The following is a 56,641-nucleotide window of genomic DNA, read 5'->3' as shown; positions in this document are numbered from 1 at the left end:
GACCGGCTTCGACGACCGTGAGCGCTTCGCCGACCACGAAAGGTTCAGCGGCCGAGAATCATTCGGCCAGCGCGACCACTTCGCCGACCAGTCCCGCTTCGACGACCACACCCACTTCGACAACCGCGGCGAATTCGACGCCCGCACAGGCTTCAACGAGCACGCAGGCTTCAACGAGCACGCAGGCTTCGATGAGCGCGGCGGCTTCGGCGAGCGCGGAGGCTTCGGCGAGCACGCGGGGTTCGGCGAGCGCGGAGGCTTCGGCGAGCACGCGGGGTTCGACGAGCGCGGTGGTTTCAACGAGCACGCGGGGTTCGATGAGCGTGGCGGTTTCGATGAGCGCGGTGGCTTCGGTGGTGAAGCCGGCCTCCACGGCCGCGGCGAGATCGGCGGCAACGACCGTCCCGGCGACCATTTCGGCAACGGCGACCACGACCGCGGCGGCCGCCCCAATCCCGGCGGCATAGATCGCCACGGCAATGGCGGCCGTCCCGGCGAGCACGGCGGCCAAGGTGAACACGGTCGGCCGGGCGAGCACGGTGGCCCCGACGGGCACAACGGTCCGGGCCAGCATGGTCGCCCGGGCGAACACGGTGGTCCTGGTGACCATGGCGGCCCCGGCCAGCATGGCGGTCCCGGCGAACACGGCGGCCCCGGCCAGCACGGTGGTCCTGGCGAGCATGGTGGTCCGGGTCAGCATGGTGGTTCGGGCGAACACGGTGGTCCTGGCGAGCATGGTGGTCCGGGTCAGCATGGTGGTCCGGGCGAACACGGTGGTCCTGGCGAGCATGGTGGTCCCGGTCAGCATGGCGGGCCTGGTGCTCCGGGACAGCACGGCGGCTCGGGTCAGCATGGGCAACCTGGCGGTCAGGGTGACCATGGTGGTTCGGGTCAGCATGGGCAGCCGGGTGGTTCGGGGCAACACGGGCAGCCTGGTGGTCAGCATGGGCAGCCCGGTGAGCATGGTGGTCCGGGGCAGCACGGTGGTCCCGGTCAGCATGGGGGTCCGGGTGAACATGGCGGACCTGGCCAGCACGGTGGTCCCGGTGGTCCGGGCCAGCATGGTGGGCCTGGCGAGCACGGTGGTCCGGGTCAGCATGGGCAGCCGGGCGGTCAGGGTGACCACGGTGGTTCGGGGCAACACGGGCAGCCGGGTGGTTCGGGGGAGCATGGGCAGCCCGGTGGGCATGGTGGTGTCGGTGGGCATGGGGATGGTGGAGGACATGTCGGGGGTGAGGTCGGCGCTGGTGTGGGAGTGGGGGCGCACGGTGACGGCGAAAGTGGGGCGCATGGCGGGGGGTTCGGGTCCTCGCTGTCGTCGGGTGGGGCGTTCGGGGTGTCGGGGGTTGGTGGCGGTGCTGCCGGGCTGAGCTCTGCCGGTGTGGGGGGAATTCATGCGGGGCAAGGGGTTTCGGTTGGACTCACCTCCGGGGCGGGTGCCTCCGGTGCGGCTGGTTTGAACGCTGGTGTCTCGAACGGCGCCGGCCTGAATGCAGGCATTTCCAATGGGGTTGGCCTGAATTCGGGCATTTCGAACGGTGCCGGCCTGAATGCGGGCGTGTCTAACGGGGCTGGTTTGAACGCGGGCGTTTCGAATGCGGGCGGGTTCAATGCCGGTGTTTCGAATGTGGCGGCCTCGAATGCCGCTGTGTCCAATGCGGCTGCCGCGAATGTGGCGGTGGCCAATGTGGCGCCGGTGGCGGTGACGCCGGTGTCTGCGGCAGTGCAATCCAATATTGGGGCGCAACCGATTTCGGACACGGTGGTCAAGGCGGCGGCCGCGCCGGCGCCTGGTGCGGTGGCGAATTCGCTGGCGCTGACCAGTGGTTCGGTGCATCCGGTGGCGGTTGCGCCGACGGCTGATCTGGGTGGGTTGGGGACTGCCTCGCTGGGGGCCTCGACGACTGCCGGGGCGGATGCGGCTGGGTCGCTTGCGCATTCGGCCGTGCCGGGCACGGTTGCGGCGGGTGGTACTGCTTTGACCACTGCGCCTGGCGCCGCCGCGGCTGTCGGTGGGGCTACGACGGTTGCTCCCTCGGCGGGCGGCGTTGCCACGGTGGCGCCTTCGGCGGGTGGTGCGGTTGCGCCGTCGGCGAGCTTGCCGGCGGATCCGACCTCGCATGTGTCGGCTACCGCGCCGACCGCGGATTCGACCACACATGTGCCCGCTACCGCGCCGACGGCGGACGTAGGCGGGACCGCGGGTGGTGCGACTACCGCTGGTGGCGCAGCCACATTGGGTGCGGGAACATCCCCGGGGGCCGATGCTGGTTCGACCACGCATGTGGCTACCACCGCCCCGGCCACTACGGCTCCGACCGCCGATCTGGGCGGTACGTCGGGTGCGGGGGCCAGTGCGGGTTCGGATGTGCATGCGAGTACGAATGCCGGTGCGTTGTTGTCCAGTAGTGCGCCCGCGCCGGCCGCCGCGCCGGTGACCACTCCGGATACCTCGCATGCGGTGACGAGTTCCGTTGCTCCGGCGGCGGCTCCGGTCACCACTGCGCCGGCCGCCGTGACGACGGTTCCCGACCACTCCGTCGCGGCTGCGACCGCGCAGCCGGTGGATCTCACCACGACGGATTCGGGGACGGTCGATCACAGTGGCCTGTCGGCAGGCACGGCCGGTTTGTCGACGGGGTTGACGTCCGACGCCGGAAGCACGTTGTCGCACAGTGCCACCGACACCTCGCATGCGGTGACGACCACCGACGTGCACCACTGATCCACTCCTGAACGGTCCGCCGCGCCCCGTCCCCGGCGCGGCGGACCACCCCGAAACATCCACTCTTGCATCGAAGGAGCAGCAAGTGACCGCCTCCAGCACGGTCTTCGCGGCGAAGGCCACCGCGGCGACCGATTCCATGACCACACTGCTGGACGAGCTGCGGTCGGTGACCGATGGTCTCGGCCGGGCCGACCTGTCGAACCGGCTGATGTCGGCCCGGCAGCGGATCACCGATGCCCGCTTGCGCATCGTCGTCACCGGCGAATCCAAGAAGGGCATCAGTTCCATTGTGAACGCGCTGGTCGCGGCGGATGTCTGCCCGACCGCGGGCCCGCAGGGGCGGGGGCCCGGGCACGGCCCGATCGTCATCGAGTTCGGTGAATCGCGGTCCCGCGGCACTGCCCGGCCGGGCGAGCCGGCCGAGGTCACGCTGCCCGCCCCGCTGCTGGCGGACGGTATCGTGCTCATCGATACGCCCGGTGTGACCGGCGCCGATTCCCGTCAGGCCACGGCGCTGCTGGAATTGCTGCCCACCGCGGACGCGGTGCTGTTCGTCTCGGATGCCAGTCAGGAGTACACGGCGCCGGAAATCCGTTTCCTGCAACAGATTCACCAGTTGTGCCCGATGGTCGCCTGCGTGCTCAACAAGATCGACAGTTATGTGCGGTGGGCCGATATCCAGAAGGCCGATCGCAAGCACCTCACCGATGCCGGTCTCGGTCTGCCCATCCTGCCGGTCTCGGCGGCCATGCACATGATGTCGAGCCGGTTGGACGATCCCGCGCTCGAAATCGAGTCCGGCATGCCGCAATTGGTCGATTTCATCCGCACCCACATTGTGGCGCGGGCCGATGCGGTGGTCCGCGACTCGTTCGCCAATGATGTCCGTGTCGTCTCCGATCATGTTGCGCTGACCCTGAATTCGGAACTCATGGCCTTGCAGGACCCGGCCCGCAGCGCGGAACTGATCGAGCGGATCCGCGGCGCCCGCGATGCCGCCGAGGCGCTGCGCAAGCGCACCGCCAACTGGCAGTACGTGCTGGGTGACGGCATCACCGAACTGACCGTGGCGGTCGATCACGATCTGCGGAATCGCTTGCGGGCCTTGATCCGTGAGACCGATGAGGAGATCACGAAGACCGATCCGGCCCGGCAGTGGGAGGCCTTCTCGAAGCGGCTCGACGACCGGATCGCGGAGGAGGTCAACGATAATTTCGTGCTGGCGCACAAACTTTCGATCGAACTGTCCACCAAGGTCGCCGAGAAGTTCGCCGAGGACGGCCGCACCCGGCTGCCGTCCCTGCCAGGTTCGGGCGCGGGCACGGTGTCCGAGCAGTGGGGGACCCTCGAAGCGCTGGAGAGCGGCCGCGCCGGCGTCATCCAGCGCACCATCACCAGCCTCCGCGGCTCCTACGGTGGTGTGCTGATGGTGGGCCTGGCCACCAGCCTGCTCGGACTGGCGCTGGTCAATCCGTGGTCCATCGGTGCCGGATTGCTGCTGGGCGCCAATACCTTCCGGGAGGATCACAAGTCGCTGAAGGCGCGCCGCAAGGCCGAGGCCAAACTCGCGGTGGCGAGGCTCATGGACGAGGTCGTCTTCCAGGTCAATGACGAATCCAAGCAGCGCCTGCGGGAGGTGCAGCGCATCCTGCGCGACCACTTCACCGAACTCGCCGAGGAGATGCTGCGTTCGGCCAATGAAGCCCTGCTGGCGGCGCAGGAGGCCGGTAATCTGCACGACAGTCAGCGCAACGAACGGATCGGGCAGCTCGCCGCGACCGCCGATCGGCTGCGTGAGCTGCGTGTACAGGCCGGGACGCTGGCCCTCACTCCGGGAGGCGCGTAATGCCAGGTCGGGAACTCGCCGAGGCGCGGCGGCTGATTCATGCCGCGCGCCGGGAGGTCGATCCGCGGTCCGAGTGGTCCGCGGAACTGGCCGCCTGCGAGCGCCGGCTCGACGAGCCCTTGCGGGTGGCGTTGGCAGGCACCCTGAAATCCGGTAAGTCGACACTGCTCAACGCCTTGATCGGCGATGAGATCGCCCCGACCGATGCGACCGAGTGCACCCGGGTGGTCACCTGGTTCCAGCAGGCGGCCGCGCCGCGCATCGATCTGGTCGCGCGCGGGCAGCAGCGCCGGCTTCCGGTACTGCGCACCGACGGTCATCTCACCCTGGATCTGGGGGTGCCCGCCGATGCGGTGGAGCGCCTGACCGTGAGCTGGCCGTCGTCCCTGTTGAACGACTACACAGTCATCGACACCCCCGGTACCTCGTCGAACTCGCGTGATGTCTCCGAACGCACCCTCGCCCTGCTGGCGCCCGAGGACGGCCCGTGTGAAGCCGACGCCGTCGTCTATCTGATGCGCGACCTGCGGGACGCCGATGTGCAACTGCTGCAGTCCATTCACCATCAGATGACCATCGGCGCCGGTCCGCTGGGCGTGCTCGGCGTCCTGTCCCGCGCGGATGAGATCGACGGCGGGCGCGGGGATTCGCTGGACGCGGCGTACCGGGTCAGCGCGGCGCTCGCGGAGGCGCCGGAACTGCGCGGCCTGCATCAGAGCTTCCTGCCGGTATCGGGCCTGCTGGCGTTGCGCGGTCAGACCTTGCGGCAGAGCGAGTTCCTGGCCTTGCGGTCGCTGGCGTCGCTGCCGCCGGGCGCGCTGGATGCCGCCCTGATCTCGGTGGCGCGCTTCACCGCCCCCGAGGCCCCGCTACCGGTGCCGGCCGGGGAGCGCCGCCTTCTCGTCGAGGCGTTCGGCCTGTTCGGTATTCGCCTGGCGGTCTCGATGATTCGAGCGGGCTGTGCCGATGCCCCGGCCTTGTCGGCCGAGCTGGTGCGCCGCAGCGGTCTCGGCGATCTGCGCCGCACCATCAATATTCGCTTCGGTGAACGCAATGAACAGCTGCGGGCGTATTCGGCGTTGTCGCGGCTGGCGCACATCCTGAACCGCTACCGGTCGACGGCGACCGTGGAACTGTCGCGGCAGGTGGCCCGCAGCCTCGCGGATACGCACACGTTCGCCGAACTGCGGCTGCTGTCGACGATTCGCGCCAACCGGCTGAGCGAGCCGGATCGGGCGCGCGCCGCCCGGATCCTCGGTGGGGAAGGCATTGCCCCGCAACGGCGTCTCGGGCTCCCCGCCGAGGCGAGCCGCGCCGAATGCCGTGCCGTGGCATTGCAGGCAATCCGCCACTGGCGCGGCCAACTCGACAATCCGCTGCTGGATCCGCTGACCGCGGCTACGTGCCGCGCCGCCGCCCGCAGCTGCGAAACCATTATCGCCGCGGGTAATTGACCGCGGTGCGGGTGACGGCCCTGGTCAGCCGGATCATGGTGTTGGCAGGCTGCTCGGCGAGGTCGACATTCGGCTGCCCGTAGTGGAAGACGCCGTGGTCGACGAGGCTCGGCAGCCGTGGTTCGGCGAGGCTCTCCGCCGCGAAGGCATAGAGTGCGTCGACTTTCGGGAGGATCAACCCGTAGTCGATGACGCGGGCCGTCCGGCCCTCGCCTCCGAGGATCTCCGCTATCGAGGTGCCGTGCAACGGATATTGCTGCGGGAACACATTGCGCAGGTCCAGGAACAGCGATACCGAGCCGCCGCGCGGATCGGCCACGCGCGGGCCCAGCCCGCCGAAGCGGCCGAGCGCGAGCCGGGGCCGCTCGAGCAGCGCATGGGTGAACAGCACGCGCGCCAGCGTCACGTTGATGAGGAAGCGTTCGGTGTCCAGTTCGGCGTGGACCAGGGCCTCGTTGTCGAGGTAACCCGCCACCACACTGTGATTGTGGGCCCGATACCAGGTGACCGGGGTCGGCGCGCGCAGGAACTCGAGCCAGGCTTGCGCCGACGGCGTCGACGCGGACCCGCCGCCGGTGTGCAGTAGCCGGGCTTCCAGCTTGTCGGTCAGCAGTCGATCGTTGATCGCCCGCCACCAGGGGCTGCCGGTATCGGGATCCAGCACCCCGCGGCTCAGTTCCCAACGCAGAAAGGTCGATTCGGCCCGGCCGAAGGCGGCCAGCGGCGCGGGATAGCATTCCGCGGTCAGCCGCAGCCGCTGATCCGGTTGCACGACAATGTTTTCCACTTGTCGTCTGGCGATATCGCGTGTCCGAGCGGTATTCATCCGATCCGGGGCTCCCAGCGGCTTCGGAAAGTGACCACTCCAGTAGACGCCCGATCCGCCCCGGATATCCAGGTGGTATTGCTTACCCGCGTGCGGCCGGTATCGCTTACCCGCGTGCCGCGGCGACGAATTCCCGCATGCGGCCGTGGTCCTTCACGCCGCGGGTCGATTCGACTCCACTGGAAACGTCCACGCCCCAGGGCCGCGCGGCCTCGATGGCCTCGGCCACATTGTCCGGGGCCAGTCCGCCCGCGAGCAGCCACTGCCCGGTCGGCCTCGCGGTGTGCAGTGCGCTGAGATCCCAGCGGGCGCCGGACCCGGCGACCGGGGAGTCGAGCAGCAGCCACTCCTCGCCCCACGCACCGGTCCGCACCTCCGTGTCCGCGGTGAGCGAGGTCGCCCGCAGCAACCGCAATTCGGCCAACCCCTCGAAGGCCGACTGCGGATACGAGCCGTGCAGCTGCAGTGCGTCCACCCCGGCCGCGCGGGCCAGCGCACCCGCCTCGGCCGCGGGAATGCCATGTACGACACCGACGGACAGCACGCCGGGCGGCACGCCCCGCAACAGCTCCCGGACGGTTTCGATCGGCACCTGCCGCGGGCTGGTGGTGAACACGAACCCGACCGCATCGGCGCCGGCGTCGACGGCGGTGGCCACATCCTGCTCGGTGCGCAGGCCGCACAGCTTCACGAACATACCGACAGGGTGTCATGACCGGTTCCGCGTCAGGGGACGGGGACGGGCATCACCGGTTCGTGGACGTGCAGGGCGAGCGGGTCCGCGTAGAGCTCGTCGATCCGTGCCGAGTATTTCGCCGTGACCGGTTTGCGGCGCAATTTCATGGTCAGCGTGATCTCCTCTCCTCCGGGCTCCCAGAAGGTCGGCAGGATGTGGAAGCGTTTGATCTGCTCGACCCGTGACAGCGTCGAATTGCCTTCGGCCACCGCGGCGGCGACCGCGGCGACGACACCCGGGTCGACGGCGAGCACCACCGGATCCGGGACGAGCCCGGTGCGGGTGGCGTGGGCGGTGGCGGCATCGGCGTCCAGCACGATGAGCGCGGTGTTGTAGGGCCGGCCGTCGCCGATCGCGATAATGGATCCGATGAGCGGAGTCGTTGCGCCTACGGCGTTTTCGATGCTCGTCGGCGACATGTTCTTGCCCGCCGCATTGATGATGAGTTCCTTCTTGCGGTCGACTATGCGCAGATGACCGTCCGCGTCCTCGGTGAAGACATCGCCGGTGTGCAGCCAGCCCTGGGCGTCGACGGTTTCGGCGGTGTGCGCGCGGTCGCTGCGATAGCCGTGCATGACCAGCGGACCGCGGACCAGCAGTTCGCCATCCGCGGCGATCGTCGATTCCATGCCCGGCAACAGTTTCCCGACCGAACCCAGCCGGCGGTCCCGCGGATGGCTGACCGCGCCGATGAAGCTCAATTCCGACATGCCCCAGGCCTCCGCGATCGGCACCCCGAGCGCGGTGAAGAACGCCAAGGTGGCGGGCGGGGTCGGGGCCGCGCCGGACAGGGCCCAGCGCACCTGATCGAGCCCGGCCCGCTCACGCAGTTTCACCAGGACGAGTTCATCCGCGCGGGCCCACTCCGCGGCCAATCCCGCAGGCATGGTCCCACCGGCCAACTCGAGCGCCGCCCGCTGTTTCACCACGCCCATGGCCCACCGCAGAGCCATCCGCTTCACCTGGTCGGGTTCGTGCGCGACGCCGAATTCGATGGCGGCCCGCAGTTTCTCCCAGACCCGTGGCACCGCACCCCAGATGGTCGGGCGGGTGTCGGGCAGCGCGGCCGCTATGCCGCTCGGTTCCGCCACCACCGTCACCTGGGTGCCGAAGATCTGCTGGATGTACAGCCCGGTGAAGCGATCGGCGATATGCGCCGACGGCAGGAAGGACGTCATGCGGTCGCCGAAGCGGATGTCGAGCACCTCGGTGAGGGCGGATGCCTGGAACATCAGGTTGGCGTGCGTGGTCTCCACACCCTTGGGCGCGCCGGTGCTGCCGGAGGTGTAGATCAGCGTCGCGATATCGTCGGGCCGCACCGCACGCCAGGCCGCGTCGAAATCGAAATCCGCTGCGCCCCCGGCGATCAGCTCGTCGAGCCCGAGCGTGCCTGCAGGCGTGCCGTCGAGGCAGATCAATCGGTCGATCGCGGCGCCACTGTCGCGCACCCGCTCGGCGAAGCTAGCTTCGCAGATCACCACGCGCGCACCGGAATTGCCGAGCACATAGCCGAGTTGTGCGGGAGCGAGCGTGTTGTACACCGAGAACACCGTCGCGCCGAGGTGTTGTGCGGCAACATCGATCGGATAGAACTCGATGCGATTGGTCAGCATCAGAGCGATCGTGTCGCCGGGGGAAATGCCCAGGGCGGCCAGGCCCGCCGCGATGTCTCGCACCTGCTCGGAGTATCGGCGCCAGGTGAGAGTGACGGTGTCGCCGGGGGTGCGCAGGGCGACCGCGTCCGGGGCGATGGCGGCGGTGTGCTGGAAGGCCGCGCACAGGGTCGGCAAGTCGGTGCCGTTCATCAGGTGATTTCCTCGAAGCTCTAGGCCACGGTCTCGGACCGGTGGCGGATGAACGCGGACCGTAGTTCCGCGGCGACCAGGGCCGCGTTCTCGTACATCGGTACATGGCCTACCCCGGGCAGTACGAGATGCGTGGTGTTGCCGGGTAGCTCCTCGATGAAGCGTTTCGAGCAGCTCGGGTTCCGCAGTAGCACATCGTGTTCGGCCAGCAAGAGCGTTGTCGGCACGCTTACCTCCGCGAGCCCTTGCACGCCCTCCCCGCGCAGTCCGGACCACAGGAACGGGAGGAAGATCGCGCAATGCGTCGCGGCCCGGACGTAATCCGTTGCGGCCGAACGCGATACCACTCCGCCGTGGCGGCTGACGATCGGCAGTGCCGCGCGTTGCACCCAACGTCGCTTCGCGAATGCATCGCCCAGCAGCCGGCCCAGTCCTATGAAGGGCGCGAGCGTGAGGAACTTCCCGCCGACGGTCAGCGCCGTGCGGGAGAGGTGATGCCAGCCGCCCGCCGGTGCGATCAGGGTCAGACTCCGGGCGCGGCCACGCCGTTCGAGTTCGACGGCGATCCAGCCGCCGAGTGAGTTCCCGACGATGTGGCAGGTGTCCCAGCCGATCTCGTCGAGCCAGGCCTCGACATCGTCGGCGAGCGCCGGAACATCCAGCGCGCGTGCCGAGATGGGCCGTCCGCCCCAATGTCCGGGCAGTGTCACGGCGAACAGGTCGTAGCTGTCGCTGAGCGCGTCCATGACGTCGTCCCACACCCGGTGCGACAGCAGGAACGGGTGCAAGAGCAGTACCGGTTCGCCGCTCCCGGCGCGGCGAGAGGGGGCGGGTATGGGCGTCATCGACCATCCGATCTCGTAGTTCCGCCGGTGCAGGCGCACCGGACAGCTTCAGGCTGTCAGCCGCGGGGGCACGGCGACCATGGCTGAGAATCAAGAATTCGAGGACGAGCGATTGGCAAATATTCCAAACATGGACGCCCGCCGAGGCATCACCGCACCGCTTTCCGGCATAACGATTGGAATATTCGCCAGCCACCGCGGAGTAGGCTGCCGGCGTGACCACATCCGAGGCCGGCGCCGGGTTCGGCAGGGAGTTCCGGAGCTTTCTGCTCACCGAATCCAGGGAGTACGCCCAGCAGCTCATCGAGCGGTTCCAGGCGGAGATTCCCGCCTATGCGAACATCGATGCCGCTGCGGTCTCGGATTCGCTGCGTCAGGCCATGGAACGGGTCGTTCAGGTGGTGCTGGATCGAGGCCGGTTGGAGCCGCTCGACCTGGCCGGGTTCCGTGAGTACGGCGCCCTGCGCGCCCGGCAGGGAATCCCCTTGGAAGCGGTGCTGCGCGGATGGCAGATAGGGGTGCGGATGTCCATCGACCGCGCGGTCGCGGCGGGCCGGGACAGCGGCGTCGGTGATGCGCTGCTGATGGACTTCACCACCGACGTGCTCACCGTCACCGACGATGCCACGCTCGCGTTCAGTGCCGGTCACCGCGACGCCAGTGCCGTCCTGGATCGCCAGGACGGGCTGCGGCGTACGGAATTGGTTCGGCGACTGCTGTTTTCGGATGCGGCCACCGATGACATCCGGTTGGAGGCGCAACGGTACGGCCTGGCGATCGACCGCGAATATCAGGCGGTGCGGATCCGTCCCCTCGGCGACGATTCGGTGTTCGCGCTCGGGGAGGAGTTGCAGCGGCAGCCGTCGTGCCGGCCGCCCAATGGTCTGCTCTCGGTCATCGACGATGACGTGCTCGGCATCTGCGCGACCGTGCCCGCCGTCGATGACCGGGTGGTGGGCGGTATCGGGCCGGTCGCGCCGATCGGCGATCACGCGCGCTCGCTGCGATTGGCCACGCGCGCGGTGGCCACCGCCCAGGCGTTCGGCCTGTCCGGTGTCCACCGCTTTCCCGAGCTGGGGTTACTGCCCGCCGTGCTGGCCGATGCCGATGTGGGGGAGGCGATGTCGGAACTGCTGATCGCACCCGTCGGCGACGGTGAGTCCGCGGCCGCCATCCTGGACACCGTCGACCGCTATCTCGAATCCGGTATGCATGTGGGCGCCACCGCGAAGCTGATGTCGGTGCACCACAATACGATTCGCTACCGGATCGCGCGCTTCGAGGAACTCACCGGCACTTCGCTCCGTGATCCGCATATCGCGTTGCAGGCATGGTGGGCTTTGCGCAGGCGCGCGTCCGGCGCTTGACGGCTAGACCTCCGGAATCCAGTTGCCGTGGAAGCCGGTGGGAATGCGGTGCGGCAGTTGGATATCGGCGACGGGTTCGAGGGTCCCGGCATCCACGATGGCGAGTTCGCTGCGGCCGGTGGGGACGTCGTAGATGAAGCCCATGAGCACGCCGTCGTCCTCGGCGGCATCTAGGGCCGACGGGTGGAAGACGAACTCGCCCAGCTCTTTTCCGGCACCGAAGTCCCGACTGGCGGTGGTCCCGTGCACCAGGTCGTGTTTGTACAGGGTGGATTCACCGCGCAGGCCGCCGCCCACGCCGGGAGCGTATCCGTAGCGGTGCCGCTTGCCGATGAGTCGTTCGTCGATGCGCGGGAATTCCTGGGCGCGGTCGTCGAGCCGGGACTGCCGGACCTTGCCCGCGGACAGATCCACTTCCCAGCGGTCCAGGCTCGGCGCTCCCTCGTCGGGGCCGAAGTGGTTGGTGTCGAACATCTTCGGGTAGCGGACCACGTCGAGCACAATGCTGTCGCCGTCCTCGTAGGCGTTCATGGGGTGGAACACATAGCAGGGCTCGATGTCGAACCAGCGCACCGAAGTCGATCCCGTGCGCGACATCACGCCGATCCGTGCGGGGTAGCGGGGGTTCCAGCTGTAGGGCATGCGCCGGTCGCGCGGCGGTCCGGAAGGGCGCGGCGGGCTGGGCATCGGCACGCGGCCGATCATGGCGGACAACAGCAGTCGCGCGGGCAGGCGCAGCCAGCGGGGCGCGATCATCTCCGCCACCGTGCCGGTATCGAAGGTGACCGGCAGGTCGTAGAGCACGATGTGGTTCTCGGTGAGCGAGAAGTCGTGCATCATCGGGGAGCCGCCGACCTCGATGTCGACGGTGCGCCGGGCGCGGCCGTCGGTGCCGATGACCGAGTACTGCACGGACCCGGGGGTCAGGAACGAGTACGAAACCGCGTGCAGTTCACCGGTATCGGGGTCGCGTTTGGGGTGTGCGGTGTATCCGCCGCCGAGGGTGCCGTCGAAATCGCAGACGCCGACGGTGTCGAGGTCCCCGGACAGTTCGTATTGGGTCCCGCCGCCCTCGACCAGTGCGAGGATCTTGCCGGCGTGCCCGATGACATTGGTGTTCGCGCCCACTCCGCGCCCCGAATCGGATTGCGGTGTCTCGCCCAGCGCGATCGACGTGACCGGTCCGCGTACCCAGCGATTGCGGTACCACTCGGCGCGGCCGTCGCGAATGCGGATGCCGTGCACCATGCCGTCGCCGCTGAACCAGTGGTAGAGCTGGGGATCGATGTCGCCGATGGGGTTGGGGCCGTTGCGGAGATAGCGGCCGTCGAGGTGGTCGGGGATGGTGCCGGTGACTTGCAGTTCGGTGAGTGTGAATTCCTGGTCGAGCGGTGCGAAACCGCCCTCGAGATAGCGATTGCCCATTGCAGGCCCCTCACGGATAACAGTGTTATGGCCCTACAATAACGCTGTTATGGAGGTACTTCAATGGTGAATTCCCGCTCCCCTCAGCAGAAGCGGCGCGGCAGCCCGGTGATGCGGGCCGAGCTGATCGACGCCGCCATCCGGCTGCTCGAAGCGGACGGGCCGCAGGCCTTGCAGACTCGCCGGGTAGCGGCGGCCGCCGGAGTGTCGACCATGGCGGTCTACACCCACTTCGGCAGCATGACCGAACTGCTCGCCGCCGTCCTGGCCGAAATCTTCGCGCGCTTCGGCGCCGCGCTGGGCGCCGTCGCGCACACCGACGATCCGGTTGCCGACTTCTTCGCGCTCTCCATCGCCTACCGCGCGTTCGCGCTGGCCGATCCGCAGCGCTATCGCCTGCTGTTCAGCTTCGCCGCCCCGGAGGACGACCACTCGCATTCGGTCTGCGATCTCCCCGTATCCGCGGCCTCCGGCGCGATCGGCGCCGAGACCTTCGAATACCCCGTCCTCGCCGTCGAACGAATGATGGCCGCCGGTCGGCTCCGTCCCGGTCCGCCCCGGGACGCGGCGGCTCGACTGTGGGCGTTCATGCACGGCGCCCTGATGCTCGAACTGAACGGCTATCTGGGCCCCGAAGACCACAGTCGCACAACGGTTTTCCTGCCGGCGCTCATCGACATCCTGGTCGGCATGGGCGCGGACCGGGCGCACCTGGAACGCGTCGTTCCGCACTGAGGAATGAAAACTGTTGTTACAGTTGCAATATCATTCGTACGGAACGGTTGCGCTCTGCGTGGACCGACAGTGCCAACTCCGCGACCTGCTGTGCCATGAGTCCGTGTCCGGTTGGCGAATCGGCGCCCCTTGACCCGACACTCGTTGGGACCGGCATGGGTACGCGGGCAGTGTGAACCCAAAGACCGGTTTGCGACGAGCAATGGTGGGGCGAACCGCAAGGTCGCGCCGTCCGGAGAATGCACCCCTCGCAGCCACGTTCGTCCGGATTCCGGACGTGGCGGCGCGCACCGGCCGGATGGCGCCGGCGGAACGCCGGAGGAAGACCACGCCCTGCTCGAAGCACGTAGACGGCCCGGAAGCCCCGCGGCTTCCGGGCCGTCGTCCACTCCGGCGAGAGCGACCGAGCCACAAGAGAGATGATGGTTGCGTGCTGAGCATCTTCGATGAGGGTTTCGCGCGGGAGCCATGGGGTGTGTTGCGATCGCTGCGGGAGGACGGTGGCGTGCATCGGGTCGCCACACCGGACGGTCCGCCCGCCTGGCTGGTGACGCGCTATACGGATGTGCGCGGCGGACTGCTCGACGATCGGCTGTCGGTGAATCTGCAACACGCGCACGGGGAGGATTACCGGGGGTTCGCGGTGCCCGCGCCGCTGGATGTCTTCCAGACCAGTGGGCCAACGGAATTGGCGCGATTGCGCGGGACGGTGGTCGGGGAGCTGCGGAAGGCGGGGGAGTGGAGCGACCGGGCGGCGGCCGCGACGCGCGCCTGCCTCGGCGAGCTCGACGGGGCGGGCGAATTCGATTTCATGGAGCGCGTGGCCTTGCCGCTGCCCGCGCTGGTGCTGGGGCAGTTGCTCGGTCTCGCCGACGGCGAGCGGGACGAGCTGGCGGGCTGGGCGGAATCGACCTTGCGGCCCGGCGCCGCCCCGCGGGCCCGCGACACGCTGGCCACCATGCAGCGGATCATCACCGCGATCGTCGCGCGCGAACGGGATGACCCGCACGACAATATGGTCGGCCGCCTGGTACGGGCGGGAATCGGCGGCGGCCCAGCGGGTTCGGCCGAGCTGGGCGGGCTGCTGTTCTACCTGCTGTTCGTCTGGTACGAGGTGCTGATGGATGTGCTGGGCGGGGCGGTGCTCACCTTGTCAGCCGATTCCGATGCGCGCGAAACACTGTCGGCCGTCCCGGACCGGACGGTCGCCGTCGACGAGCTGCTGCGGTTCCTGTCCCCGCAGGTGCTGTCCGCGCCGCGGTTCGCGATCACCGAGCTGGAGATCGGCGGGCAGCGGATCGCGGCGGGGGAGACGGTGCTGCTGTGCCTGGCCGCGGCCAATCGGGATCCGGAGCGGTTCCGCGCGCCCGATGCACTGGATCTGCGGCGCGGCGTGAATCCGCATCTGGCGCTGGGGCACGGCGCACATGCCTGTGTCGGAACGGGATTCGTCAAACCGGTGGTGGGAGCGATACTCGCGGAGATCTACACGCGGCTGCCGGGCCTGCGGGTCGAGGCCGGGGCGTCCGCTATCGGGTGGCGATCCGGTTTCCGGCATCGCGGGCCGATCGCCCTGCCGGTGACCGGGGCCGGAGTGGATCGAGTGGGGCGAGCCGCATCGATCGCCCCACTCTGACGTCGCGGGCCCGACGGCCTCGATGCCCTCCCCTTCTGGGCAGCGAAACCGGCGGATGGCCGCGAAGTCCGAACGAGTATATGATCGCGCTCACCGCGCCTGTCAACCACAGGAGACAAGACAAGAATGGCTGCCGCGCAACAGCATCCGTTCACCAGCGCCCTCAATACCCTGATCGGCGCCATGCACCCGGTCGTTCTGCGCGACGGGCGCGAAACGGAGATCACCCACCGCGCCCTGTCCGAGGACATCAAGCGCACCACCGGAGTCGGCCTCTCGGCCAACTACCTGTGGAAACTGCGCACCGGGCAGACGATCAACCCCTCCTACGAGACACTCGACGCGCTCCGCGAATACTTCGGCCTGGACAGCCTCGACCCGCTGACCAATCCCGAACTGGCCGTCGCCCGCGGCCGCGAACTCGCATTGATCAACGCGCTCGAGGGGAAAGCCGATGCGGCCGCCCTGGAACTGGCGCTGCGTGACGGACTGGCGCACGGTACCGTCCGGGCGGAGGCCATCATCGCCATGCTGGACGTCCTGCAGCGCATCGAGGGCGGGAAAGATCAGTGAGCCATGCGGATCGCGGTCTGGGACGATGCGGGCGGTGAACACTCGATGATGGATCATCGGCGACTACGCCGCGAACTGCGCGATCTGGGGCTGCGTGATCGATTCACGGTGGCGCACCTGGCCGAAGCGCTGGCCCACCGGCGCGGCCGGCCGCTGCGCCTGCGCCCCGAACCGTTCCCGGTGGCGGGACTCTCCGGCGGCCTCCTGGTGACCAGGGATATCGATTTCATCGCCTACCAGAGCAATACGACCGAACTGCATCAGGATCACATCGTGTGCCACGAATTCGGCCATCTGCTCGCCGGGCACCGGACCGTCACGGTCACCGGTGACGACGCGCTGCGCCTGCTGGCGCCCAATATCGATCCGGCGGTGGTGCGGCGCATGCTGGGCCGCTCCTGCTCCGCCGAACACGAGGAGCGGGAGGCCGAGCACCTCGCGGATCTGCTGATGGCGCACCACATCACCCGCTGGACGCCGCGCGCCGAATGGGTGCTGCCCGACAGCGCGCCGGCCGATATCCGGAACCTGCTCGACACCCTCGGACCGGGACTCGGCTGAGCGCATGGGATTCGCACTCGTCTACGGGAGCGTCGGCGCGCTGGCCCTGATCGCGTTCGCCTGGCGGCTGGCGCTCGCCCTGCGCGGCGGACCCCAGGCCACCGCGCGCTGGGCGGTGGCCATCGCCATCGCCTGTGCGGCCATCGGTTTCGAAGCGGCTGTCCCGCAGACCTACTCGTGGATCGGCAGGGTTTCCGGGGTTCCCAATCTGGCGACGCTGATCGTGTACGGGGCCATTGCCACGGCGGTGCTGTGGCAGCTCGTGTGGACCGGTTACCTCGTCGCTCCGGAAGGGCCCGCGGCCGCTCGCTCCCGCACCGTCCGTGCCGTCATGCTGGTGAATGTGGCCGTGGTCGGCGATATGACGATCCTGTTCGGGGTGGCCCCCGTGCACGATGCGAGCCATCCCACCGATTTCGACTACACGTATGCGACCGTGCCGATCGTCGACGTGTTCCTGGGCATCTACCTGTGCGCCTACACGCTGGGGCTGCTGCGGATCGTCGCGCTCTGCCGCACCTGGCTGCCGCAGGTGCGGGAACAGCCTTGGCTGCGGCGAGGTCTGGTGCTGCTGGCCGCCGGGTCGCTGATCTCCCTCGGCTACAGCGTGGGCAAGGTCGCGGCCATCGTGGCGGCGTGGGCGGGCGTATCGGCGTATGAGCTGAATACGAAGATCGCCCCGGGATTCGCGAGCGCCGGAGCGACGATCATGCTGATCGGCTACCTGTGCCCGTCACTGCTACCGAAAGGCGTGTCGGCGGTGCGGCATGCGCGGGCCTTGCCGCGGCTGCGTCCATTGTGGTCGGCCCTGCGTGCGGCGACCCCCGAGCTGGCCGACGCCGCGCCGGTCGCGCGCGGGAGTGTGCAGGATCGGTTGTACCGGCGGGTCATCGAGATCCGGGACGCGCTCCTGATCCTGCAACCGCACTTGAGTCCGGAGATCACCGCGCGCGCCGAACGCGCCGCGGACGATCTCCGGATTCCCGCCGCCGACCGCGCAGCCGCCGTCGAGGCCGGTCGGATCGTGCTCGCCTTGCGCGCGCACCGGGACGGAGCACTACCGATCGATCGCGGCGAAGCCTTCCGGCGTCCCGGCGAGCCGTCCTTTCCGGGCGAACTCGCATGGCTGGTGGCGGTGGCCACCGCCTACCGCAACTCACCCATTGTCGCGGCGCTACCCGCCGAGCCGAGCCACAGCTTGCCTGCTCACGACTGAAAAACACTGTAAGAAACCATGTTTCGAATCACATGTTTCGAATCCGACTCGAATTGACCGCTGACGGAACGGAAATGGGCCGCTATCCTGTGCGGTGCGGGTGTGGTGTTCGATATCCCCTTCATCGAACACCACACCCGTCCAAGCTGCTACGGCACCGCGGGGGAACCGCCCGGGACCACCGGCAACCCGGCGGTCTGCCAGCCGCGGAAGCCGCCGATCAGGTCGGTGGCGCGGGCCAATCCGACGCGCTGCGCGTCCGCGGCGGCGAAGCTGGAGGCGTAGCCCTCATTGCAGACGAGCACCACCCGGGTGTCCGCGGTCAGTCCCGGCAGCCGGTGCTCGCCTTCCGGGTCGAGCCGCCATTCCAGCACGATCCGCTCGACCACGACGGCACCGGGAATCTCGCCCTCCGCGGCACGATTCACGTGCGGGCGGATATCGACGATCAGCGCGCCCCCGGCCTGCAAGGCGGCCGCCTGCTCGGGGTCGACGCGCTGGAGTCCGGCGCGGGCCTGCTCGAGCAGGTCGTCGACGCGGCTCACACGCCCGCGTAATCGGTCAGTGAACGGTACTCGCGCACCGGTCGCAGCGGCGGGGAGTAGGCGTGTACCGTCGCCGCCGGTTGAATACTGTTGTTGCGCAGCCGATGTGCGCGATCCGGGCCGAAGGCCACGGTATCCCCGGCCCGCCGGCGCTGCTGCCGTACCGGCGCGCCCGGCTGCCGGAATTCCTCGTCGAGCTCCCCGATGGTCACGGTGTACGCCCCCGACGCGCCGCCGTGATCGTGCGGCTCGGTGCCCTGCCCCGGCGCCCAGGACAGCAGCCACACCTCGACGCCCATGGTGAGCGCCAGCCGGGTCCACCATCGTTGCTCGGTATCGAACCGCACGATGTCCAGCAGCGGCGTCGCCAGCTCCCGCGCCACGGTGGCGGTCAGCTCGTGTAACTCGGCCGGCGACCACAGCCCCCGCCCGGCGGGCACCAGCTCGTGCATCAGCGGTACATCGATATCGGCGTGAACATCCATGGCGTGCTTGAAGTTCACCGGCAGTGAAGTGGTCAAGCTGGCTCCTCCGCATGATCGTGTGGGCCGCGGCTGCGCTCGCCGCCACTCGCATTGTCCGTGCCCGCACGGGTCCGGTCACGGTTCCCGCTCACCCTGAGCCGAACCGGCGCGGGCCACGGGGACTTCATGCCGAGGAAAGCCCTACCGGCCGATACGACCACCGATTTCGCGGCGAACACCCACCGCGAACGGGTACCCCCACCGCTCGGTGTGCCGAAGGCGCTGTGGCAGGTGCTGCGCTACCGCACCGAACCGCCCGGCCTACGCCGGGCGGTTCGCGGTCATGATGTTTCCGCGTCTCCGGTGCGGTGGGCGGCGGTGACGGTCATCAACTGCGTGTGCGCGGCGTCGTCGTCGGTGGCCGGTGGGATCACGCGCAGCACCAGGACGGTGGCATCGGAACCGATGATGTACATCGTGCGGCGCAGGTGGAATGCGTAGGGCTCCAGGCGAACCATGCGGCCCGCGACGATCGTCTGCGTGGGCGGGGTCGGCCAGTCGCGTTGGTCGTAGACCACCCGGTCGACCGGGCCGAGGCGAATCGTCAAGGCGGCCACGAGTTCCGGTAGCTCGCCGACGAGGTCGGCGGATTTCGGCCACCAGGCGCCGTCGAGGTATTCGGCGCCGTGGTTCTTCGGCTTCAGCCGCAGCCGGGGGGTGTGCGTGGGTGGGGTGCGATATCGGTCGGGCTGGTCGGTCGGTCGCGATGTCACGCTGATCCTCCTGGCTCGGTCAGTACTCGAAGGCTTCGCCGCGTCGGTGGGCGGTCTGCTCGGAGGGTGCGGCCGTGCGCTTCGGCAGTCCGAGAAGGTGCGCGGGCAGTACCGGTGCGCGGTCGGTGAATCGTCTGGCGAGGCCGCCGAAGTCGACGAAAGCGCGGGTGATGAGCAGGATCGCGACGGCGGTCGCGAGGAGGCCGATGAAGAGAACCATGGTGATCTCGGATCTGTTGGTACCTCCAGTAGACGCCGTACCCGGCGTTCTGTCAACGGTGTAGGTCTACGCTAATGACCAACGGCGCGGAAGCTCTGCCAGCGCGGTCCGCAGGCCGCGCCGCCCGCCGGACGGGTTCGCCGCCGGAGCGCTACGGGGGAACCGCCGCTCGGACGCTGTCTCGGGTGCGGCGTCGCTGGTGGCGACGAGGAACCGGTCCGGAAGCGCGAGCTTGTGGATGGTGCGCAAGGTCAGCAGATACTGCCGGAGCAGTGGGCCGGTGGTGTATGGCAGGTCGTACTTCTCGCACAGGGCGCGCACCCGCACGGCGATCTCGGGATAGCGGTTGCTGGGCAGATCCGGGAACAGATGGTGTTCGATCTGATGGCACAGATGCCCGCTGGCGAACGCCAGGGCCGGGCCGGCCTCGAAGTTCGCGCTGCCCAGCATCTGCCGCAGATACCACTCCGGCTTCGTCTCCTGCTCCACCACGGCAGGGGTGAATTTCTCCGCGCCGTCGGGGAAGTGGCCGCAGAAGATCACCACATACGCCCAGAGATTGCGCAGCACATTGGCGGCGGCGTTCGCTGCCAGCGTGCGCCGCCAGCGCCGCCCGCTCAGGGCCGGGAACAAGAGGTAGTCTTTGCCCGTCTGCCGGGCGATCTTGCCGATCAAAGCCCTGGTCTCGGCCTTCTTCTCGGCCGTCCCGCTCATCCGGTCCTGTTCCGAATACAGGCCGTGCAGGGCGATGCCCCACTCGAAAGTGACTGCCAGCAAAAGGTTTTGCAGCGGCTGCAGCAGATGGCGGGGCCGCCACGGCTCGTCGCGCGTCACCCGCATGACGCCGAAGCCGATATCGTCGTCCACGCCAACGATATTGGTGAACATGTGGTGGCGGTAATTGTGCGAGTACCGCCACTGGGCCGAGACGCCCGCCATATCCCACTCCCAGCTGCCGGAGTGGACCTCGGGGTCGTTCATCCAATCCCATTGGCCGTGGCCGACATTGTGGCCGATCTCCATGTTCTCGATGCTCTTCGCAACGGCGAGCGCGGCCACCCCGGCCATCCAGCCGGCCTTGCCGCGGCTACCGAAGATCACGGATCGCGCCGCCGCGTCGAGGATCCGCTGCGCGGCGATGGTGCGGTAGATGTAGTTCGCGTCGCGGCCGCCCCGCGAGCTTTCGATGTCACGCCGGATCGTGTCGAGCTCGCAGCCGAGTGCCTCCACGTCGGCGGGGCTCAGATGTGCGTACTGCTTGATATCGGTGATTGCCACAGGGGGTCCTCGGTTCGGTCACATCGGTGCTCGAATCGGCACTCCGGCCGAGTCGGTGACCAGCCACGATTTCAGTAAACTCCCTTATCGGCACGCTGTCAACGCTGTAGATATACGATCGTGGGCTACAACGTTTCAGGCTAGTTGACCGAGGTGGTACGCGCGGCCCAGCGGCGCAGCGCGCCCGCTCGCCGGTTGCGATACGTGCGATTCCGGCCGTTGCCCTGGAGGAGCCGGCCGATGGTAGAGGTGTTGTGCTTGGTCGCGGCGGCGGTCATCGCGGCGAAGGCCTTGGACGATTCGGTTTCGACCGGCACCACCAGCAGGACCAGCCGGCGACCGCGGGTACCGCGCAGTTCGATGGTGTGCGCGGTTCGGTAACCGCGCCAGTCGAATTGGACCGGCTGTCCGGCGACGACGAGCGCGCCGATCGGGGTGGCCCATTCGATGAGGTGATACCGGACCAGCCGGACCGGGCCGAGGCGCGCCCGCAGGGCCGGGATCAAGCGGCGGAGTTCGGCCGGCAGCTCGTCGCTGTAGGGCCACCACGCGCCGTCGACATAACCGGTCTTCGGGAACTCGGGTTTCAACTGCACGCGCGGACCCGGGTCGCCGAGTCCGGCTCGGGCGCCATTGCTCGCGCGGGCCGGGTGTGGCCTGAGAGATGACCGTGGCGCCATGGAGACGTTCCTGCCTCGGCCGCGGAGGGGCCGGTTTGCCGAGCATCGGATGACGAGGCGGTCCGGAGGCGACCGGCATCGACATACCATCCGATATGTTTACTCTACGCCGTAGGCTTAATGAGTAGACAGACAACGTTGACACAGCGGTAACGGCAGTTCGCGCCGGAATGTCAACAGTGTCTGTCTACACTTGGCCGGTCGGAGATTCCGATGGAAACGGAGGACTTCAGCATGACCGAGCGTCCCCGCAAGAGCACCCGATCCGTGAATCGGCGATCCGCCTCCGGCGTCGTCGCGCACGGCGAGGGCCCGGTTACGCGGGCGGTGGTGCTGGACGCGGCACTCGAGATCATCGATCGCGACGGCGTCGACGGGTTGTCGATGCGGCGGCTGGCCGAGGCCGTTGGGCGGGACCCGATGGTGATCTACCGGCATGTGCCGAACAAGGCGGCGGTCCTCGACGGCGTCGCGGAGATCGTGTTCGCGGAACTGTCCGTCGACACCACCGGCGCCGATTGGGCCGCCGGATTGCGTGAGCTGGCACGGGATTTCCGTCGCCTGGCGCTGGAACATCCGCGCGTGGTGCCGCTGTTGGTGACCCGGCCCCTTTCCACGCCCCTGGGCTCGCGCCCCCGGGCCGTGGTCCGCCCACTCGAGGACATCCTCGAATTACTCACCCGCGCAGGGTTTTCCGGCGCGGACGCGCTGCACATCTATCGCGCGTTGTTCGGGTTTCTCTATGGCCACGTTCTCAACGAGTTGCAGGAGATCGTGGAGCGGCCCGAGGAGACCGACGAGGTATTGCGCCTCGGGCTGTACCGGCTCCCCATCGACGAGTTCCCGCGGGTCCGTGAACTCGCCCCGGTGCTCGCCGCCTACGACGGCGAGATGGAGCTGGAACGCGGCCTCGACATCCTGCTCACCGGCCTCACCGCGACGTTGCCCGGTCCCGCTCGCTGATCCAGGCTTCGGGTACCGCACCGCCTTCCGAGTCCCAAAGCTGTTGTGCGGGAGAGGTATCGGTGTCGTCCGCCGGGTTGAGGATCCGAAGCTTCAACCGGGCGCCGATGACGACGCCGAGGATCTCCAGGGTGTGCATGGCCATATTGCGGTAGCCGTCGAGTCGTACGCGACGCCCGCCGAATTCGAGTTTTCTCGGTGCGGCCTCCCATTCGTCGAGGTGGTAGACCACTCGATAGATCGGGCCGAGGCCGGGTGCGACCGCGGCGAGCAGGCCGGGGAGTTCGCCGGCGAGATCGCGGCTGTACGGCCGCCAGGATCCGGTGCCGTCCGCGCCCAGTTCGAGCCTCGGCCGGCCGGCCGGCGACGTCTGTCGATCGGCTCCGGTTTCGTTCGGTTGTGACGTCATGATCGACGCTCCTTTCGTGGTCGGGTCGCGGCCGGTGCGATGGTCGTGGTGAGTCCGCTGAGTAGGATGTCGAGGCCGCGTTCGAGTTCGCTCGCGCCGTCGTAGGTGGCCAGGTTCGAGGCGAGACCGCGGAGCAGCGGGAACTCGCCGATCGGCAGGCGATGGAAACCCAGGCGCAGCAGATCGTCGGTCTCCTCGGGGTGTTCGACGATCTCCTGGAGTTCGTTGAGGATGTGGCCGTGCAGGAATCCGAACAGGGCACGGTAGATGTGCAGGGCGTCCGCACCGCTGAAGTCGGCGCGGGTGAGCAGCTCCAGGATGTCCTCCAGTGGTCGCAGCGTGCCCAGGGGGCGCAGTGCGAGCGGGGTGGACAGCGGATGAGTTACCAGTAGCGACACCGTATTCGGGTGTGCGACAGCGAGTTTGCGGAAGTCGCGGGCGATGCTGCGCAATTGGTGGCGCCAGTCGGGATCGGTGGCGTCGACGGTCAATTGCGCGAGCACGATCTCGGCGACACCGTCGAGGAGTGCGGCCTTGTTCGCGGCATGCCGGTAGAGCACCATCGGATTTCGGTCGAGGGCCTCGCCGAGACGGCGCATCGACAGCCGATCGACGGTGTCGCGGTCGATGATCTCGAGCGCGGCGCCCAGCACCGCGGCCCGGGTCAGGGGCACGTTTCGGGCCTTCGTCTTCATCGCGTTCGGCACCTCTCGATCCGCAGATCGGTTTGTCTACATTGTTAGCCTACGCTGTAGACGGCCGTGTAGCGCACAACTGCACATGTGGGAGCGCGAGAAGCCGGAAGAACGGCGAGAAGCCGGAAGAACTTGTCGGTGCCCTCGCATATCTTTGGGCCATCGTGATCGACCGGGAGGGAGAACGATGGTCTCGAATCCGAACGCCACGCCGGATGTGCCGGAGTGGGAAAGTGCTTCTGTAGCATGGATATTGCCCGCCGTGGCGCCGCGCAAGCTGAACAAGGTGCCCTTCGTGGAACTGGCCGACGGGCGCCTGCAGGGCGTGGTGTCGAGCGGCTCCGATATCTCGCGGGTGTACGTGGCCTCGGTGACGGCGGGGACGCACGGGCTGAGCTGCAGTACCAATAACAATCGGCCGTGCGGCGGGTTGAATCAGGGCTGGGCCTGCAAGCATCTGGACTCGCTCATCGACGAGGCGGTGCTGCAGTACGGGCAGGATCGGGTGGCGCGTTTCCTGCGCGTCGAGGTGCCCGAAGGTGGACGACTTGCCAACTGCCTCAATGGAACTCGCGATCCGGCTCCGGCCGCCGCGGTGTTCAGCCGCTTCCTGCGGCATCTGACCTATCTGGAACTGCCGGGCAGTGCCACGGCGATTCCGGAACTGCAGTGGTTTCCGGCGGGGGTGGGACGCTGATGCGAGCTGTGCAATTGGCTGCGCTGCAAGATGATTCGATCGAAGGCGTGACGGCCGCACTCGACGTGGTGACCGGCTTCGACGCCGCGCTGGTCGACGGCTTCGCGCGAGTTTCGGAGCGGCAGCAAGCGGCCTTGGCCGCACTGGCCGGGGCCGTGGCGGGATCGCCGCTGGCGGCGCCCGCCGCCGAGGCGGTCGCCAAGTTGAACACCGGCGCGATCGGGCCCGATCAGCTGTCGGCGCTGGCCGCGGCGCGGGCGGCGCTGCTGGGCGCGGTGCACGACGCACTGGTCGAGCAAGTCGATACGGCCTTGGGCCGCAACCGATCCGAGTGGACCGCAATGGCGAACGAAGCCGCGCCGAGTCCGCTCGCGGTGGGGTCGCGGGCCTGGCTGGGGGAGCTGGCCATCGCCGGCTGGCGAGGCGTGGACCACGATCTGGTGGCGGCCGCGGATCAGACGGTGGAGGCGCTGCTGGCCGAACCCGCGCTGCGCCGGTTGGCGGTCCTGCTCGACGGTTTCACCGCCGAGTTGAGCGCCTCCGCGCCGATCGCCACGGCCGAGCTGCTGCCCATCCGCCGCTGGGCCGATCTCTGGGCCCGTGCGTTGCTCTTGTCCTGGCGTGCGACGGAATCCATTGCCGTGGAATCGGTCTCGGGTCGGCTGCTGGTGCTCGGCGTGGATGTGCACGAGCACGGCACCGCCGTCCAGGCCCAGGTGTACGGCCTGCTGGAAAGCGTGGGCGCGCCGGTGCGGCGGGTCCGGGTCTCGGTGGCGGCCACCAAGGTGGACACCATTGCCGGACCGGCGATCTGGCAACTGCTGGGCGCGCACCGGCAATTGCTGTCCGCACTGGCCGAGCATCGGGTGCTGGAGCTCACCGAGATGCCGCTGGCGGCGACCGGTGATCTGGTGTGGCAGGACGAGCGGGCGAAGGCCGGGGAGGCCGCCGATCCGTTCGTCACCGCCACCGTGCTGTTGCCGCAGGCGCTGGCGCCCGCCGTCGCGCCATTGGATCGCGATCCGGTGCACATTGCCGAGCCGGTTTTGTTCGAGGGGTACCGGATCGTCGATGGCGCACTGCAATTGGATGCGCACCGGGTGCGGGTCGAGGTCGATGCGCTGCCGTCCGCGGGACCGCTCACCGCGGTCGCCGTGCGCGGCTCCGGCGCCATGATCGGCCTGTTGCGGTGGGACGCGAGCGGCTGGTCGGTGCGACCGCTGGCCGTGCAACGCAAGGTGAAGGGGGTGGTGACCGTCCTGCACGGCGGTGACTGGGCGCTCGGCCCGACCGATCCGAAAGTCGCTAAGGCGCAGGCGAAGTCGGGGGATGCTGTGGCGGTGCTGCGCGAGCGGGCGGGACGGTTGTTGCGCAAATGACGAATCACGAAACGCGGCGCCAGATCTTGTACTGGCGTCTACTGGCCGGTGTCTTCAGCACGGATCAACAGCCGACCCTGGAGTCGGCGAGCGCGGGCATTGTCGAGGATCTCGGACTGCCGTCGGCGGTGCTGGATCGCGGCGTGTCCATAGACACTGTAGTGCAACGGTTTCCGGAAATGCGAACCGAGTTCGAAAGCCTCGATTTCACCGAGAGCAGTGGCGAAACCACCGGCAACGAGCTCTCGGCCGAGCCCGGCGCCGGCATCGGCGCGCAGGATGTGCGCACCGCCGCACTGGTTTCCAAGCTGCTGCTGAATGTCTTCGCGACCGGTTCGGGTGCGGTCGACGCAGGGCAGCTTGCCGGCTGGCAATCCGACGCCGGCTGGTTGCGCCGCACGCTCGGCGACGAACAGGCCGGTGCGATGCACAAGGTGCTGGCCGATCTGGAGGGGGATCTGGTCTCCCGCATGCGATTGCGTGAGGTGCTCGCCGATCCGCAGCTGGCGGCCCAGCTCACGCCGAGCATGTCGCTGGTCGAACAGCTGCTGCGGGACAAGCACAATCTGTCCGGGGTGGCGCTGGCCAATGCCAAGGCCCTCATCCGGCGCTTCGTGGACGAGGTCGCCGAGGTGCTGCGCACCCAGGTGGCGCAGACCAGCGTGGGCACCCTCGACCGTTCGGTGCCGCCGAAACGCATCCTGCGCAATCTGGATGTGGACCGCACCATCTGGAAGAACCTGCCCAACTGGAATCCGCAGGACGAGCGGCTCTACGTCGACCGGCTGTTCTACAAGCACACCGCCAAACGCACCGTGCCGGCGCGCATGATCGTGGTGGTCGACCAGTCCGGTTCGATGGTGGACGCCATGGTGAACTGCACCATCCTGGCCTCCATCTTCGCCGGCCTGCCCAAGGTGGACGTCCACCTCGTCGCCTACGACACCAATGCGCTGGATCTCACCCCGTGGGTGCACGATCCGTTCGAGGTGCTGTTGCGCACCCAGCTCGGCGGCGGCACCGACGGCCGGGTCGCCATGTCCCTGACCCAGCCGAAGATCGAGGATCCGAAAAACACTGTGGTGGTGTGGATTTCGGACTTCTATGAATGGCAGTGCCAGGAACTGTACGAGAGCATGGAGGCGATCCATCGCTCCGGGGTGAAGTTCATTCCGGTCGGCTCGGTGAACAGTTCCGGCCATCAAAGCGTGAACCCGTGGTTCCGGGAACGCTTCAAAAACCTCGGTACCCCCGTGCTTTCGGGGCGCATTCAGAAGCTCGTGCACGAGCTCAAGAACTTCATCGACTAGGAGAATCCCATGAACGACGTTTTGCGCGCCCCCGCCGAGGTCAAATACGCGGCGGAACTGGATTGGCTGGAGTCCGTCGACGACGGTCCCAAGCCGTTCGCCTGGCGGCTGAGCCCGAAGATGGTGCGGCTGTTCATTCTCGGCTCCGAACGCGCCGACGGGCTGGATCGTGAGGTCGAGCAGAAGTGGTTCGGCGACCGCAGTTTCGTGGAACGCAGCATTGTCACGCTGGCCTCGGACCGCGGGTTGCTGCTCATCGGGGATCCGGGCACCGGGAAGAGCTGGCTGGCCGAACTGCTGTCGGCGGCCATCAGCCGTAACTCCACGCTGGTCGTCCAGGGCACCGCGGGCACCACCGAGGACCACATCAAGTACTCGTGGAATATCTCCATGGTCATCGCCAAGGGGCAGTCGCGGGAATCGATGATCCCCTCGCCCATCATGACCGCCATGGAGCAGGGCGTGATCGGGCGCTTCGAGGAGCTCACCCGCTCCACCAGCGATGTGCAGGACGCGCTCATCTCGATCCTCTCCGAGAAGTACGTGTCCATCCCGGAACTCGACGACGACAATGTGGTGTTCGCGCAGCCGGGCTTCTCCATCATTGCCACCGCCAACAGCCGCGATCGCGGCGTGAACGATCTGTCCTCGGCGCTCAAGCGGCGGTTCAACTTCGTGCGCATCCCGATCGTGGCGAACAAGCGCAGCGAGGCCGAGATCGTGCGATTCCGGACCACGGAACTGCTGCGCCGGCATTCGATCGAGTTGGAACTGCCGCCCACGTTGCTGGATATCCTGCTGGACAGCTTCGCGGATCTGCGCGCCGCCGCGGCGGCCGCCACCAATGATGACGACAAGCTCGAATCGGCGCTGTCCACGGCCGAGCAGATCGGCGTGCTGGAGGACGCGATCCTGCACAGCCAGTTCTTCGGTGAGCGGGAACTCAAGGCGGAGACCCTGGCCGGTTCGCTGGTCGGGTCGCTGGCCCGGCGCACGCCCGAGGATCTCGCCATCCTGAACAAGTACCTGCACGGGGTGATCGAGCCGCGCAGCAAAGCCGAGGCTGCCGGCGACAAGGGCGGCGCCTGGGGTGAATTCCTGGAGGGTGGCCGGGCGGCGATCGCGAGACTGTCGTGACCGTGCCTGTTACTCGGCGCACGCCGAATACCTTTACCGCCCTGCGGGATCAGCTGGTGGACGCGGCCGCGACCTTCGCGGGCGCGGCCGGCGCGACGGGCGACATCCTGGCGGGCATGGTCGACGATGTGGACCGGGCGCTCTCGGCGCAGCTGGAAATCTTCCCGGTGTGCCACCATTCGCCCGCCTCCGGGCTGGCCATGGTGCGGCGGTTGCGCGAAAAGCAGCCTGCCGTCATCTATCTGGAGCTGTGCGAGGACCTGTGCCCACTGCTGGACGAGCTGCGCAACTGCAAACTGCCGGTGGCCTTGCAGGCCTTCGCCACCGAGATCAGCGATTTCCCGGCCGACTGGGCGCCGCTGTCCATCGTCGCACCGATCACCGAATCCTCGGCGGAATACCAGGCCATCGCCTACGCGCTGGAAACGCCCGGGGTGGAACTGGTCCTGGTGGATCGGTCCACGGATCACGTATTCCAGTGGGCGCCAAGGGAAGAAGCGACGCCGGAAGCCGAGTCCGAGGGCTCGGCGCCGGCCGGTGACGGCCTGCACGGTGATGCGGTCGGCATCGAAATCGGTGACCTCCGTCCGCGTTTCGCCGAGCTGGAGGAGTACCTGCTGCACCACGGCAAGGTCCGGCACTGGTCGGAATGGTGGGACCAGTACGTCGAACAGCCGCTGGCCGAGGCCGATTACGACACCTATCGGCAGGTCATGGTGATGATCGGCAGCCTGTTCCGGCGGCTGCGCCGCGGCAGCCTCACCGAGGACGAGGACCGCGAGCGGTACATGTGGACGCGCATGCGCGAGCACCTCGCCGCCACCGGCGCCGATCCGGCCGGCGCGCTGTACGTGTGCGGCGCGGCGCACGCCGCCAGCCGGGTCGAGCAGTTCGGCCTCGACGGCGACGCGGAGTTCGAGATCACGCCCCGCTCCGCGACCAAATGGCAGTACGGGTTGATCCCGTCCAGCCATTCGGCCATCGAAGCGCAGTTCGGCCTGGCCGGCGGTGCGGTGTCCATTGCCGCCGCTACCTGGTCGAAAGGCCTGCGGCGCGGCAAGTTGCAGCCGTTCCAGCTGACGGGCCAGCAGGGCGCGAAGACCCGCGCCAAGCAGGCGGCCGGCGCGGTGAGATCGAAATCGACTGCGGCTCGGTCGAAATCGGTCAGCACCGGGTCGGAGTCGGCGGTCACCGACCAGCTGTCGGGATTCCTTTCCCGCCCACCGGCGCTCGATCAGCTGGACGAGGCCGAACTCCTGGACTGGTCGGTCGATATCGTCCGCCTGGCCCGGCGCAACGGCTACCTGGCCAGCACCGCCGACGCCATCGCGGTCTTCGAAACCTCGATCCTGCTGGCGGGCATGCGCAATCGCGCCCGCCCGACCCCGTACGACTTCCAGGACGCCGCGGTCACCTGCATCGAGAAGGACAAGGTTCCCGGCCGCCGCGATGTCCGCCGCCTCTGCGAAATCCTGCTCGGCGGCGACCGCATCGGCCAGGTCGGCTACGAGGCCCTGCCGCCGCTGGCCCGCGACGTCCTCGATCGCCTGCAACCGCTCGGACTGGACCTGTCCAGAACGGCACAGCAGCGCGCCCTCCTGGACCTGAAGTCGAACCCGGAGCTGCGTCCCTGCTCGGAACTGCTCTGGCTGCTCCGGAAGTTGCTGCCGCAGGAGGCCCTGCGCCCGATCATGGGCTCCCGCGGACTCGGCGAATCCTCCATCCAGGAGAGCTGGGACCTCAGACTCGGCAAATACCAGCGCTCGCTGGTGGAGCTGGGCTACGAGGGCGTCTCGGTGGAACAGGTCCTCGAACAACGCCTCCGCCGAGCGGTCAACGCACCCGACGCGACCGCCGCCGTCGCCCTGGCCGCGGTGGAGGACGCCCTGATCTACCTGGGCTCCTCTCGGCTGGCCGACGAACTCGGCAATCGCGCAGTCGAATTGCTGGCCGCCGAACGCACGGTCGACGGCGCCCCGGCGGTCCTCCGCCGGATCAGATTGCTACTCAACTACTTCCGCTCCACCCAGGACGGGCTCCCGGCATGGTGCGCCCGCTTCGTGACAGCCGGCTACGCCCACTACTGCACCCTCCTCCCCACCGCGTTCACCGCGGACGAAACCGCCCCCGCCCAAGTGGCCGCCATGCTCGGCTTCCTCTTCGGCATGGAGAACCTGGCCCTCTCCCTCGGCTGCGACCACACCCAACTCGAACTCGCGGTCCTGCAATCCCATCCGGAAACCCCGGCCAAGGTGGCGCTCCTCTGGGCGGCGCGTTTCCAGTTGGGCCTGCTGACCATGGCCGACCTGCGTGACCGCTGCGATGCCATGCTGGCGAATCCCTTGGTCCTGCCGACCGTGCCGCACTATGTCAGCGGTTTCGTCCAGGCCATCGACCCGGCGCCGGCCTTGAAACCGTTTGTGGTGGAACTCCTGTCGAAGGCCTTCGGCACGCTGCCGGACGTCGTCCTGCTGCCGTGGCTGCCGAAACTCATCACCACCCTGCGCGAACAGGCAGGCGATCTGATTCCGGGCCTGGTCCGTGAGGCGGGCCGCACCTTCCCCGGCGCGCTCCCGGCCGTGGATGCCTTCATCCCGCCCTGGTCCGTCGAATCCACCACGCCCGCAACCCCGGTGGCCGCAACACCCCGCGGCCCGGCCACCGACCTCCTGGCGGCCCACCCGGCCGCTTGCGAGGCCCTCGCCGCCCTGCTCGGCATCGAGGGCACCTGGCAGGAAACAGGCACACCCGGTGATCGTGCGGTGACCGTGCTGCTCGGCCGATTCCCGGCCACCGCCGACGCCTGGGCCGCACAACTCCGGCCCGCGGCCACCCCCGGCTGAGACCGAACACGCAGGGCGAGAACGAGGCCGGACGCCGCCACCCACTCGAGGGTGGCGGCGTCCGGCTCCATGTTCATCGCGATTCGGGAAATCCGTCGAATTCGATGATCAATTGTCCGGCATTCGAACGTTTGAATAACTTTGCAAACCACCGACATTCGCGATCATTCCGATACTGAATTTACGGGTGCAAGCTCGGATAGCGGGCTTACCGTATAGGTACCGGTCCCAGAGGGCCTCCGGGCAGGAAGCGGCCCCGGCAGGGAATTGGGCGAAGGGGGATATCGTGCCGGAAATCAGGGGAGTGCTGCTGCCTGCCTATGTGCTGGCCGACGAGTCGGGCTCGATGAGTCCGTATCGCAATGAATTACATAACGGGCTGGTCTCACTGTGTGAGGGGCTGCGGGCGGAACCGATGATCGCCGCCAAGCTGAGGCTTGCAATTCTCGGATTCTCCGATGACGTTCAGGTTCGCCTCGCCATCGCCGATATGCGTGCCCAGTTCACGCTGCCACAGGTGATCATTCGCGGATTGACCAACTATCGAGCGGTATTCGACGACTTGTTACAGCGGATTCCGGAGGATGTGCAATGGCTGCGGGGTGAGGGTTACCGGGTGCATCGCCCGGTGGTGTTCATGCTCAGCGACGGACAGCCGACGGACGGTGGAGCCTGGCGCGGACCGCACAGCCTGCTGACGGACCGGTCCCGGACGCCCGTCGCACCCAACATCATTGCCTGCGGTATCGGCGATGCCGAGCCCATGACCATGATCGAGGTGGCCACGCGCTCCGAATTCGCGTTCATCGCCAAGCCGGGAGTCGATATCGGCCAAGCGATCTCGGAATTCTTCCACGCACTGACCGCCAGCCTGGTCGCCTCCAGCGTCGCCTTGAATTCCGATACGCCAACCCTGGTGGTCAATCGACCGGACCAGTTCACCATGGCGATCGACGAGGTCGGGTAGCGATGGTGCCGCGGCCCGGAACCCCGCCCGCCGCAACCGGACCCGCGCCACGGCCGTGGCGGCCGATCGCGGTGGACGAGGCCGGCCCCGTATTCGAAGCCCGGCCACCGGCCGGTCCCGATTTCTTCGACTTCCCGGACACCGAATGCGACGGCTGGTCCACTCCGGAACTGACCATGCGCTACGCCTCCGTCCGTGGCGCGCGGCATCGCTACCACCGGCAGCCACGCCAGGATTCGGCGCGTGCCGCGGTCGACGAAGCCAGCGGCACCGTCGTTTTCGCGGTGGCGGACGGCGTATCCGGCGCCACGCTCGCCCACCGCGGTGCGCTGGTGGCCTGCGAGGTCGCCGTCAATCGCATGCTGGACGGGCTGTGGCAGGACCCCGCCTGGACCGACATCGGAGGTCTGGCGTCGCAATGCACCGCGCGGCTGGGAAAACTGACGCGCTGGTGGCTGCGCCGTCCGCGGCCATCCCTCGGCGAGATCGCCGAACTCTACGCAACCACTCTGGTAGCGGGCATGATCCGGCCGTCGCCGGGCGGTCCCGTCGCCGACCTGTGCCGGATCGGCGATTCCGGCGCCTGGGTGCTGGACCGCGCGAACGGCCGCTATTACGACCTGTTCGGCGCCGCGGCCGGTGAGCACGCGGACGTGGTGTCCACCAGCGTCACGCCGCTCCCGTACCAGCCGGATCGGCCGGATCGGGTCGGCCTGCAGTTGCGGCCTTCGCAGGTGCTGCTGGTGGGCACCGACGGGTTCGGTCTCCCACTGGGCGACGGCGACGGCCGGATAGGCGAGCTGTTCGCCCGCCAGCTCGGATCACCGCCGTCGCCGGCCTGGCTCGCGCACGTCCTGGACTTCTCCCGGGCGACCTTCGACGACGACCGCACGCTCCTGGCCGTCTGGCCCCGCACCTCCGCGAGGCGATGATGACCGCGGTGACGCCGTACACCGTCGACCACGCCGCTCTGGTGCTGGGCCGGCGGTTGGGACAGGGCGGCCAGGGAATCGTCCACGAAGTGACCAACCGGAAGATCACCGTCGGCAACGGGCCCGGCTGGCCGGTGGTCTTCAAGGAATACGATGCGGCGCTACGGCCACAACTGGATACCGCCGCACTGGCCGCCATGGTCACCATGCTGTTCGAGCTGACCGCGACCGAGGGCGAATGGCTGTGCGAGCGCGCGGCGTGGCCCGCCGCGATCGTCGAACGCGAGGGCCGGGTGTGCGGATTCCTGATGCGGGCGGTGCCCGATCGATTTCGCTTCGACTTACAGAGCCTGTCCGGTACGGCCACGGCAACCCGGCGGCTGGCGAACGTCGAATACCTGCTGAACGACGACACCTACAGTGCCGGAATCGGTTTGGCCATCACCGATGCGGACCGGCTGGCACTGCTGACCGAACTGGCCGGCATCCTGACCCGGTTGCACCGCCTCGGCATCGTCGTCGGTGACCTGTCGCCGAAGAACCTGCTGTTCAGCACCACACCGGACGCCGCATGCTTCCTGCTCGACTGCGATGCCATGCGACTGCACGGCAACAGTGTGCTGCCGCAGGCCGAAACGCCCGACTGGCAACTGCCTTCCGGTGAAGAGAAGGCGACCGCATTCGGGGACGTCTACAAGTTCGGATTACTGGCAGTCCGGCTGTTCGACCGCAGTCAGACCACGACCGATCCGACGGCGCTCGCCGCGACCTCCACTGCCCTGGGGGATCTCGCCCGGGCCAGCCTCTCGCCCGAGTCGGCGCGGCGGCCGAGTCCGGGGTGGTGGACCGAGATGCTCAGTGCGGCAAGACCTACCGTCGTGGTCGCCTTGCCGGTCTCGTCGGCCGGGCCGGGGCCTGCGCCTCGGGCGGCCGGACCGCAGCCGGCCACCGTGGGCAGCGGGCAGCCCTCCGAGGCCGCGAAGAGCATCATGCTCGGCCTCGCCGTCGTCGTGATCATCGCGCTGATCGTGGTGCTGGCAATGGTCGGTTCACATTCCGCCCACCATTCCAGCGCGTCGTCTCCCGCTACGACATCGGTGGTGCCGGTCACCGAGACCCCCGGCGCCACGCCGACGGCCGCGACGCCGGCGAACCAGGTCGGCATCGTCGGCATCGCGCCGTCGCTCGTCGGCGATCCGCGGGCTGCCCTCGTGGCCACCATGCTGAATACGTACTTCGGCGGCATCGACGACCGTGACTACGCCAGAGCCCTGGGGGCATTGGACCCGTCGGGGGCCTTCGATCCCACCAATCCGCAGAATCGGGCCAAGTTCGCCAGCGAGGATTCCACCACCTTCGACCGCAATATCGAGGTGATCGGCATCAATCCGGGCGACGCATCGCTGACCGCCACTACCGTCCGGGTCACCTTCCAGAGCACGCAGGCGGCCGGAATGGGACCGAGCGGGCAGGAATGGGAGACCTGCACGAATTGGGACCTGCTGTACACCCTCGGCGGGTTCAGTGACGCCTATTTGATCTACCACTCCGACTCGATCACTCCACCGAGCGCGTGCTGAAGCCGGAAAAAGACAGAACCACAAAGTAATTCGTCACATTGGAGGGGAGATGCCGACCTGGAGCGCCAATCCCAACGGTTCCCCGGCAAAACCTGCGAGCGGCACCACGACCGCCGCGCGCACATCCGTGCCCAGCGCACCGCCCGCGCCGATCAAACCGCACTCCTCGCCGCGCACCTCCGCCGCGACCCGATATCTCTGCATCGCAATGCATCTCGATACCCGGATGGCGCGGGCCGTGATCGAGAACGTGCTCGAAGAACCCCGGCTGGCCGTCACCCTGTCGCCCGCGGTCGACGTGGTGACGGTCTGCCTGCATGCCGTGGCGGCCAACCGCAGGCAGGCCACACGCGATGGCGTACTGGTCTGCACGCTGGTGCTGGCGTTGATCGGAGTGGCCGGGTTTCCGAGTCAGCTACCGCTGATCGGTCTCGCGGTGGTTATCGCCTGGGCGGCCGTATTCACCGAGGCCTATATCGCATTCTGGGGCACCATCGCGCAGAGTCTGCGCAAGGACAACTTCGCCTCGGCCACGCCGCCCCCGGCCTCGACCGATCGGGTGCGGCAGCAGATCGCCCATGTATCGGGCTATGCCACGGGCAATGTGACGATCTATCGCGGGTACAACCCGTTCGCCGGGCACGGCTGGCTGCGGGCCGGCTGGTCGCTGGCACTCGATACCACCAAACCGCAGGATCCGGCCGCACCGATCGTGCCCTTCACCGCCGTGGAATTGAACACCCGGCTGGCCGCTGACCTTGCCCGGCTGGATATCCCGGACCTGAGCGTCGGTAATCGGTTGCTGGTCAACGGCGCCGACGTACACAACGATCGCCGTTTCCTGCCCGATCCGAACGGCGCCCCGGCACCCTGGACGGACGCGGCGACCCTCGCCCGGTTGATGACCCATCCCGAGGATATGGCGCGTCCGTATCTGACCGTCGAGATCACCTGCTGGGAAGGCGAAATGGTGTGGTCGGCCTTCATCCGGGTGGTGCGGAACGAGGATTCGCTCTTCGTCGAGACGAACTACACGGTGCTGCCGCCGTTCAGTCACGGCTACTACGCGATCGACGACCTGCTGGCCCGGCCGACGGTGGGCGAGATAATCCGATTGGCGCTGCGCTGCGGGGCACGGCTGCCGGCGGCACTGCTCGCCTGCATCCCCGGCGTTTCCCACTACCTGTTCACCGGGCTGCGCTGCTGGCGCAAGGACCGCCGGTAGCGGCGTCAGATCCGCGAACTGTCCCGCTTCCACCATGGTGCGCTGGCCAGTCCGCGGGAGAGCGCCGCTTACCACGATGCGCAGGGCCGGATCGCCTATCACCGGTACTTCCAGAGTCTGGACGAGCAGATGGTCATGAAGATCGTCGACAAGCGCGTCTTCAACACGCTGGTCACCTTCCTCTCCGAGAAGAACATCGATCCCGACGAGCTGAAACGACGCAGCGAGCACATCATCAACAACAGCGTCTCGATCGGTGGCGACGTGCACATGGCCCATTCGGCACTGGGCGGCGGGTCGGCCTCGGTGAGCTCGGCATCCTCGACGTTCTCCGGCAGCACCTAGCCTCCGGAAGCCCTGCGACACCAGTTGATTCCTCGAAAGGCGGCATCATGCAGCGGGATGAGAACTCCGTGAACATCGGCGGCACTGTCAATATGACCGGTTCGGCGCTGTCGGGGCGGGATGCGCAGGTCGTCCACACCGGCGAGAGCGGCCGGGAAGCCGCGGGCCCGGCCGCGCGAACCGATCGCGGCGCATCGATCGAGGCCGCGCGACCGGCGGCCGTTCCGGGCTCCGCCGCGGTCCGGGGCCGGACATCGGGTGGTTCAAGGGTTTTCGTCTCGTATGCGCACGACGACCCCGCGCATATCGAAGCGGTCCTGCGTTTCAGCGACTTTCTCGCCTCCGACTGCGGACTCGATGTCCATCTGGATCGCTGGGATCTGGAGCTGCGGCGGAACTGGTTCCAGTGGGCCATAGACCAGATCACCGCGGCCGATTTCGTGCTCGTCATCGCCTCACCGGACTGCCGGCGGGCGGCGGACGGCAAGGCCGACAGCTACACGAATCGCGGCCTGCAGTCCGAGATGTCGGTGATGATGGACCGGCTGCACAACGACCGGGGAGCCTGGCTGCGCAAGCTGCTCCCGGTGGTGCTGCCCGGGCGCTCGATCGAGGAGATCCCCCTGTTCCTGCAGCCCGGTATCGCGGACTACTACCTCGTCTCCGACTTCACCGTCGCGGGCGCCGAGGATCTCCTGCGGGTGCTCACCGCGCAACCGTATTATGAACGGCCACAACCCAATCCGGCGGTCGTGCGACTGCCGACCTGGCATCCCGGGCAGTGAACGGGAGCCGGACGTGTCCGCCGCCGTGATCACGGCCAGCGCCAGCATTCTGGTCGCGGTGCTCGCCTATCTGCTCAACCAGCGCGGCCAGGTGCGGCAGGAACACCGCCGCGCCCGGCTCGACCGGATCAATGCTCAGCTTCGTGAACTGTACGGCCCGTTGCACGCCTGGCTCGACGTGAACGAGCAGATCTGGGAGGCCCTGCGCGCATCCCACCTGCCACCCAAGGAGGAACGGCGGCCCGATGCCGACTCGGCGAGCTGGCGTGGCTGGCGCGACCACGCCCTCATGCCGGCGAACCGGCGGATGCGGGATCTCATCGTCCAGCACGCGGATCTGATCCTCGAAAGCGCAACCCCCGCACCCTTGCTGACCTTCTGCGCCCATGTGAGCGCGCTCGAGGTCGCCATCGAAACGGCGTCACCCCATGACCACGCGCTGATCGGGCATCCGGGCAATGCCTATGTGTCGTACGTGCGCGATTCGTTCGCCGCCCTCAAAACCGAACAGTGCCGATTGCTCGAGGCCGGCTGACCCGGCAAGGAGGTAGGGGAGGGGCTTGTGGGGTAGGGGAGGGGGTTTCGGGGGGAGCGCGCCGGTGCCGGAAAGCGGCCCTCGTGAAAGTGGCTGGGCGGGTGGCCGATTGGCGGTTGCCCACCGATAGCGGGTGGGTATGGGCGGTTCGGGGGAACCGGGTCGGAGCGTGGGGATAGTTGCCCCGGAGGGGTTCGCGGAGACTTGTCCGCTCGTTGTGCGCGAGGCGGGACTTGAACCCGCACGTCCGAGGACACCAGAACCTAAATCTGGCGCGTATGCCAATTTCGCCACTCGCGCTGATGGTACGACCGTCCAAACTTTACCGGGTCGAACGGGGTTCGCGAAGCACCGGGAGGGTGTGGCGTACTGGTCGGTAACCCTACCAGGGATTATAACGATTTCATAAAGGTGAATGTGAGGGGGGCTCATATTTCCTACGCCGGTGTAACCGGGCTCACCAGCGGGATCGAACATGAGGGAGAGTCATGTTTCTGAAGATTCTGGTACGAGAGTGCAAGAAAACTGGAGAGTAGGCACACGGACGCAACACGAACATGAGGAAAGCCTCATGATTTTGTGGAATCCTCGGCGTCTACCAGGGCCTGTCGGCCGGGGGAACACCTGCGCACCGTGAGCGCGGCCCAGTCCTGCGGGGGTTGGGTCGCTCGGAGAAGGAAGTCGAACGTCTTGACGATCAACGAGAGCACCGGGATCGGATCCAAGGCCGGACAGGCTCGGAAGAACCGGGAAAATGGGGTCAGGTCGTCACTGCTGGACCGATTGCTGGGGGGTACTCCGTACGCCCTCGCATTCGGTGGGCAAGGCGCACAGTGGCTGAACGAACTCGAGGAGATCGGGCGGGATTCCGCGCTCGAACCCGAGCTCACCGCGCTCGTCAACGAGGCCGCTGAAAAGCTGGAACCCGTTGCGGCACAACTGCTCGTAGTCCGGCCCGTCGGATTCGATCCGATCGCCTGGATGCTGGAGGAAGAGATCGCCGATCCGGATCAGGGGGAGGTGTCCGGAGCGCCGTCAGCGCAGGTGTTGCGCTCCGCCGCCGTCTCCATGCCGGGCGTTTTCCTGACCCAGGCCGCCGCGCTGCGCGCGCTGCGCCTGCAGGGCCTGGACATCGTGGCCCAGCCGCCCGCCGCCGTCATCGGCCACTCGCAGGGCCGCATCGCCGCCGTCGCCGCCGAGGCGCACGGCCGGCGCGATGCCGAACTGCTCGCCGTGGCCCAGTTGATCGGCGCCGCAGCCGGTCTGGTGGCCCGCCGCCGCGGCCTCATGCCGGTCGGCGAGAAGTCGCCCATGGTCGCCGTCTCCAATGTCGATCCCGAGCAGCTGCAGGCCGTCGTCACCGAGGTCTCCCAGGGCGTCGACCCCGACAAGGCCGCCGTCGTCTCCATCCGCAACGGCCGCCGCCGCGCGGTGCTCTCCGGCTCGGTCGCCCAGCTGGACCGCGTCCGCCGCCGCTGCGCCGAGATCAATGAAGCACAGGCTCGCGAACGCGACGCCAAGAAGCGCGGCGGCTCGGTCTTCGCGCCGGTGTTCGAGGACATCCCGGTCGAGGTCGCCTTCCACCACCCGGCCCTCGCCGAGACCGTGGACCTGGTCACCGGCTGGGCCCAGCAGTGCGACCTGGACACCGAACTCGCCGCCACCCTCGCCCGCGAGGTGCTCGTCGACCCGATCGACTGGGTCGGCACCGTCGACGAGACCGTCGCCGAAGGCGCGCAGTGGATTCTGGACCTCGGCCCCGGTGACCTGCTCACCCGCCTCACCGCCGGCTCGCTCAAGGGCACCGGCGTCGGCGTACTCGCCGCGTCCACCCGCCCCGGCCAGCGCAGCCTCTTCACCCCCGGCGCCGCGCCCGAAGTCGCCCCCGCCTGGACCGAATTCGCGCCCAAGCCGGTACGCCTGCCCAACGGCCGCATCGTGGTCGAGACCGCCTTCACCCGCATCACCGGCCGCTCGCCGATCCTGCTCGCGGGCATGACCCCCACCACCGTGGACGCGAAAATCGTTGCGGCCGCGGCCAATGCGGGTCACTGGGCCGAACTCGCCGGTGGCGGTCAGGTCACCGAGCAGATCTTCGCCGACCGCGTCGCCGAACTGCAGACCCTGCTGCAGCCGGGCCGCGCCGTGCAGTTCAACTCGCTGTTCCTGGACCCGTACCTGTGGAAACTGCAGCTCGGCGGTAAGCGCCTGGTGCAGAAGGCCCGCACCGCGGGCGCGCCGTTCGACGGCGTCATCGTCACCGCCGGCATCCCGGAACTCGAAGAGGCCGTTGCCCTCATCGAGGAGCTGACCGAGGTCGGCATCACCCATGTGGCGTTCAAGCCCGGCACCGTGGCGCAGATCCGCGCCGTGCTGCGCATCGCCGACGCCGTGCCCGGCTACCCGGTCATCATGCACATCGAGGGCGGCCGCGCCGGTGGCCACCACTCCTGGGAGGACCTCGACGACCTGCTGCTGGAGACCTACGGGGAACTCCGCGGTCGCGACAATGTGATCGTCTGCGTCGGCGGCGGCATCGGCACCCCCGAGCGCGCCACCGAATACCTCACCGGCGCTTGGTCGCAGACCCACGGCCACCCGGCCATGCCTCTGGACGGCGTGCTGGTCGGCACCGCCGCCATGGCCACCCTCGAGGCCACTACGGCGCCCGAGGTGAAGCAGCTGCTGGTCGATACGCCCGGCACCCCCGACTGGGTCGGTGCGGGCACCGCCACCGGCGGAATGGCCTCCGGCCGTAGCCAATTGGGCGCGGACATCCACGAGATCGACAATGCGGCCTCCCGCACCGGCCGCCTGCTCGACGAGGTCGCCGGCGACGCCGACGCCGTGGCCGAACGCCGCGACGAGATCATCGCCGCCCTCGACGCCACCGCAAAGCCGTACTTCGGCGACGTCGCCACCATGACCTACGTGGAATGGCTGGAGCGCTACGTCGAGCTGGCGGTCGGCCTGGACCGCCGCAAGGACTTCGACTGCGGCGGCGACTTCGCCGACGCCATCGCCGACGCCACCCGCTCGGTCTGGCTGGACATCACCTGGCGCGACCGGTTCGCGGAAATGATGCGCCGCACCGAATCCCGCCTCAACGAGGCCGACCGCGGCGAGATCGCCACCCTGTTCGCCGAGGACGACGAGTTCGAGGCCCCCGTGCAGGCGCTGTGCACGCTGAAGGCGCAGTACCCGGCCGCCGCCGGCACCGTGCTGCACCCGGCCGACGTGCCGTTCTTCGTGAGCCTGTGCAAGACCCCGGGCAAGCCCGTCAACTTCGTGCCCGTGGTGGATCAGGACGTGCGCCGCTGGTGGCGTTCGGATTCGCTGTGGCAGGCCCACGATCCGCGCTACAGCGCCGATCAGGTGTGCGTCATCCCCGGCACCGTCGCCGTCGCCGGCATCACCCGCGTGGACGAGCCCGTCGGTGAACTGCTGGACCGTTTCGAACAGGACACCGCCTACTCGCTGGTGCGGGCGGGCGTCGTCCCGGCCGCCGTGGACGGCCGCCGCCGCGTGCAGGTCGCGCACGGCGCGCTCGACATCGTGCTCGCCGCACCGGATGTGCAGTGGGCCGGCCGCACCACCGTCAACCCCATCCATCGCCTGGGTGACCTCGACGAGTGGACGATGAACGGCAAGGGCGCGATCCACCCGCCCACGGGCGCCCGCCTGAGCGCCACGGAGGGCCCCGAAACCGACCACGCCTATGTGGAATTGAGCGTCCCGCTGCTCGGACGCGATGCGGTGCAGATCCGGATCACCGTGCCCGCCAGCGTCTACAACGGCGGCGCCCCGGTCATCACCGAGGACGACGCCGAGGCCGCCATGTCCGCGCTGCTGGCCGTCGCGGCCGGGCGGTCGCTGCCCGAGGTCAAGGATGTGGACGGCGTCAAGGTCGCCCACGTCAACCTTGCCTGGACCCCCGACCTCATCGCCGACCACGCCGGCGTCACCGGCTCCGGCCTGCCGGACTCGCTGAGCACCCTCGGCCGCACCGTGCCCGACGTGCTCGTGGGCGCCTGCTGGCCCGCCGTGTTCGCGGCGCTCGGCGCCACCCGGACCGCGGACGAGCACAGCGTCATCGAGGGCATGCTGGACCTGGTCCACCTCGACCACCGGATCAACCTGGTCGGCCGATTGCCGGACGGCGCAAGCGTGCTCGCGGTGCGGGCCGAGGCCGGGCAGTCCCTGGACACCGATCTGGGCCGGGTCGTGGAAGTGCGGGTGAAGATCTCGGGCATGCTCGACAAGCCGGAGACCGGCATGTCCATGCCCACCATCGCCACCCTCACCGAACGGTTCGCCATCCGCGGCCGCAACGGCTCCGCCGAACTCACCGATCCGGCGCGCGCCGCCGGCTCGCTGTCGGAGGACGCCACCGACACCCCGCGCCGCCGCCGGCGCGACGTTGCCATCGTGGCCCCGCGCGCCATGGCCGCGTTCGCACAGGTGTCGGGTGACCACAACCCGATCCACACCTCCGACAACGCCGCCAAGCTGGCCGGGCTCGGCAGCCCGATCGTGCACGGCATGTGGCTGTCCGCCGCCGCGCAGCACGCGGTGTCGGCCATCGACCTGGACGACAAGGCGCCGGCCCGCACCATCACCGCGTGGACCACCCGGTTCCTGGGCATGGTCCGGCCGGGCGCGCAGATCGACGTCCGCGTGGAACGTGTTGCGGTGGATCATGGTTCGGAGATCGTCGAGGTCTCGTGCCGCATCGCCGGTGATCTCGTGATGACGGCCACGGGTCGCATCGCACCGCCGAAGACCGTGTACGCCTTCCCCGGACAGGGCATTCAGGCCAAGGGCATGGGCCTCGACGCCCGCACCCGCTCCAAGGCCGCCAAGGACGTCTGGGACCGCGCCGACAAGCACACCCGCGAGGCCCTCGGCTTCTCGATTCTCGCTGTGGTGCGCGACAACCCGACCTACCTCAAGGCGCGCGGCGTCGAATACCGGCACCCGCAGGGCGTCCTGCACCTGACCCAGTTCACCCAGGTCGCCATGGCCACCCTCGGTGTCGCACAGGTCGCCGAACTGCGTGAGGCCGGTGCCTTCATCGACGGCGCCATGCTCGCCGGGCACTCCGTCGGCGAGTACAACGCACTCTCCGCCGTGGCCGGTGTGCTGCCGCTGGAGGCCGTGCTCGAGGTCGTGTTCCAGCGCGGCTCCGCCATGCACGAGCTGGTGCCCCGGGATGCCCAGGGCCGCAGCGACTACCGGATGGCCGCCATCCGGCCCTCGCAGATCGCCATCGCCGACGACCAGGTCATCTCCTGGGTCGCCGGGATCGGCGAAGCGGCGCAGGAATTCCTGGAGGTGGTGAACCTCAACCTGCGCGGCTCGCAGTACGCCATCGCCGGCACCGTCAAGGGCCTCGAAGCCCTCGAAACCGAAATCGAGCGGCTGCGCGCCGAAACCGGCGGCAAGCGCGCCTTCGTACTGGTGCCCGGCATCGACGTGCCGTTTCACTCCACCGTGCTGCGCCGCGGCGTGCCGGAGTTCCGGTCCAAGCTGCTGGATCTGCTGCCCGCCGACCTGCACCCGGAATTCCTGGTGGGCCGGTACATTCCGAACCTGGTGCCGCGCCTGTTCAACCTGGAGCGCGACTTCATCGAGGAGATCGCGGATCTGGTGCCCTCCGAGCCCCTGGCCGAGGTGCTGGGCGACTGGGAAGACTGGGCCGCCAAGCCGGTCGAACTGTGCCGCGTGGTGCTGGTCGAGCTGCTCGCCTGGCAGTTCGCCTCGCCGGTGCGCTGGATCGAGACCCAGGACCTGCTGTTCACCGACGGTGAGCACGGCGGGCTCGGGGTCGAGCGGTTCGTCGAAATCGGTTTGGCCGCAACGCCTACCGTCGCCAACCTGGCCGCCAATACGCTGAAGCTGCCGCAATTCGGCAGCGCTGTGGTCGAGGTGCTGAACATCGAGCGCGAGCGCGGCATCGTCTACTCGACCGATACCGACCCGGCGCCGGTGGAGGAGGCCGAGGAGACCCCGGCCGAAACGTCCGCTGCCGCAACGGCTCCGGCCGCTGCCGCCGCACCCGTCGCGGCTCCGGTCGCACCGTCCGGTGGCCCGCGGCCCGACGACATCGGGTTCTCGGCCGCCGACGCCACCCGCGTGCTCATCGCGCTGTGGACCAAGCTGCGCCTGGATCAGATCGGCCCGGTGGACACCATCGAGGGGCTGTGCGACGGCGTGTCCTCGCGGCGTAATCAGCTGCTCGTCGACCTCGGCGCGGAGCTCTCGCTCGGCGCGATCGACGGTGCCGCCGACGCCGATATGGGCGCGCTGGCCGGCACGGTCGACCGCCTGGCCCGTACCTACAAGCCGTTCGGTTCGGTGCTCTCCGATGCCATCGGCGACCACCTGCGCAAGGTCTTCGGCCCCTCGGGCAAGCGCCCGGCCGCCATCGGCGACCGCGTCAAGAAGGTCTGGGAACTCGGCGACGGCTGGGTCAGCCATGTGACCGCGGAGGTCTCGCTCGGCACCCGCGAGGGCGCCAGTGTCCGCGGCGGCGACCTCGGCGGGCTCGTCTCCGGCGGGCTCGGCGACAGTGCGGCCGTGGACAATGCGATCGACGCCGCCGTGCAGGCCGTGGCCGCGCGCCGCGGCATCGCGGTCTCCATGCCGTCCGCCGGCGGTGGCGGCGGCGCGACCGTCGACGCGGCCGCGCTGGGCGAGTTCACCGAACAGATCACCGGCCGCGACGGCGTGCTCGCACAGGCCGCTCGCGTGATCCTGGAATCCCTCGGCCACGCCGAACAGGCGTCCGCGCCGGAGGTCACCACGGACACCCTGGTGGATCTGGTCTCGGCCGAATTGGGTTCGGACTGGCCGCGATTGGTCGCGCCGGCCTTCGACGCCAAGAAGGCCGTGCTCATCGACGACCGATGGGCCAGCGCCCGTGAGGATCTCGCCCGACTGTGGTTCGGCAACGACGGCTCGCTGCCGGTCGAACCCGTGGTCGACGGATACGTCGGCGCGGGCGAAGCCGTTGCCGCGCAGGCCGACTGGTGGCGCAACCGCGCCATGAGCGAAGCCCGCTCGGTACTCGCCGGGGTGTACGGCGCCATCGCCGAGGCCGCGGTCACCGTTGCCGAGCCGGGCAGCTGGTCCTCCGATATCGCCGTGATCACCGGCGCCAGTAAGGGTTCCATCGCGGCGGCGGCCACCGGCCGGCTGCTGGCGGGCGGTGCGACGGTCGTCGTCACCACCTCCAAGCTGGACGACACCCGCCTGGGCTTCTACAAGCAGCTCTACCGCGACAATGCCCGCCACGGCGCGGCGCTGTGGGTGGTGCCCGCGAACATGGCCTCCTATACCGATATCGACGCGGTCATCGAATGGGTCGGCAACGAACAGGTCGACAATGCCGGTGGCGCGAAGATCCTCGTCAAGGAGGCGATGACCCCCACCCTGCTGCTCCCGTTCGCCGCGCCCCGCGTGGCCGGTGACCTCTCCGACGCCGGCGCCCGCGCCGAAATGGAGATGCGGGTGCTGCTGTGGTCGGTGGAGCGCCTCATCGGCGGCCTGTCCACCCTGGGCGCCGACCACGACGTGGACGCGAAACTGCATGTGGTGCTGCCGGGTTCGCCCAACCGCGGCATGTTCGGCGGCGACGGCGCCTACGGCGAATCCAAGGCCGCCCTCGACGCCGTGGTCGCCAAGTGGCGGGCCGAGAAGTCGTGGTCGCAGCGGGTCACCCTGGTGCACGCGCTGATCGGCTGGGTGCGCGGCACCGGCCTCATGGGCGGTAACGACCCGCTGGTCGAGGCCGTCGAGAAGGCCGGCGTGCACACCTGGTCCACCCTGCAGATGGCCGACGAACTGCTCAAGTGGTGCACCTCGCGGGCCCGCGTGGTGACCGCCTCCGGACCGCAGCAGATCGACCTCACCGGCGGATTGGCCGGGGCCAAGCTGGATCTGCCCGAACTGGCGCGCGAAGCCCGCGAACAGGCCGAGGCCGCCGCGGCGGAAGAGGAAGGCATCGACGGGCGCACCATTGCGGCGTTGCCCGCCCCGCCGACCCTGTCCTCCAAGCTGCCCACCCCCGAATGGGGTTCGGTCACAGCCGATCTCGACGATATGGTCGTCATCGTCGGCGCGGGCGAGCTCGGCCCCTACGGCTCGGCGCGTACCCGCTTCGAGATGGAGGTCTCCGACCAGCTCTCCGCCGCGGGCGTGCTGGAACTGGCCTGGAGCACCGGACTCGTCACCTGGGAGAACGACCCCAAGCCCGGCTGGTACGACACCGAATCCGGCGACTACGTCGACGAATCCGAGCTGGCCGAGCGCTACCACGACACCGTGGTGGAACGCTGCGGCGTGCGCCGCTACGGCGACGACGGCTCCATGATCGACAACACCGCACCGCTGCTCACCTCCGTGTTCCTGGACAAGGACCTGAGCTTCGTGGTGAACAGCGAAGCCGAGGCGCGGGCCTTCCACTCCGCCAATCCGGAGCAGACGGTCGTCACCCCCGTCGACGGCAGCGGCGACTGGCAGGTGATCCGCAAGGCGGGCACCGAGATTCGCGTGCCGCGCAAGGCCAAGCTGTCCCGCGTGGTCGGCGGCCAGATCCCCACCGGTTGGGATCCCACCAAGTGGGGCATCTCCGCCGATATGGCCGGCTCCATCGACCGGGTGGCGCTGTGGAACATCGTCTGCACCGTGGACGCGTTCCTGTCCTCCGGGTTCAGCCCCGCCGAGCTCATGAGCTGGGTGCACCCGGCCATGGTCGCCAACACGCAGGGCACCGGCATGGGCGGCATGTCGTCCATGCGCTCGCTGTACATCGACAACCTGCTCGGTGAGCCGCGGGCCAACGACATCCTGCAGGAGGCGCTGCCCAACGTCGCACTGGCGCACGTGGTGCAGAGCTACGTCGGCTCCTACGGCGGCATGATCCACCCGGTCGCCGCCTGCGCGACCGCGGCGGTCTCCGTCGAAGAAGGCGTGGACAAGATCAAGCTGGGCAAGGCCGACCTGGTGGTCGCCGGTGGCTACGACGACCTCGGTATCGAGGGCATCGTGGGCTTCGGCGACATGTCCGCCACCGCCGACTCGGCCGTCATGTCCGCCAAGGGCATCAGCGACCGCTACTTCTCCCGGGCCAACGACCGTCGCCGCGGCGGCTTCGTCGAATCCATGGGCGGCGGAACGGTACTGCTGGCTCGCGGCTCGGTGGCACTGGAAATGGGTCTGCCGGTGCTGGGCGTGGTGGCCTACGCGCAGTCCTACGCCGACGGCGTGCACACCTCGATTCCGGCTCCGGGCCTCGGCGCCCTGGGCGCGGGCCGCGGTGGGCCGGAGTCCAAGCTGGCCAAGGAACTCGGCAAGCTCGGCGTGACCCCCGACGAGATCGCGGTGGTGTCCAAGCACGACACCTCCACCGCCGCAAACGATCCCAACGAGTCGGAACTGCACGAGCGGCTCGCCACCGCCATCGGCCGCTCGGAAGGCGCACCGCTGTTCGTGGTTTCGCAGAAGACCCTCACCGGTCACGCGAAGGGCGGCGCGGCGGCCTTCCAGCTCATCGGCCTGTGCCAGGTACTGGAACAGGGCGTCATCCCGCCCAACCGCAGCCTCGACTGCGTGGACGAGAAGATGGCCGAATACCCGCACCTGGTGTGGCTGCGCGAACCCCTTGCCGTGGGAGATCGCTTCCCGCTCAAGGCCGGACTGGTCACCTCCCTCGGCTTCGGCCACGTCTCCGGGCTGCTCGCCATCGTGCACCCGCAGGCCTTCGTCGAGGCGATCACCGACCCGGAAAAGCGCGAAACCTACCAGCGCCAGGCCGAAGAGCGTCAGCTCGCCGGCCGCCAGCGCCTCACCGAGGCCATGTGCGGCGGCGCCCCGCTCTACGAACGCCCCGCCGACCGCCGCTTCGGCGGCGACGGCACCCCGGCCAAGAAGGCGCGGCAACTCGAGGCGGACGTCCTCCTGTCGCAGCAAGCGCGCCTGGGCGTGGACGCGGTCTACAGCACCCGCCCCGAAGGCCCGGCCTGCCGCTAGCGGCACCCATGGACCGGCCTGCCGGTAAGTAGCCCTCCGGCAGGCCCTGGGCGGCAGGCTCGTGTACCCGCACGAGCCTGCCACCCGCACAACCGAACACGACGGCGGAGCCTACGGACCCGTAGGCTCCGCTGCTATGTTGCAGTGCATTCGACTGCACCAACGAGGAATCGAGGAGTCCCGCACAGTGACGATCCTTGGTATCGGTCTGGACTTGGTCACCATCTCCGAGTTCTCCGAACAACTGGAACGCACCGGAACCACCATGCTCCGGGAGAGTTTCACCGCCGCAGAGCGCCGCTACTGCCAGAGCAAGGGAACGGATCCGGCGCGCAGCTATGCCGCGCGCTGGGCCGCCAAGGAGGCGGTGCTCAAGGCGTGGGCGTCCTCTCGCTTCGCGCGCAGCCCGCAGATCGGGGACAACCCCTATCCGCTGATCGAGGTCGTCAATGACGCGTGGGGGCGGCCCAGCATCAAATTGCACGGGCTCGCAGCGGAATTCCTGCCGCGGGCCCGGGTGCACCTGTCGTTGACCCATGACGGGGATACGGCGGCGGCCATGGTGGTGCTGGAAGATCCGGGCGAACTAGCGGACCTCATCGGCAAGTGAGAGATCTTGTGCCGGCGGTCAGTTCACCTCGGGTTCGAACTCGGTGCGCTGGCCGCCGGTCCGGGACTCCTTCTCGGCGATGAGGAGATACGCGACCATCAGGCGTTTCAGCTCGGAGACCGCGTCCTCGTGGCTGAGGCCGTCCTGCACCGAGAAATTCAGCATCGAATAGACGACGTGCACCAGCACCTGCGCCATCATCGAACGCCGGCCGCGCGGGGTGCGGGGCATGAGCGGGCGCAGCATCTGCGAAACCGCTTCGGCGAACTCCTTTTCGTGGATCGCGCCGGTCGCCCGGGTGGACGGCGTGGACTGCATGGCCAGCCACACCTCGCGGCGGGACGGGTCGGTCATCCACAACTCCGCCAGGTGATCCACCAGCGCGTTCATATGCCGTAGCCAGTCCATGGACGGGATCTCGCCGTGGAAATCCGCCAGCTCCTGCGAAACCGCCACCAGGTCTTGGCGATTCAATTCGCAGACGATCACATACTTGTTGGCGAAGAACTGATACAGCGTGCCGATCGGGACTTCCGCACGGGCCGCGACCTCTTCACAGGTGAATGATTCGAAGCCGACCTCTACGAGCAACTCCCGGGAAGCCTGCAACAGGGCGTCGAACTTCCTCTTGCTCCGTTCCTGCGTCGGGCGGCGACGGGGCATCAGCTCCTGCGGGTCGTCCTGCAACTCCAACGCAGGGTCCGGCCGTCGAGTCGACCTGGCTCCCGTGCGCGCTTCCACGCTCAACAGCCTACGGGTAGCGACACGCGGATGACACGCTGCGGTAGTTCGTGTGTCACGGCCTCCCACCCATCCACGCCGCGCCCGGTGACGAAGACCCATCGCAGCTGCTTCACGGCTGCCCACCGATACATCGAAAGGGGCTGTGCCCCTTTCTACCCGGGAAGCGGGCCTGCCCCTTGGTCAGGGGTCCAGGGGTCGGAGTCTCTCGGACCTGCCCCCGGGGCTCGGAGAGTTAGTTCAGAAAGCACTGACGACGTTGGAAGGCTGATCTGTGGTTTCTTCTGCTGTTGTTCGTTCCGCGGTGACCATCGGAGTCGCTACCGAGCGCGGCGCGGTGCGTGCCGTGGCACTGGCCGAGGATGGCGACAAGCTGCCCGAACGCGTGGTGCTGGAACGCGTGGCCAGGGTCGCCGGCGAATCCAAGGCCGACCTGGCCGAGACCGTCGAACTGGTGCTCGAGGAGATCGCCGCCAAGATCGCCACCGATCGCAAGATCATCGGGGTGGCCGTCGCCTATCGCGATGCCGCCGAACGCCGGGCCATCGTCACCCGGCTGGCTTCCGGGGAGTGGCACGACGCCTCGCTGGTGTCGGCCAAGGCCGCGCACCTCGCGGTGGCCCGCGCCATGACCTGGGTCGACGAGTTCGAGGACCTGGCCATCTGCGAGGTGGTCCCCGGCTTCCAGGCGTTCTCGCTCATCTCCCCGGACCGCAGCCGGGTGCTGGCCGCGGTCACCCTCGCCGGCGGCGCCACCACCGACGAGGCCATGCGCGCCGCGGTCACCTCCGCCTGGGACCAGTTCGACGCTGCCGGGGTGAAACCCGACGCGGTGGTGCTCATCGGTTCCGCCGCAAGCGAACCCGCGGTAGTGGCGGCACTGGAATCCGGGTTCGGCGCACCCGTCATCCCATGCTCGGTGTCGGCGGCGGCGCCCGCCCTCGGCGCGGCCCTCGCGGCCCTGCCCGAGGTCGAATTCGCCGGTGAGGCGGCCGAGCGCATTCGCCGGGTGCGCGGCACGGCAGCCCTGTTCGCGGCGGCCAGCGTGCTGGCGGGCGGCCTGGTGGCCGGCGGAGTCTATGCGGCGAACAAGGATTCGTCGGGCGTGCCCGAGCCCAAGCTCACCGACGCTCGCGTCTCCGCCGACGCCAGATCCGCGCCCGCCCCGAGCCGGCTCGGCGCACCCGCCGCGGCCCCGGCCGATCCGGGCGCGAGCGGAGGCAGCGCGCCCGCTGCGCAGCCGACCGGACCGACCACACCCGACTCGGGCGTGACCATGTCGGATCAGCCCGCGCCGCAATCCGAGCCCGATGTGATCACCGTCGACCCGGCCACCCTCAATTGGGGACCGAACGGCTCACGCACCGATGGCGGCGATCCGAAGCCGCTGGTCAAGGCGCAGCCCGAGCCGGAAACCGTGCCCGCCTCGGATTCGGTGCTGCCCGCCCCCACCCATCCGGTCGTGGCGCCCGTCGACGGCGGTCTCTTCCCCGGTGAAATGGCGCCGCCGCCGTTAGGGACCCCGGAATTTGCCTCCTGGTGGGACAACCACTGGCGCATGATGCTGCAGTGGGCGACCCTCCAGGTCTTCCCGCGCGCCTGAGCACGCGAAACACGTGCCAGCACACCGGCATACGAGAACCCCGGCCCGAATCAGGCCGGGGTTCCCCGTGTCTCTGCCTCGATCTACACGGAGAGATCGCGGCGCAATTTGGCCACGTGACCGGTCGCGCGCACGTTGTACTGTGCGACCTCGACCTTGCCCTGCTCATCGATGAGGAAGGTGGATCGGATGACGCCGGTGACCTTCTTGCCGTACATCATCTTCTCGCCGAACGCACCGTACGCGGTCAGCACATCCTTGTCCGGATCGCCGAGCAGCGGGAAGGTCAGCTGCTCGGTATCGCGGAACTTGGCCAGCTTGGCCTGCTTGTCGGGGGAGATGCCGATGACGTCGATGCCGGCGCCGTTGAGTTCGGCCAGGTTGTCCCGGAAGTCGCACGCTTCCTTGGTGCAGCCCGGCGTGCTGGCGGCGGGGTAGAAGTAGACGATCACCTTGCGGCCGCGGTAGTCGGCGAGCGACACCTCTTTGCCGTCGGCATCGGGCAGGGTGAAGGCGGGCGCGGTATCGCCGGGACTGAGTCGGGGGTTCTCGGTCATGTCGTCACGCTAGCCGACGCCCCCGGCTCGTTGTCAGCGATACCGCGCTGTCTTCGTCAAGCGTGAATTACCACTCGTGGCAGCGGTCGTCGTGGCGGCCCCAGCCGTCACGCTCGTCATCGTGCCAGCGGCCGTGGCGGTCGCAGTGCCAGTCGTTGTGCCAGGGGTCGCGCGGGTCGAGCCAACCGGGCTGGTTGAAGCCGCCCCAGTCGCCGTCCTCGTGCAGGATGGCCGGGCCGGCCTGCTGGGCGGGGCTCACGACCTCGGCGTTCGCCACGGAGACCAGCGGTCCGGTGATGAGAGCGGCGGACGCCGCGGCGACGAATAGTGAACCGATAATGCGGGACTTCATAGAAGGCCTTTCTGTAGAAATCGGGCTCCGACCCGCGGACGACTCTATGGGCGTCACTGGCCTGTTCCTACGATTCCCCGGCAACTCACATCAAATCCTGAGCTGGGCCGAGGATTTCCGCGCGCGTCAGGAGTGCGAGGTCGGGTTGGCGATAGACTCCACGGCAGGTCGGCTCGCCGCGCCCTGGATTCGTCGCGCGAGCAGCCTCGAGACGACAGTGCCGCTGATGGCGCGGCTTCCAGACAGGAGTGTGACGTGGCGAGAGATACCGAGGCGATCGAGCGGGAAATCGAGGCCGCGCGGAACCGGCTCGCGAGCACCCTCGACGAGCTGGCGGTGCGGGCCGACCCGCAGCGGCTGGCGGACAACGCCAAGCAGTCCCTCATCGCGAAGGTGAACGAGCCGAAGATCAAGTACAGCCTGATCGGCGCGGGCGCCCTGGTCGCGACCCTGGTGCTGGTCAAGCTCTTCCGCCGGTAAGACCAACTCTCGGAACTCTCAGGGGCTTCGCCCCCGAACCCCGAAAAACAGCGAGGCCCCGGTCCAGAATGGACCGGGGCCTCGCCCTTACCTCCAAGCGTACGAGACCCCGGTCCACCAGGACCGGGGTCTCGTTTCAGTCTGTGGATTGTCGCGGCAGCGACGAATCAGACGGTGGGGCACGCCATTCCGGTGCCGTCCGGGTCGAGGTGGGGGCTGTAACCGGGCTGGCCGCGGAAGAGCGGGGCGACGCCGGCGGCGCGGGCCTGGTCGCAGTTCTCGTAGACGGGGCCACCGGCGGAGCCGGTCTGGGTGAGTCCGGCCGAGCCGGTCGCGGCGGAGCCGGTGTCGATGGCGGAGGAGCCGGTACCGGAGGAACCGGTGGGGACATCGGCGAAGGCAACGGCGGTCTGGGCTGCGAGGGTCGTCAAGCCCGCGACGCTGGCGGTGACGAGTAGCCGGCGAACGTTCATGTATTCCTCAATGTCGGCGCTATGTGTTGTTAGGTGGCGGCCCGGCTCGGCGCGGATCGCCACCGCTGCCGGTGGAGTGTGGCACGGTGGCCGGTCCGGGTTTCCGGCGTCTACTGTTCTGGCGCAACGTTGCATTGTCAACCGGATGGGCTATCTATCCTGGTCAGCGCGACGACGTGGGTGCGTTCCCGAAGCTGTTCTGCCGGAATGTGTCCCATTCGTCTGATTGAAACCCGCTATGACAGACGGCTTTTCGAGACCTTCACGATTGGGACGGACCGTACTTTACGACAGATTCCTGTGCCATGGCTGTGGCAGGGCTGCGAGTCCCCGGCAGCGTGCACAAGGTTGGTGTCCGTGTCAACTATGCATGGATAGTATGGACGTCATGGTGCGCTGGCTGACCGACGAGGAACAGACGACCTGGCAGTCCTATATCCGCATGCGGCAGCGGCTGGACGCCGCCATCGCCGCCGGACTGGCCCAGGACGGCCTCTCGCCCTCCGATTACGAAGTGCTCGTTGCGCTCTCCGCGGCGGGCGGGCACCTGCGCGCCAAGGAACTCGGCGCGGAGATCTGCTGGGACAAGAGCCGGCTCTCCAAACACCTCACCCGCATGGCCGCCCGCGGACTCGTCGACCGCTGCCAGGCCGCCGACGACGCACGCGGACGGGAAGTGCGCCTCACCGACGCCGGGCGTACGGCGCTGGAAACCGCCGCACCCAATCACGTGGATCTGGTGCGACGGCTGCTCGTCGACGATATGACGCGCGCGGAGTCGGTGGCCCTGCGCTCACTGGCGGACCGGGTCGTCGCCGAAGTCGAGCGCACCGACGTTCCCGGATTCGATTAGCTCTCGTCCTTGGGCGGATCGAATTGCGCGCGCTTCCAGTCGTTGAACGGCTCGTCGCGTTCCCGGACGGCCTCGCGGAAACCGGCTGTGGCGGCGCGCAATTGGAAGGCGTAGCCCTCGCGGGTGTGGCGGGAGATGCCGTCGAAGACGGTGCTGATCATGCCGGAGTTGGCTACGCCCTGGCTGAGCAGTGCGCTGTTGAGGGCCAGCTTCGCCATCACCAGCTGATTGATCGGGACCTGTGAAATGCGTTGCAGCAGTTCCTCGGTGCGCGCGTCGAGCTCGTCGGCGGGCGGGGCTTCGATGGCCAGGCCCCACTCCTCGGCCTGCTTGCCGCTGAGGCTGTCGCCGGTGAAGAGCAGGCGCTTGGCGCGCTGGTCGCCGATCCGGTGCGCCCACATACCCGCGGCTGGAATACCCCAGGTGCGGGTGGGCGGGTAGCCGATGCGGGCATCGTCGGCGCAGATGATCTGGTCGGCGTACAAGGCGATATCGGTGCCGCCGGCGATGGCGAAACCGTGCACCTTGGCGACCGTCGGCTTATTGGCGTACAGCAGGCTCGCGAAGCCGCGGTTGAAACGCGACATCATGGCGTAGTCGACCATGGGATCCCAGGTGGCCCAGGGATTGTGGTTGGCCGCCTGCACCGCCGGATCGAGCACGGTGCCCTCGGTGGGTTGCGCGCCTTCGGCCGGGGCGAAGCTGTTTTCCGCGAAGATCGACAGGTCGTAGCCGCCGCAGAAGCCTTTGCCGCGCCCGCTCACCACGATCACGTGCACCCGCGGGTCGAGGTCGGCGCGTTCCACGGCCGCGGCCAGCTCGATGGGGGTATCGGCGGTGATGGCGTTGCCGCGTTCGGGCCGGTTGAAGGTGATTCGCGCGATTCGGCCGGTGACCTCGTAGGTCAGTGTGCGGCCGGTGAATTCGCCGTCCGGCTCGGGACGCCCGGCGAAGGGGGAGTCGTCACCGGCGGTCAGGTCGTCGCGCCAGGCCGCGGGCCGGGTGCCGGCATGGTTCTCGTAGTCGGGTGCCACTCAAGCAGTGAACCCCGGTTCATTTCTTGCTGTCAAGAGTGACCGCGTCATTCCCAGGGCTTGACCGGGGGCTTCACCCACATGATCTTTTCGTCGGCGTGGGCGCGGCGGGCGGCTTCGTGGCCCGGGTTGCGGGTGGCCCAGGCGTCCTTTTCGGCGAGGAGGCGGGCGGCGGCCTGCCAGGTTTCGTCGGTGCTGGGTGGGTTGGTGTCGGCGGCTCGGGCCAGTTTGCGGCGTTGCGCCGGGGGCATCTCGAGCAACTCGGCTCCGCTGATCGCGCGGTCCCAGATGTATGCGGCCAGTCGGCGCGCCTTCTCCTCGCGACTGCGATCGGCGAAGTCGGAGTGGGCGTAGTCGGCCATCTCGCAACTCCGCAGGTAGTGGACGAATTACGAGGCCGACCCTACTCCAGGCGGCTACCGTGATCTCATGTCGGATGCCGTGGGTGCCCAGGAACTCGTGATCGACCGTGCCACAGCGCGGGATTGGGAAACCGTCGTCGGCTGGGCGGCCGCGGAGGGCTGGAATCCGGGGGAGGGGGATACCGGCGCGTTCTTCGCGCAGGACCCGGGCGGATTCTTCCTCGGCCGGATCGACGGGGAGCCCGCGACGGCGGTGTCGGTGGTGAACTACGGCGGCGAATACGCCTTTCTGGGTTTCTATCTCGTGCGGCCCGAGTTACGTGGCCAGGGGCTGGGGCTCGCGACATGGCAGGCGGGCCTGCTGCATGCCGGTACCCGCGTGGTCGGTCTCGACGGAGTGCCGGATCAGCAGGACAACTACCGCCGCAGCGGATTCGAACTCGCTTATCGCACAGCGCGTTTCACCGGTATCCCGGAGCTGCCGCCACCGGATGCGACGGTGCGTGCGCTGGCCGCGGACAATGTGATCGGTGTGCGGGCCTATGATTCCGCGTGCCTGCCCGCTGATCGTCCCGACTTTCTGACCATGTGGCTCGGCGATCCCCGGCATCGCACCGTGGTGCGCATTGTCGACGGGACCCTCACCGGTTTCGGAACCGTCCGTCCCGCAAGGGATTCCCTGCGGGTGGGTCCGCTCTTCGCCGATTCGGCCGAGGATGCCCGGCAGCTGCTCGCCGCTCTCGCGCAGGCCGCGAACGGTGCCGCGCTGGCCCTGGATGTCCCGCTGCGCAATGAATCCGCGGTCCGGCTGGCGACGGAGGCGGGGCTGCGGCCGAGCTTCGAGACGGCGCGCATGTACACCGGCCCGGTGCGATCCCATTGCGCGGAAAAGGTTTTCGGCGTCACCACCCTCGAACTCGGCTGAATCGGCTCACCAGGCCGAGGGGCGCACGCGACCGGGTTGTACCACCCGCGCCAGGGCATTGCGCAGCTCGACGACCGCGGCGGGTCCGAGGGCGGCGGCCCAGTGCTCGGTGAACCGGGCGGCGGCCGCATCGGCGGCGCGGGTGCAGGCCCAGCCGCGTTCGGTGAGGGTGATGAGGCGCGCGCGGGAGTCGGTGGGGTGCGGGTTGCGTGCGGCGTAGCCCTTTTTCACCAGCTCGTCCACCAGTTGGCTGGCGGCCTGTTTGGTGACGCCCAGGTGTTCGGCGATCTCGCCGACGGTCGCGCCGTTCGGGGCCATGCGTGCGAAGGCGAAGCCGTGGGTGGGCCGGACATCGGTGAATCCGGCCGCGACCACGCCGCGGTTGATGGCGTCGGTGACCTCGGCGGCGGCCGCGAGCAGCAGCAGCGGTAGGTCCTGGGCGGGTATGGGCATGGGTGAAATCCTGACACTTGACAGATTGGTCAACTTCCTTGACTATATAGTCAAGCAGCTTGACCAAAAAGGAGATTCCGAAATGCCTGTCATCCGCATCGCCACCGCCGAAGTCCACGAGATGCACGGCTCCCGCTTCACCCCCCTCGTCCGCCCCGCCGCCGGCAGCGCCGAACTGTGCATCTGGCGGCTGGAAGTCTCGCCCGGCACCGAGGGTGTTGCACACAAGGTCCTCCGCGAGGAGGCCTTCGTCCTGCTGGACGGCGCCCTGACCCTCACCATCGACGGCGAAGCCGCCGCCCTCACCCCGGGTGACGCCGCCGTGGCCCCCGCCGGATCGACCATCCGCCTGGACAATTCGGCCGATCGCCCCGCCGTCGTCATGGTCACCGCCCCCGTCGGCTTCAGCGGCGAACTCGCCGACGGCACCCGCATCAGCCCGCCCTGGGTGAACTGACCGTCCTGATCAGGGCGTCACGACGAGCCGCTTCCCGCGCAGATCCGTACGCTGCCAAGCGGTTTCGACCTCCGTGAGCGGAACCTGCTCGATCTCGAAGGTGAGCCGGCCGTCCCGGGCCCACTCCACCACCTGTAGGTAACCGGCGCCGATGGCGGCGGGGTCGGCATTGCGGGCAGCGCCGTAGATCTCGA

53 protein-coding genes and 1 tRNA gene (2 of these 54 running past the window's edge) are annotated in these 56,641 nt (G+C 68.5%); 29 read left to right on the top strand and 25 right to left on the bottom strand.

Annotation, left to right across the window (positions count from 1 at the left end; translation table 11 throughout):
• Both ACIP5Y_RS08035 and ACIP5Y_RS08030 read right to left on the bottom strand, forming a co-directional pair.
• A protein-coding gene (locus ACIP5Y_RS08035; RefSeq protein WP_400348610.1) for a hypothetical protein crosses the window boundary here: on the bottom strand, window positions 1–37 show its 5' end (the start). The gene continues 392 nt to the left of window position 1, outside the view; 37 of the gene's 429 nt are visible here — the first part of the coding sequence; the start codon lies at window positions 35–37; its stop codon lies off the left edge, out of view.
• A 21-nt stretch (window positions 38–58) separates the two neighbouring features.
• Window positions 59–1,291, bottom strand: a complete 1,233-nt coding sequence (locus ACIP5Y_RS08030; protein ID WP_400348609.1) for a hypothetical protein — start codon at window positions 1,289–1,291, stop codon at window positions 59–61.
• A 267-nt stretch (window positions 1,292–1,558) separates the two neighbouring features.
• Between ACIP5Y_RS08030 and ACIP5Y_RS08025 the strand changes: the two genes are divergently transcribed.
• From ACIP5Y_RS08025 to ACIP5Y_RS08015, 3 genes are all read left to right on the top strand, one after another.
• The gene (locus ACIP5Y_RS08025; protein WP_400348608.1) at window positions 1,559–2,725 is read left to right on the top strand and encodes a hypothetical protein; all 1,167 of its coding nucleotides are present in this window, start codon (window positions 1,559–1,561) and stop codon (window positions 2,723–2,725) included.
• A gap of 85 nt (window positions 2,726–2,810) precedes the next feature.
• Window positions 2,811–4,574, top strand: a complete 1,764-nt coding sequence (locus tag ACIP5Y_RS08020; protein WP_400348607.1) for a dynamin family protein — start codon at window positions 2,811–2,813, stop codon at window positions 4,572–4,574.
• Window positions 4,574–6,028 (top strand): dynamin family protein, encoded by a 1,455-nt coding sequence (locus tag ACIP5Y_RS08015; RefSeq protein WP_400348605.1) that lies wholly within the window; start codon window positions 4,574–4,576, stop codon window positions 6,026–6,028. The genes ACIP5Y_RS08020 and ACIP5Y_RS08015 overlap by 1 nt, the downstream gene beginning before the upstream one ends.
• Here ACIP5Y_RS08015 and ACIP5Y_RS08010 read toward each other — a convergent pair.
• The 4 genes from ACIP5Y_RS08010 to ACIP5Y_RS07995 all read right to left on the bottom strand — a co-directional run bounded on the left by ACIP5Y_RS08010 (window position 6,009) and on the right by ACIP5Y_RS07995 (window position 10,240).
• Entirely contained in the window at window positions 6,009–6,800 is a 792-nt protein-coding gene (locus tag ACIP5Y_RS08010; protein ID WP_400348603.1) for a hypothetical protein, read from the bottom strand. The genes ACIP5Y_RS08015 and ACIP5Y_RS08010 overlap by 20 nt on opposite strands.
• Window positions 6,801–6,960: 160 nt before the next feature.
• Window positions 6,961–7,551, bottom strand: a complete 591-nt coding sequence (locus ACIP5Y_RS08005) for a phosphoribosylanthranilate isomerase (RefSeq protein ID WP_400348602.1) — start codon at window positions 7,549–7,551, stop codon at window positions 6,961–6,963.
• 29 nt (window positions 7,552–7,580) lie between these two features.
• Window positions 7,581–9,395, bottom strand: coding sequence for a fatty acid--CoA ligase FadD11 (gene fadD11 / locus ACIP5Y_RS08000; RefSeq protein ID WP_400348601.1), 1,815 nt, complete (start codon window positions 9,393–9,395; stop codon window positions 7,581–7,583).
• 20 nt (window positions 9,396–9,415) lie between these two features.
• A complete protein-coding gene (locus tag ACIP5Y_RS07995) occupies window positions 9,416–10,240 on the bottom strand; it encodes an alpha/beta fold hydrolase (protein ID WP_400348599.1) in 825 nt (274 codons plus the stop codon).
• A gap of 215 nt (window positions 10,241–10,455) precedes the next feature.
• On the opposite strand from ACIP5Y_RS07995, the gene ACIP5Y_RS07990 reads away from it, so the two are divergent.
• Window positions 10,456–11,607, top strand: a complete 1,152-nt coding sequence (locus ACIP5Y_RS07990) for a PucR family transcriptional regulator (RefSeq protein ID WP_400348597.1) — start codon at window positions 10,456–10,458, stop codon at window positions 11,605–11,607.
• Between the two features lie 3 nt (window positions 11,608–11,610).
• Here ACIP5Y_RS07990 and ACIP5Y_RS07985 read toward each other — a convergent pair whose 3' ends face one another.
• On the bottom strand, window positions 11,611–13,032 hold the full coding sequence (locus tag ACIP5Y_RS07985) for a carotenoid oxygenase family protein (protein WP_400348595.1): 1,422 nt from the start codon (window positions 13,030–13,032) through the stop codon (window positions 11,611–11,613).
• Between the two features lie 63 nt (window positions 13,033–13,095).
• Between ACIP5Y_RS07985 and ACIP5Y_RS07980 the strand changes: the two genes are divergently transcribed.
• The 5 genes from ACIP5Y_RS07980 (at window position 13,096) to ACIP5Y_RS07960 (ending at window position 17,753) form a co-directional block, all read left to right on the top strand.
• Window positions 13,096–13,767, top strand: a complete 672-nt coding sequence (locus ACIP5Y_RS07980; protein WP_400348593.1) for a TetR/AcrR family transcriptional regulator — start codon at window positions 13,096–13,098, stop codon at window positions 13,765–13,767.
• A 430-nt stretch (window positions 13,768–14,197) separates the two neighbouring features.
• Window positions 14,198–15,403 (top strand): cytochrome P450, encoded by a 1,206-nt coding sequence (locus ACIP5Y_RS07975; RefSeq protein WP_400348591.1) that lies wholly within the window; start codon window positions 14,198–14,200, stop codon window positions 15,401–15,403.
• A 126-nt stretch (window positions 15,404–15,529) separates the two neighbouring features.
• Window positions 15,530–15,976: a hypothetical protein gene (locus tag ACIP5Y_RS07970; RefSeq protein WP_400348589.1), complete on the top strand. Its 447-nt coding sequence runs from the start codon at window positions 15,530–15,532 to the stop codon at window positions 15,974–15,976.
• Between the two features lie 3 nt (window positions 15,977–15,979).
• Window positions 15,980–16,537 (top strand): hypothetical protein, encoded by a 558-nt coding sequence (locus tag ACIP5Y_RS07965; RefSeq protein ID WP_400348588.1) that lies wholly within the window; start codon window positions 15,980–15,982, stop codon window positions 16,535–16,537.
• 4 nt (window positions 16,538–16,541) lie between these two features.
• A complete protein-coding gene (locus ACIP5Y_RS07960) occupies window positions 16,542–17,753 on the top strand; it encodes an MAB_1171c family putative transporter (protein WP_400348587.1) in 1,212 nt (403 codons plus the stop codon).
• A gap of 149 nt (window positions 17,754–17,902) precedes the next feature.
• Here ACIP5Y_RS07960 and ACIP5Y_RS07955 read toward each other — a convergent pair whose 3' ends face one another.
• From ACIP5Y_RS07955 to ACIP5Y_RS07930, 6 genes are all read right to left on the bottom strand, one after another.
• Complete coding sequence (locus ACIP5Y_RS07955; protein WP_400348585.1) at window positions 17,903–18,298, bottom strand: rhodanese-like domain-containing protein; 396 nt, start codon at window positions 18,296–18,298, stop codon at window positions 17,903–17,905.
• Entirely contained in the window at window positions 18,295–18,819 is a 525-nt protein-coding gene (locus ACIP5Y_RS07950) for a cysteine dioxygenase (protein WP_400348583.1), read from the bottom strand. The genes ACIP5Y_RS07955 and ACIP5Y_RS07950 overlap by 4 nt, the downstream gene beginning before the upstream one ends.
• Window positions 18,820–19,103: 284 nt before the next feature.
• Window positions 19,104–19,535 carry a DUF5994 family protein gene (locus ACIP5Y_RS07945; RefSeq protein WP_400348582.1) on the bottom strand — a complete coding sequence of 144 codons (432 nt, stop codon included), beginning with the start codon at window positions 19,533–19,535 and terminating at the stop codon, window positions 19,104–19,106.
• 19 nt (window positions 19,536–19,554) lie between these two features.
• Entirely contained in the window at window positions 19,555–19,755 is a 201-nt protein-coding gene (locus ACIP5Y_RS07940; RefSeq protein WP_400348580.1) for a hypothetical protein, read from the bottom strand.
• 66 nt (window positions 19,756–19,821) lie between these two features.
• Window positions 19,822–21,033, bottom strand: coding sequence for a fatty acid desaturase family protein (locus tag ACIP5Y_RS07935; protein WP_400348578.1), 1,212 nt, complete (start codon window positions 21,031–21,033; stop codon window positions 19,822–19,824).
• A 140-nt stretch (window positions 21,034–21,173) separates the two neighbouring features.
• The gene (locus ACIP5Y_RS07930; RefSeq protein WP_400348577.1) at window positions 21,174–21,629 is read right to left on the bottom strand and encodes a DUF5994 family protein; all 456 of its coding nucleotides are present in this window, start codon (window positions 21,627–21,629) and stop codon (window positions 21,174–21,176) included.
• Window positions 21,630–21,947: 318 nt separating this feature from the next.
• On the opposite strand from ACIP5Y_RS07930, the gene ACIP5Y_RS07925 reads away from it, so the two are divergent.
• Entirely contained in the window at window positions 21,948–22,676 is a 729-nt protein-coding gene (locus ACIP5Y_RS07925) for a TetR/AcrR family transcriptional regulator C-terminal domain-containing protein (protein ID WP_400348575.1), read from the top strand.
• On the opposite strand, the gene ACIP5Y_RS07920 is transcribed toward ACIP5Y_RS07925, so the two are convergent.
• Complete coding sequence (locus tag ACIP5Y_RS07920) at window positions 22,645–23,085, bottom strand: DUF5994 family protein (protein ID WP_400348574.1); 441 nt, start codon at window positions 23,083–23,085, stop codon at window positions 22,645–22,647. The two genes, ACIP5Y_RS07925 and ACIP5Y_RS07920, sit on opposite strands and share 32 nt — an antisense overlap.
• Complete coding sequence (locus tag ACIP5Y_RS07915; protein WP_400348572.1) at window positions 23,082–23,780, bottom strand: TetR/AcrR family transcriptional regulator C-terminal domain-containing protein; 699 nt, start codon at window positions 23,778–23,780, stop codon at window positions 23,082–23,084. The genes ACIP5Y_RS07920 and ACIP5Y_RS07915 overlap by 4 nt, the downstream gene beginning before the upstream one ends.
• A gap of 187 nt (window positions 23,781–23,967) precedes the next feature.
• On the opposite strand from ACIP5Y_RS07915, the gene ACIP5Y_RS07910 reads away from it, so the two are divergent.
• The 8 genes from ACIP5Y_RS07910 (at window position 23,968) to ACIP5Y_RS07875 (ending at window position 34,625) form a co-directional block, all read left to right on the top strand.
• Window positions 23,968–24,477, top strand: coding sequence for a hypothetical protein (locus tag ACIP5Y_RS07910; protein ID WP_400348570.1), 510 nt, complete (start codon window positions 23,968–23,970; stop codon window positions 24,475–24,477).
• Window positions 24,477–25,856 carry a hypothetical protein gene (locus ACIP5Y_RS07905; RefSeq protein WP_400348568.1) on the top strand — a complete coding sequence of 460 codons (1,380 nt, stop codon included), beginning with the start codon at window positions 24,477–24,479 and terminating at the stop codon, window positions 25,854–25,856. The genes ACIP5Y_RS07910 and ACIP5Y_RS07905 overlap by 1 nt, the downstream gene beginning before the upstream one ends.
• Window positions 25,853–27,166, top strand: coding sequence for a VWA domain-containing protein (locus tag ACIP5Y_RS07900; RefSeq protein WP_400348566.1), 1,314 nt, complete (start codon window positions 25,853–25,855; stop codon window positions 27,164–27,166). Before ACIP5Y_RS07905 ends, ACIP5Y_RS07900 begins: the two co-directional genes overlap by 4 nt.
• 9 nt (window positions 27,167–27,175) lie before the next feature.
• Window positions 27,176–28,303, top strand: coding sequence for an AAA family ATPase (locus ACIP5Y_RS07895; RefSeq protein WP_400348565.1), 1,128 nt, complete (start codon window positions 27,176–27,178; stop codon window positions 28,301–28,303).
• A gap of 2 nt (window positions 28,304–28,305) precedes the next feature.
• Window positions 28,306–31,146 carry a hypothetical protein gene (locus ACIP5Y_RS07890; protein WP_400348563.1) on the top strand — a complete coding sequence of 947 codons (2,841 nt, stop codon included), beginning with the start codon at window positions 28,306–28,308 and terminating at the stop codon, window positions 31,144–31,146.
• A gap of 286 nt (window positions 31,147–31,432) precedes the next feature.
• Window positions 31,433–32,113, top strand: a complete 681-nt coding sequence (locus ACIP5Y_RS07885) for a hypothetical protein (protein ID WP_400348561.1) — start codon at window positions 31,433–31,435, stop codon at window positions 32,111–32,113.
• Between the two features lie 2 nt (window positions 32,114–32,115).
• The gene (locus ACIP5Y_RS07880; RefSeq protein ID WP_400348559.1) at window positions 32,116–33,045 is read left to right on the top strand and encodes a protein phosphatase 2C domain-containing protein; all 930 of its coding nucleotides are present in this window, start codon (window positions 32,116–32,118) and stop codon (window positions 33,043–33,045) included.
• Window positions 33,046–33,053: 8 nt separating this feature from the next.
• Window positions 33,054–34,625, top strand: a complete 1,572-nt coding sequence (locus ACIP5Y_RS07875) for a hypothetical protein (RefSeq protein ID WP_400348557.1) — start codon at window positions 33,054–33,056, stop codon at window positions 34,623–34,625.
• A gap of 33 nt (window positions 34,626–34,658) precedes the next feature.
• Here ACIP5Y_RS07875 and ACIP5Y_RS07870 read toward each other — a convergent pair whose 3' ends face one another.
• Window positions 34,659–34,829, bottom strand: coding sequence for a hypothetical protein (locus tag ACIP5Y_RS07870; protein WP_400348555.1), 171 nt, complete (start codon window positions 34,827–34,829; stop codon window positions 34,659–34,661).
• Window positions 34,830–34,833: 4 nt separating this feature from the next.
• Here ACIP5Y_RS07870 and ACIP5Y_RS07865 point away from each other — a divergent pair, with 4 nt between their 5' ends.
• From ACIP5Y_RS07865 to ACIP5Y_RS07850, 4 genes are all read left to right on the top strand, one after another.
• On the top strand, window positions 34,834–35,850 hold the full coding sequence (locus ACIP5Y_RS07865) for a hypothetical protein (protein WP_400348553.1): 1,017 nt from the start codon (window positions 34,834–34,836) through the stop codon (window positions 35,848–35,850).
• Between the two features lie 135 nt (window positions 35,851–35,985).
• Entirely contained in the window at window positions 35,986–36,195 is a 210-nt protein-coding gene (locus tag ACIP5Y_RS07860; RefSeq protein ID WP_400348551.1) for a hypothetical protein, read from the top strand.
• Between the two features lie 47 nt (window positions 36,196–36,242).
• Window positions 36,243–36,980, top strand: coding sequence for an SEFIR domain-containing protein (locus ACIP5Y_RS07855; RefSeq protein ID WP_400348549.1), 738 nt, complete (start codon window positions 36,243–36,245; stop codon window positions 36,978–36,980).
• 13 nt (window positions 36,981–36,993) lie between these two features.
• The gene (locus ACIP5Y_RS07850; protein WP_400348547.1) at window positions 36,994–37,515 is read left to right on the top strand and encodes a hypothetical protein; all 522 of its coding nucleotides are present in this window, start codon (window positions 36,994–36,996) and stop codon (window positions 37,513–37,515) included.
• 218 nt (window positions 37,516–37,733) lie between these two features.
• On the opposite strand, the gene ACIP5Y_RS07845 is transcribed toward ACIP5Y_RS07850, so the two are convergent.
• Window positions 37,734–37,815, bottom strand: a tRNA-Leu gene (locus ACIP5Y_RS07845).
• 390 nt (window positions 37,816–38,205) lie between these two features.
• Here ACIP5Y_RS07845 and ACIP5Y_RS07840 point away from each other — a divergent pair.
• Window positions 38,206–47,547 carry a fatty acid synthase subunit beta domain-containing protein gene (locus tag ACIP5Y_RS07840; RefSeq protein ID WP_400348545.1) on the top strand — a complete coding sequence of 3,114 codons (9,342 nt, stop codon included), beginning with the start codon at window positions 38,206–38,208 and terminating at the stop codon, window positions 47,545–47,547.
• A gap of 187 nt (window positions 47,548–47,734) precedes the next feature.
• A complete protein-coding gene (locus ACIP5Y_RS07835; RefSeq protein ID WP_397017303.1) occupies window positions 47,735–48,157 on the top strand; it encodes a holo-ACP synthase in 423 nt (140 codons plus the stop codon).
• Window positions 48,158–48,175: 18 nt separating this feature from the next.
• On the opposite strand, the gene ACIP5Y_RS07830 is transcribed toward ACIP5Y_RS07835, so the two are convergent.
• A complete protein-coding gene (locus tag ACIP5Y_RS07830) occupies window positions 48,176–48,820 on the bottom strand; it encodes a TetR family transcriptional regulator (RefSeq protein ID WP_397017317.1) in 645 nt (214 codons plus the stop codon).
• Between the two features lie 382 nt (window positions 48,821–49,202).
• Between ACIP5Y_RS07830 and ACIP5Y_RS07825 the strand changes: the two genes are divergently transcribed.
• Window positions 49,203–50,501, top strand: coding sequence for a hypothetical protein (locus ACIP5Y_RS07825; protein ID WP_400348543.1), 1,299 nt, complete (start codon window positions 49,203–49,205; stop codon window positions 50,499–50,501).
• An 83-nt stretch (window positions 50,502–50,584) separates the two neighbouring features.
• On the opposite strand, the gene bcp is transcribed toward ACIP5Y_RS07825, so the two are convergent.
• Complete coding sequence (gene bcp, locus ACIP5Y_RS07820; RefSeq protein WP_400348541.1) at window positions 50,585–51,058, bottom strand: thioredoxin-dependent thiol peroxidase; 474 nt, start codon at window positions 51,056–51,058, stop codon at window positions 50,585–50,587.
• Window positions 51,059–51,125: 67 nt separating this feature from the next.
• Window positions 51,126–51,410, bottom strand: coding sequence for a hypothetical protein (locus ACIP5Y_RS07815; protein WP_400348539.1), 285 nt, complete (start codon window positions 51,408–51,410; stop codon window positions 51,126–51,128).
• 255 nt (window positions 51,411–51,665) lie between these two features.
• Between ACIP5Y_RS07815 and ACIP5Y_RS07810 the strand changes: the two genes are divergently transcribed.
• Complete coding sequence (locus ACIP5Y_RS07810; protein WP_397017295.1) at window positions 51,666–51,890, top strand: DUF3618 domain-containing protein; 225 nt, start codon at window positions 51,666–51,668, stop codon at window positions 51,888–51,890.
• Between the two features lie 167 nt (window positions 51,891–52,057).
• On the opposite strand, the gene ACIP5Y_RS07805 is transcribed toward ACIP5Y_RS07810, so the two are convergent.
• Window positions 52,058–52,363, bottom strand: coding sequence for an excalibur calcium-binding domain-containing protein (locus ACIP5Y_RS07805; RefSeq protein WP_400348538.1), 306 nt, complete (start codon window positions 52,361–52,363; stop codon window positions 52,058–52,060).
• 388 nt (window positions 52,364–52,751) lie between these two features.
• Between ACIP5Y_RS07805 and ACIP5Y_RS07800 the strand changes: the two genes are divergently transcribed.
• Window positions 52,752–53,216, top strand: coding sequence for a MarR family winged helix-turn-helix transcriptional regulator (locus ACIP5Y_RS07800; RefSeq protein WP_400348536.1), 465 nt, complete (start codon window positions 52,752–52,754; stop codon window positions 53,214–53,216).
• On the opposite strand, the gene ACIP5Y_RS07795 is transcribed toward ACIP5Y_RS07800, so the two are convergent.
• The gene (locus tag ACIP5Y_RS07795) at window positions 53,213–54,250 is read right to left on the bottom strand and encodes a crotonase/enoyl-CoA hydratase family protein (RefSeq protein WP_400348534.1); all 1,038 of its coding nucleotides are present in this window, start codon (window positions 54,248–54,250) and stop codon (window positions 53,213–53,215) included. The two genes, ACIP5Y_RS07800 and ACIP5Y_RS07795, sit on opposite strands and share 4 nt — an antisense overlap.
• A 47-nt stretch (window positions 54,251–54,297) precedes the next feature.
• Complete coding sequence (locus tag ACIP5Y_RS07790; protein WP_400348533.1) at window positions 54,298–54,612, bottom strand: hypothetical protein; 315 nt, start codon at window positions 54,610–54,612, stop codon at window positions 54,298–54,300.
• 67 nt (window positions 54,613–54,679) lie between these two features.
• Between ACIP5Y_RS07790 and ACIP5Y_RS07785 the strand changes: the two genes are divergently transcribed.
• Complete coding sequence (locus ACIP5Y_RS07785; RefSeq protein WP_400348531.1) at window positions 54,680–55,537, top strand: GNAT family N-acetyltransferase; 858 nt, start codon at window positions 54,680–54,682, stop codon at window positions 55,535–55,537.
• A 6-nt stretch (window positions 55,538–55,543) separates the two neighbouring features.
• Here ACIP5Y_RS07785 and ACIP5Y_RS07780 read toward each other — a convergent pair whose 3' ends face one another.
• Window positions 55,544–55,990 carry a MarR family winged helix-turn-helix transcriptional regulator gene (locus tag ACIP5Y_RS07780; RefSeq protein ID WP_400348528.1) on the bottom strand — a complete coding sequence of 149 codons (447 nt, stop codon included), beginning with the start codon at window positions 55,988–55,990 and terminating at the stop codon, window positions 55,544–55,546.
• An 82-nt stretch (window positions 55,991–56,072) separates the two neighbouring features.
• Here ACIP5Y_RS07780 and ACIP5Y_RS07775 point away from each other — a divergent pair, with 82 nt between their 5' ends.
• Complete coding sequence (locus tag ACIP5Y_RS07775) at window positions 56,073–56,447, top strand: cupin domain-containing protein (RefSeq protein WP_400348526.1); 375 nt, start codon at window positions 56,073–56,075, stop codon at window positions 56,445–56,447.
• 9 nt (window positions 56,448–56,456) lie between these two features.
• Here the strand turns inward: ACIP5Y_RS07775 and ACIP5Y_RS07770 are convergent, their stop codons facing one another.
• Window positions 56,457–56,641, bottom strand: the final stretch of a protein-coding gene (locus ACIP5Y_RS07770; RefSeq protein ID WP_400348524.1) for a zinc-binding alcohol dehydrogenase family protein. Its footprint extends 775 nt past the window's final position; only the last 185 of its 960 coding nucleotides appear in the window; its start codon lies off the right edge, out of view — the gene reads right to left on this strand; it ends in the stop codon at window positions 56,457–56,459.

Source organism: Nocardia sp. NPDC088792, from assembly GCF_044750615.1.
Classification (GTDB): Bacteria; Actinomycetota; Actinomycetes; order Mycobacteriales; family Mycobacteriaceae; genus Nocardia.
This window is presented reverse-complemented; position numbering and strand designations above follow the sequence as displayed.

Coding starts and splice junctions, on each gene's coding strand:
- ACIP5Y_RS08030 (WP_400348609.1), bottom strand. CDS start 1,291: ATGCGCCCCACTTTCGCCGTCACCGTGCGCCCCCACTCCCACACCAGC.
- ACIP5Y_RS08015 (WP_400348605.1), top strand. CDS start 4,574: ATGCCAGGTCGGGAACTCGCCGAGGCGCGGCGGCTGATTCATGCCGCG.
- ACIP5Y_RS08005 (WP_400348602.1), bottom strand. CDS start 7,551: ATGTTCGTGAAGCTGTGCGGCCTGCGCACCGAGCAGGATGTGGCCACC.
- fadD11 (WP_400348601.1), bottom strand. CDS start 9,395: ATGAACGGCACCGACTTGCCGACCCTGTGCGCGGCCTTCCAGCACACC.
- ACIP5Y_RS07995 (WP_400348599.1), bottom strand. CDS start 10,240: ATGACGCCCATACCCGCCCCCTCTCGCCGCGCCGGGAGCGGCGAACCG.
- ACIP5Y_RS07985 (WP_400348595.1), bottom strand. CDS start 13,032: ATGGGCAATCGCTATCTCGAGGGCGGTTTCGCACCGCTCGACCAGGAA.
- ACIP5Y_RS07980 (WP_400348593.1), top strand. CDS start 13,096: ATGGTGAATTCCCGCTCCCCTCAGCAGAAGCGGCGCGGCAGCCCGGTG.
- ACIP5Y_RS07970 (WP_400348589.1), top strand. CDS start 15,530: ATGGCTGCCGCGCAACAGCATCCGTTCACCAGCGCCCTCAATACCCTG.
- ACIP5Y_RS07965 (WP_400348588.1), top strand. CDS start 15,980: ATGCGGATCGCGGTCTGGGACGATGCGGGCGGTGAACACTCGATGATG.
- ACIP5Y_RS07960 (WP_400348587.1), top strand. CDS start 16,542: ATGGGATTCGCACTCGTCTACGGGAGCGTCGGCGCGCTGGCCCTGATC.
- ACIP5Y_RS07940 (WP_400348580.1), bottom strand. CDS start 19,755: ATGGTTCTCTTCATCGGCCTCCTCGCGACCGCCGTCGCGATCCTGCTC.
- ACIP5Y_RS07925 (WP_400348575.1), top strand. CDS start 21,948: ATGACCGAGCGTCCCCGCAAGAGCACCCGATCCGTGAATCGGCGATCC.
- ACIP5Y_RS07920 (WP_400348574.1), bottom strand. CDS start 23,085: ATGACGTCACAACCGAACGAAACCGGAGCCGATCGACAGACGTCGCCG.
- ACIP5Y_RS07915 (WP_400348572.1), bottom strand. CDS start 23,780: ATGAAGACGAAGGCCCGAAACGTGCCCCTGACCCGGGCCGCGGTGCTG.
- ACIP5Y_RS07910 (WP_400348570.1), top strand. CDS start 23,968: ATGGTCTCGAATCCGAACGCCACGCCGGATGTGCCGGAGTGGGAAAGT.
- ACIP5Y_RS07905 (WP_400348568.1), top strand. CDS start 24,477: ATGCGAGCTGTGCAATTGGCTGCGCTGCAAGATGATTCGATCGAAGGC.
- ACIP5Y_RS07900 (WP_400348566.1), top strand. CDS start 25,853: ATGACGAATCACGAAACGCGGCGCCAGATCTTGTACTGGCGTCTACTG.
- ACIP5Y_RS07895 (WP_400348565.1), top strand. CDS start 27,176: ATGAACGACGTTTTGCGCGCCCCCGCCGAGGTCAAATACGCGGCGGAA.
- ACIP5Y_RS07880 (WP_400348559.1), top strand. CDS start 32,116: ATGGTGCCGCGGCCCGGAACCCCGCCCGCCGCAACCGGACCCGCGCCA.
- ACIP5Y_RS07870 (WP_400348555.1), bottom strand. CDS start 34,829: ATGCAGAGATATCGGGTCGCGGCGGAGGTGCGCGGCGAGGAGTGCGGT.
- ACIP5Y_RS07865 (WP_400348553.1), top strand. CDS start 34,834: ATGCATCTCGATACCCGGATGGCGCGGGCCGTGATCGAGAACGTGCTC.
- ACIP5Y_RS07860 (WP_400348551.1), top strand. CDS start 35,986: ATGAAGATCGTCGACAAGCGCGTCTTCAACACGCTGGTCACCTTCCTC.
- ACIP5Y_RS07855 (WP_400348549.1), top strand. CDS start 36,243: ATGCAGCGGGATGAGAACTCCGTGAACATCGGCGGCACTGTCAATATG.
- ACIP5Y_RS07830 (WP_397017317.1), bottom strand. CDS start 48,820: ATGCCCCGTCGCCGCCCGACGCAGGAACGGAGCAAGAGGAAGTTCGAC.
- bcp (WP_400348541.1), bottom strand. CDS start 51,058: ATGACCGAGAACCCCCGACTCAGTCCCGGCGATACCGCGCCCGCCTTC.
- ACIP5Y_RS07815 (WP_400348539.1), bottom strand. CDS start 51,410: ATGAAGTCCCGCATTATCGGTTCACTATTCGTCGCCGCGGCGTCCGCC.
- ACIP5Y_RS07805 (WP_400348538.1), bottom strand. CDS start 52,363: ATGAACGTTCGCCGGCTACTCGTCACCGCCAGCGTCGCGGGCTTGACG.
- ACIP5Y_RS07800 (WP_400348536.1), top strand. CDS start 52,752: ATGGTGCGCTGGCTGACCGACGAGGAACAGACGACCTGGCAGTCCTAT.
- ACIP5Y_RS07790 (WP_400348533.1), bottom strand. CDS start 54,612: ATGGCCGACTACGCCCACTCCGACTTCGCCGATCGCAGTCGCGAGGAG.
- ACIP5Y_RS07785 (WP_400348531.1), top strand. CDS start 54,680: ATGTCGGATGCCGTGGGTGCCCAGGAACTCGTGATCGACCGTGCCACA.
- ACIP5Y_RS07780 (WP_400348528.1), bottom strand. CDS start 55,990: ATGCCCATACCCGCCCAGGACCTACCGCTGCTGCTGCTCGCGGCCGCC.
- ACIP5Y_RS07775 (WP_400348526.1), top strand. CDS start 56,073: ATGCCTGTCATCCGCATCGCCACCGCCGAAGTCCACGAGATGCACGGC.